The 42,555-nt window shown below is 35.7% G+C and carries 48 protein-coding genes, 1 pseudogene and 1 riboswitch; of the genes and pseudogenes, 24 read left to right on the plus strand and 25 right to left on the minus strand.

The window, feature by feature from the left end; genetic code table 11:
- The first annotated feature begins 632 nt into the window (after positions 1-632).
- Both ACFQ3N_RS11595 and ric read left to right on the plus strand, forming a co-directional pair.
- Positions 633-1,541: a DMT family transporter gene (locus ACFQ3N_RS11595; protein ID WP_390362575.1), complete on the plus strand. Its 909-nt coding sequence runs from the start codon at positions 633-635 to the stop codon at positions 1,539-1,541.
- A gap of 69 nt (positions 1,542-1,610) precedes the next feature.
- Positions 1,611-2,306, plus strand: a complete 696-nt coding sequence (gene ric / locus ACFQ3N_RS11600; RefSeq protein WP_390362676.1) for an iron-sulfur cluster repair di-iron protein — start codon at positions 1,611-1,613, stop codon at positions 2,304-2,306.
- 109 nt (positions 2,307-2,415) lie between these two features.
- Here ric and ACFQ3N_RS11605 read toward each other — a convergent pair whose 3' ends face one another.
- Positions 2,416-2,568, minus strand: a complete 153-nt coding sequence (locus ACFQ3N_RS11605; protein ID WP_390362577.1) for an FbpB family small basic protein — start codon at positions 2,566-2,568, stop codon at positions 2,416-2,418.
- Positions 2,569-2,778: 210 nt separating this feature from the next.
- Here ACFQ3N_RS11605 and ACFQ3N_RS11610 point away from each other — a divergent pair, with 210 nt between their 5' ends.
- Positions 2,779-3,942: an aminotransferase A gene (locus tag ACFQ3N_RS11610; RefSeq protein ID WP_390362581.1), complete on the plus strand. Its 1,164-nt coding sequence runs from the start codon at positions 2,779-2,781 to the stop codon at positions 3,940-3,942.
- A gap of 46 nt (positions 3,943-3,988) precedes the next feature.
- Here the strand turns inward: ACFQ3N_RS11610 and ACFQ3N_RS11615 are convergent, their stop codons facing one another.
- On the minus strand, positions 3,989-4,156 hold the full coding sequence (locus ACFQ3N_RS11615) for a Spo0E family sporulation regulatory protein-aspartic acid phosphatase (protein WP_390362583.1): 168 nt from the start codon (positions 4,154-4,156) through the stop codon (positions 3,989-3,991).
- 159 nt (positions 4,157-4,315) lie between these two features.
- On the opposite strand from ACFQ3N_RS11615, the gene ACFQ3N_RS11620 reads away from it, so the two are divergent.
- From ACFQ3N_RS11620 to ACFQ3N_RS11635, 4 genes are all read left to right on the plus strand, one after another.
- Positions 4,316-4,669, plus strand: a complete 354-nt coding sequence (locus ACFQ3N_RS11620) for a PilZ domain-containing protein (protein ID WP_390362586.1) — start codon at positions 4,316-4,318, stop codon at positions 4,667-4,669.
- Between the two features lie 90 nt (positions 4,670-4,759).
- A complete protein-coding gene (gene lepB, locus ACFQ3N_RS11625; RefSeq protein WP_390362588.1) occupies positions 4,760-5,293 on the plus strand; it encodes a signal peptidase I in 534 nt (177 codons plus the stop codon).
- Between the two features lie 718 nt (positions 5,294-6,011).
- Positions 6,012-7,172: a zinc-ribbon domain-containing protein gene (locus tag ACFQ3N_RS11630; RefSeq protein WP_390362590.1), complete on the plus strand. Its 1,161-nt coding sequence runs from the start codon at positions 6,012-6,014 to the stop codon at positions 7,170-7,172.
- A 29-nt stretch (positions 7,173-7,201) separates the two neighbouring features.
- Positions 7,202-8,332, plus strand: a complete 1,131-nt coding sequence (locus ACFQ3N_RS11635; protein ID WP_390362592.1) for a S1C family serine protease — start codon at positions 7,202-7,204, stop codon at positions 8,330-8,332.
- Positions 8,333-8,416: 84 nt separating this feature from the next.
- On the opposite strand, the gene ACFQ3N_RS11640 is transcribed toward ACFQ3N_RS11635, so the two are convergent.
- The 5 genes from ACFQ3N_RS11640 to ACFQ3N_RS11660 all read right to left on the minus strand — a co-directional run bounded on the left by ACFQ3N_RS11640 (position 8,417) and on the right by ACFQ3N_RS11660 (position 14,748).
- A complete protein-coding gene (locus ACFQ3N_RS11640) occupies positions 8,417-10,375 on the minus strand; it encodes a sensor domain-containing protein (protein ID WP_390362594.1) in 1,959 nt (652 codons plus the stop codon).
- Between the two features lie 29 nt (positions 10,376-10,404).
- Entirely contained in the window at positions 10,405-11,766 is a 1,362-nt protein-coding gene (locus ACFQ3N_RS11645) for a TrkH family potassium uptake protein (protein WP_390362595.1), read from the minus strand.
- Positions 11,767-11,989: 223 nt separating this feature from the next.
- On the minus strand, positions 11,990-12,400 hold the full coding sequence (locus ACFQ3N_RS11650; protein ID WP_390362597.1) for a YwpF family protein: 411 nt from the start codon (positions 12,398-12,400) through the stop codon (positions 11,990-11,992).
- Between the two features lie 33 nt (positions 12,401-12,433).
- Positions 12,434-13,459 carry a GTP 3',8-cyclase MoaA gene (gene moaA / locus ACFQ3N_RS11655; protein WP_390362599.1) on the minus strand — a complete coding sequence of 342 codons (1,026 nt, stop codon included), beginning with the start codon at positions 13,457-13,459 and terminating at the stop codon, positions 12,434-12,436.
- A gap of 20 nt (positions 13,460-13,479) precedes the next feature.
- Positions 13,480-14,748, minus strand: a complete 1,269-nt coding sequence (locus ACFQ3N_RS11660; protein ID WP_390362601.1) for a molybdopterin molybdotransferase MoeA — start codon at positions 14,746-14,748, stop codon at positions 13,480-13,482.
- A gap of 175 nt (positions 14,749-14,923) precedes the next feature.
- Here ACFQ3N_RS11660 and ACFQ3N_RS11665 point away from each other — a divergent pair, with 175 nt between their 5' ends.
- The gene (locus ACFQ3N_RS11665) at positions 14,924-15,076 is read left to right on the plus strand and encodes a hypothetical protein (protein ID WP_390362603.1); all 153 of its coding nucleotides are present in this window, start codon (positions 14,924-14,926) and stop codon (positions 15,074-15,076) included.
- Positions 15,077-15,174: 98 nt separating this feature from the next.
- On the opposite strand, the pseudogene tnpB reads toward ACFQ3N_RS11665, so the two are convergent.
- Positions 15,175-16,345, minus strand: a pseudogene (gene tnpB / locus ACFQ3N_RS11670) (IS200/IS605 family element RNA-guided endonuclease TnpB).
- Between the two features lie 329 nt (positions 16,346-16,674).
- Here tnpB and ACFQ3N_RS11675 point away from each other — a divergent pair.
- The 3 genes from ACFQ3N_RS11675 to nfsA all read left to right on the plus strand — a co-directional run bounded on the left by ACFQ3N_RS11675 (position 16,675) and on the right by nfsA (position 18,397).
- The gene (locus ACFQ3N_RS11675) at positions 16,675-16,800 is read left to right on the plus strand and encodes a hypothetical protein (protein ID WP_390362605.1); all 126 of its coding nucleotides are present in this window, start codon (positions 16,675-16,677) and stop codon (positions 16,798-16,800) included.
- A gap of 111 nt (positions 16,801-16,911) precedes the next feature.
- A complete protein-coding gene (locus ACFQ3N_RS11680; RefSeq protein WP_390362607.1) occupies positions 16,912-17,634 on the plus strand; it encodes a hypothetical protein in 723 nt (240 codons plus the stop codon).
- Between the two features lie 16 nt (positions 17,635-17,650).
- A complete protein-coding gene (gene nfsA, locus ACFQ3N_RS11685; RefSeq protein WP_390362610.1) occupies positions 17,651-18,397 on the plus strand; it encodes an oxygen-insensitive NADPH nitroreductase in 747 nt (248 codons plus the stop codon).
- A 34-nt stretch (positions 18,398-18,431) separates the two neighbouring features.
- Here the strand turns inward: nfsA and ACFQ3N_RS11690 are convergent, their stop codons facing one another.
- On the minus strand, positions 18,432-18,875 hold the full coding sequence (locus ACFQ3N_RS11690; protein ID WP_390362613.1) for a hypothetical protein: 444 nt from the start codon (positions 18,873-18,875) through the stop codon (positions 18,432-18,434).
- Between the two features lie 166 nt (positions 18,876-19,041).
- Here ACFQ3N_RS11690 and ACFQ3N_RS11695 point away from each other — a divergent pair, with 166 nt between their 5' ends.
- The 8 genes from ACFQ3N_RS11695 (at position 19,042) to ACFQ3N_RS11730 (ending at position 23,523) form a co-directional block, all read left to right on the plus strand.
- Entirely contained in the window at positions 19,042-19,248 is a 207-nt protein-coding gene (locus ACFQ3N_RS11695; RefSeq protein WP_390362615.1) for a DUF1657 domain-containing protein, read from the plus strand.
- A gap of 155 nt (positions 19,249-19,403) precedes the next feature.
- Positions 19,404-19,781 (plus strand): hypothetical protein, encoded by a 378-nt coding sequence (locus tag ACFQ3N_RS11700; protein ID WP_390362617.1) that lies wholly within the window; start codon positions 19,404-19,406, stop codon positions 19,779-19,781.
- Positions 19,782-19,799: 18 nt separating this feature from the next.
- Complete coding sequence (gene spoVAC / locus ACFQ3N_RS11705) at positions 19,800-20,279, plus strand: stage V sporulation protein AC (RefSeq protein ID WP_390362620.1); 480 nt, start codon at positions 19,800-19,802, stop codon at positions 20,277-20,279.
- Complete coding sequence (spoVAD, locus tag ACFQ3N_RS11710; RefSeq protein WP_390362622.1) at positions 20,279-21,295, plus strand: stage V sporulation protein AD; 1,017 nt, start codon at positions 20,279-20,281, stop codon at positions 21,293-21,295. The genes spoVAC and spoVAD overlap by 1 nt, the downstream gene beginning before the upstream one ends.
- On the plus strand, positions 21,292-21,642 hold the full coding sequence (gene spoVAE / locus ACFQ3N_RS11715) for a stage V sporulation protein AE (protein WP_390362624.1): 351 nt from the start codon (positions 21,292-21,294) through the stop codon (positions 21,640-21,642). The genes spoVAD and spoVAE overlap by 4 nt, the downstream gene beginning before the upstream one ends.
- 5 nt (positions 21,643-21,647) lie before the next feature.
- The gene (locus ACFQ3N_RS11720) at positions 21,648-21,845 is read left to right on the plus strand and encodes a DUF1657 domain-containing protein (protein ID WP_390362627.1); all 198 of its coding nucleotides are present in this window, start codon (positions 21,648-21,650) and stop codon (positions 21,843-21,845) included.
- Between the two features lie 18 nt (positions 21,846-21,863).
- Positions 21,864-22,721 carry a DUF421 domain-containing protein gene (locus ACFQ3N_RS11725; RefSeq protein WP_390362629.1) on the plus strand — a complete coding sequence of 286 codons (858 nt, stop codon included), beginning with the start codon at positions 21,864-21,866 and terminating at the stop codon, positions 22,719-22,721.
- A 76-nt stretch (positions 22,722-22,797) separates the two neighbouring features.
- Positions 22,798-23,523: a thermonuclease family protein gene (locus tag ACFQ3N_RS11730; RefSeq protein ID WP_390362631.1), complete on the plus strand. Its 726-nt coding sequence runs from the start codon at positions 22,798-22,800 to the stop codon at positions 23,521-23,523.
- 46 nt (positions 23,524-23,569) lie between these two features.
- On the opposite strand, the gene ACFQ3N_RS11735 is transcribed toward ACFQ3N_RS11730, so the two are convergent.
- Positions 23,570-24,052 (minus strand): CBO0543 family protein, encoded by a 483-nt coding sequence (locus ACFQ3N_RS11735; RefSeq protein WP_390362633.1) that lies wholly within the window; start codon positions 24,050-24,052, stop codon positions 23,570-23,572.
- Positions 24,053-24,344: 292 nt separating this feature from the next.
- Here ACFQ3N_RS11735 and ACFQ3N_RS11740 point away from each other — a divergent pair, with 292 nt between their 5' ends.
- From ACFQ3N_RS11740 to ACFQ3N_RS11755, 4 genes are all read left to right on the plus strand, one after another.
- Entirely contained in the window at positions 24,345-25,175 is an 831-nt protein-coding gene (locus ACFQ3N_RS11740; protein WP_390362636.1) for a basic amino acid ABC transporter substrate-binding protein, read from the plus strand.
- Between the two features lie 51 nt (positions 25,176-25,226).
- A complete protein-coding gene (locus tag ACFQ3N_RS11745) occupies positions 25,227-25,880 on the plus strand; it encodes an amino acid ABC transporter permease (protein WP_390362638.1) in 654 nt (217 codons plus the stop codon).
- Positions 25,877-26,599: an amino acid ABC transporter ATP-binding protein gene (locus ACFQ3N_RS11750; protein ID WP_390362640.1), complete on the plus strand. Its 723-nt coding sequence runs from the start codon at positions 25,877-25,879 to the stop codon at positions 26,597-26,599. Before ACFQ3N_RS11745 ends, ACFQ3N_RS11750 begins: the two co-directional genes overlap by 4 nt.
- A 66-nt stretch (positions 26,600-26,665) precedes the next feature.
- Positions 26,666-27,058 carry an ectoine synthase gene (locus tag ACFQ3N_RS11755; protein WP_390362643.1) on the plus strand — a complete coding sequence of 131 codons (393 nt, stop codon included), beginning with the start codon at positions 26,666-26,668 and terminating at the stop codon, positions 27,056-27,058.
- 87 nt (positions 27,059-27,145) lie between these two features.
- On the opposite strand, the gene ACFQ3N_RS11760 is transcribed toward ACFQ3N_RS11755, so the two are convergent.
- The 15 genes from ACFQ3N_RS11760 to ACFQ3N_RS11830 form a co-directional block, all read right to left on the minus strand.
- Entirely contained in the window at positions 27,146-28,129 is a 984-nt protein-coding gene (locus ACFQ3N_RS11760) for a zinc-binding dehydrogenase (protein WP_390362645.1), read from the minus strand.
- A gap of 5 nt (positions 28,130-28,134) precedes the next feature.
- Positions 28,135-29,067 (minus strand): ArsA family ATPase, encoded by a 933-nt coding sequence (locus ACFQ3N_RS11765; protein WP_390362647.1) that lies wholly within the window; start codon positions 29,065-29,067, stop codon positions 28,135-28,137.
- A gap of 31 nt (positions 29,068-29,098) precedes the next feature.
- Positions 29,099-29,356, minus strand: coding sequence for a cory-CC-star protein (locus ACFQ3N_RS11770; RefSeq protein ID WP_390362649.1), 258 nt, complete (start codon positions 29,354-29,356; stop codon positions 29,099-29,101).
- 79 nt (positions 29,357-29,435) lie between these two features.
- Positions 29,436-31,169, minus strand: a complete 1,734-nt coding sequence (locus ACFQ3N_RS11775; RefSeq protein WP_390362651.1) for a carbon starvation CstA family protein — start codon at positions 31,167-31,169, stop codon at positions 29,436-29,438.
- Positions 31,170-31,387: 218 nt separating this feature from the next.
- Positions 31,388-32,770 (minus strand): Glu/Leu/Phe/Val family dehydrogenase, encoded by a 1,383-nt coding sequence (locus ACFQ3N_RS11780; protein WP_390362653.1) that lies wholly within the window; start codon positions 32,768-32,770, stop codon positions 31,388-31,390.
- 78 nt (positions 32,771-32,848) lie between these two features.
- The gene (locus ACFQ3N_RS11785; RefSeq protein WP_390362655.1) at positions 32,849-34,270 is read right to left on the minus strand and encodes a hypothetical protein; all 1,422 of its coding nucleotides are present in this window, start codon (positions 34,268-34,270) and stop codon (positions 32,849-32,851) included.
- Between the two features lie 139 nt (positions 34,271-34,409).
- On the minus strand, positions 34,410-35,192 hold the full coding sequence (locus ACFQ3N_RS11790; RefSeq protein WP_390362657.1) for a hypothetical protein: 783 nt from the start codon (positions 35,190-35,192) through the stop codon (positions 34,410-34,412).
- The gene (locus ACFQ3N_RS11795) at positions 35,185-35,748 is read right to left on the minus strand and encodes an RNA polymerase sigma factor (protein ID WP_390362659.1); all 564 of its coding nucleotides are present in this window, start codon (positions 35,746-35,748) and stop codon (positions 35,185-35,187) included. Before ACFQ3N_RS11795 ends, ACFQ3N_RS11790 begins: the two co-directional genes overlap by 8 nt.
- A 651-nt stretch (positions 35,749-36,399) precedes the next feature.
- Complete coding sequence (locus ACFQ3N_RS11800) at positions 36,400-36,630, minus strand: hypothetical protein (protein ID WP_390362661.1); 231 nt, start codon at positions 36,628-36,630, stop codon at positions 36,400-36,402.
- A complete protein-coding gene (thiT, locus tag ACFQ3N_RS11805; RefSeq protein ID WP_390362663.1) occupies positions 36,630-37,202 on the minus strand; it encodes an energy-coupled thiamine transporter ThiT in 573 nt (190 codons plus the stop codon). Before thiT ends, ACFQ3N_RS11800 begins: the two co-directional genes overlap by 1 nt.
- Positions 37,203-37,309: 107 nt before the next feature.
- Positions 37,310-37,414, minus strand: a riboswitch (TPP riboswitch).
- Between the two features lie 61 nt (positions 37,415-37,475).
- Positions 37,476-39,248 (minus strand): M3 family oligoendopeptidase, encoded by a 1,773-nt coding sequence (locus tag ACFQ3N_RS11810; protein ID WP_390362665.1) that lies wholly within the window; start codon positions 39,246-39,248, stop codon positions 37,476-37,478.
- A 165-nt stretch (positions 39,249-39,413) separates the two neighbouring features.
- The gene (locus ACFQ3N_RS11815; protein ID WP_390362678.1) at positions 39,414-40,241 is read right to left on the minus strand and encodes an N-acetylmuramoyl-L-alanine amidase; all 828 of its coding nucleotides are present in this window, start codon (positions 40,239-40,241) and stop codon (positions 39,414-39,416) included.
- Complete coding sequence (locus ACFQ3N_RS11820; protein ID WP_390362668.1) at positions 40,238-40,495, minus strand: phage holin; 258 nt, start codon at positions 40,493-40,495, stop codon at positions 40,238-40,240. Before ACFQ3N_RS11820 ends, ACFQ3N_RS11815 begins: the two co-directional genes overlap by 4 nt.
- Positions 40,496-40,670: 175 nt before the next feature.
- Positions 40,671-40,991, minus strand: coding sequence for a hypothetical protein (locus tag ACFQ3N_RS11825; protein ID WP_390362670.1), 321 nt, complete (start codon positions 40,989-40,991; stop codon positions 40,671-40,673).
- A gap of 29 nt (positions 40,992-41,020) precedes the next feature.
- A complete protein-coding gene (locus tag ACFQ3N_RS11830; protein ID WP_390362672.1) occupies positions 41,021-41,476 on the minus strand; it encodes a DUF6884 domain-containing protein in 456 nt (151 codons plus the stop codon).
- A gap of 285 nt (positions 41,477-41,761) precedes the next feature.
- On the opposite strand from ACFQ3N_RS11830, the gene ACFQ3N_RS11835 reads away from it, so the two are divergent.
- Positions 41,762-42,298 carry a YceI family protein gene (locus tag ACFQ3N_RS11835; protein ID WP_390362674.1) on the plus strand — a complete coding sequence of 179 codons (537 nt, stop codon included), beginning with the start codon at positions 41,762-41,764 and terminating at the stop codon, positions 42,296-42,298.
- The last annotated feature ends 257 nt before the right edge of the window (positions 42,299-42,555 follow it).

Below are 42,555 nucleotides of genomic sequence, written 5' to 3' on the forward strand. Positions count from 1 at the left end.
CCCCTTACCGTTGGGCTACGCCCTTCACACACTTGAAGAGGGAGACTTCTTTCGGAAGTACGTTAAAGAGGATAAACATATCTAAATAATATTAATTAAAAGTATATGAGCGAATCTCATATACTTTTTTGTCTTTGTTTTATCATATGACGAATACTATAATAAACTATTAAAAATAACCCAAACACCGCAAATGACTGTAATTCTATTTTCAATAACGTTATAACAGAAGAAACATTATCATAACCCCCCACGATCAATACAAATAAAAAAAATGCGGTTAATACCAACAAGCTACTAAAGACATAACTTAACATTCTAGTTGCTTGCATCGTAATAAAAAAGTGGATTAGCGGTTGTATAACGAAGTAGCTTGTAAATATCCCTATAAAAATAATAATATAATAAATATGTTCTTCCTTAAGCCCCATTATTAACAAATGAGATATTTTGAATCCACCTATATTAACTTGGTTTAGGCTTGATTGAAACAATATAATCAACTACCCTCTATATAGAAAATTATTAATCATTTTTTACGAATATTTATACTTTTATACCTACATGATTATCGTTATCGATTTTCTCTGATATAATTGGATTTAATTGTTTGTTTTATAGGGGGAAGTTTATTGAATAAAGCTTATATTTACATAATCATTGGAGCTGCATTGTGGGGTACAATTGGATGGTATGTAAAACATTTATACGCATACGGATTTACTCCAATGGAAGTTGTAACACTTAGAGCATGGAGTACAGCCATTATGCTGTTAGGATTTATGCTGATCGTCTCTCCCAAAACATTGAGACTACAAAAGTTAATAGATATTAGATATTTTATAGGTACCGGAATTCTCAGTATTATCTTCTTTAATTACTGTATGTTTACGGCAATCGAACTTTCGACTATTCCGGTAGCAACAGCGTTGTTATATACTGCTCCAGCGTTTGTTACGATCATTTCTTTTTTTCTATTTAAAGAACCATTAACCAAATCAAAGATTATGGCGTTAGTTATTACGTTAATTGGGACAGCATTTGTTGTAGGTTTAATACCTCCTAACCTTGAAGTGTTGCAGATCGGAAGTATATTATTTGGTCTAGGATCTGGGTTAGGTTATGCACTTTATAGTATTTTTAGTAAGTTCGCATTAAAGAAATATTCGAGCTTAAGTATTACAACATATACCTTTATTATTGCCAGCATCACTCTATTGCCCTTTTTCCCATACCAGGAAAAATTTCACCTTTTACTGAATCCCGCCGTACTATTTTATGCATTTGGTTTAGGGTTTCTTCCAACTGCATTTGCCTATATTATATACACCTATGGCTTACAACAGACAGAAGCTTCCAAGGCCTCTATCTTAAGTACGGTTGAACCTGTAGTGGCAACTTTGGTCGGGGTTTTAATCTTTCATGAAGCCTTTTCATTTGTGCAAATGATTGGTATGGCTTGTATCATTAGTGCAGTAATTCTAATTCAATACAATAGAAAACGATTGAAACTAAATTTTTTTAAAAAAACTTCCATTTAAGTGATGTTCATCACGTCAAAATAAAATAAAAACCATTATCATTAAGCTATATCCAATTAGGAGGTAATGATAATGAACACATTTACTGCAGAACATACACCTGCTGAAATAGTAAAGGTTTTTCCAAAAGCGAGCGATTTATTTAAAAAACGCCGAATCGACTTTTGCTGTGGCGGAGATAAACCGTTAGAGCAAGTATTTACAAAAGGAAATATGGACGCAACAACTGTATTAACTGAGCTAAATACAGCGTATGAGAATTGGGAAAAAGATGACAATGAAGTTACTGACTGGGATGCTATTCCTGCATCTGAATTGATAGATCACATTGTTTATAGTCATCACGCATATTTAAATGAGGAATTACCAGCTTTGGGACAATTTGTCACAAAGATCTTTCGCGTACATGGAGCAAAACACCCACACTTAAAAGATCTACATCGTCTATATAATGAGTTCAAATTAGAAATGGAAGAACATATGGTTAAAGAAGAAAGTGAAGTATTCCCATTAATTAAAGAATACGAAAAGAATCCTAGTGATAAACTTCTATCCCATATCCACGAGGTAAACGGTGGATTAGAAGATGAGCATGAAGCTGCAGGTGATCTCTTAAAACAAATAAGAGAAATCACAAATGACTTTGAACCACCTGTTGATGCTTGTAATTCTTATCGGATAACGTATGCACGTTTATCGGATATGGAATCCGACACTTTCCAACATGTACATTTAGAAAATAATGTGTTATTTAAAAGTTTATAAACCAAACTAAATGAAATTCAATGTTAGAGGAGGAGCGTTAAACAACGCCCCTCCTCTTTCAACTTAAGCAAGTTCACTAGTACTTGCTTCTCATCATATGTTATTATTTTTATAATGAAAATCGCTTTTTATTTTTGACAGCCATTGCAGACTGTTTCTTTTCTAAACGTAATTCTATTTGTTGCAAGCTTTTTTCATCTTGTAATAACTCTTGTTTATTTTCTTTAACTAATTGTTCAAATGATTGGAATTTTGGTCGCATATTATACACTCACCCCTTTACTATTATTCATTATCTATTATACCCTATTTAAAACTTATTAATCGAAATTATTTGAACATTTTATAACATTTTTAGAAACTCGGCTTTTTGCCAATCCTTAATGGCGAAATCCTAAGTTGTACTTATGTAGAGAAGTAAGTTTTATCTTTCCTAGCTACTAAATTCAAACATATTATGGAGGTCATTATTTTGCATCATTTACTTAACGAAAAAGTTCATAACATTGAAATCTCTGGTATTAGAAAGTTTTTTAATATGGTTGCAGATGTGAAAGATGTAACATCACTAACCATAGGTCAACCAGATTTTTATACACCAGATCATGTAAAAGACGCTGCTGTTCACGCAATTAATCACAATAATACATCCTACACACACAATGCAGGAATAATGGATCTTCGTAAAGCCATAGCCAAATACTATGAAAACAACTATTCTGTTAGTTATAATCCGGAATCAGAGATCATCGTCACAACCGGGGCTTCACAGGCAATTGATATCACCTTTCGCACCATCCTTAACCCGGGTGATGAAGTTATCTTACCTGCTCCCATCTATCCTGGTTACGCACCTTTAATAACTCTAGCAGGTGCCAAACCTATATACGCGGACACGACAAATGATGGGTTTAAACTAACAAAAGAAGTATTGTTAAAACACATTACTGACAAAACAAAGTGTTTGGTACTTCCATATCCATCTAATCCAACTGGTGCTTCGTTTTCTAAAAATGAATTACAAGAACTTATTTCCATATTAAAAAAAGAGAACGTTTTTATATTAGCAGATGAAATATATAGCGAATTAGTTTATGACTATGAGCATGTATCCATCGCAAGATTTCCCGAAGTAAAGGATAAAACGATTGTCATTAATGGGTTATCGAAATCACACGCAATGACAGGATTTCGCCTAGGTTATGCATTAGCACCTGCTTGGCTAGCCAAGCACATGTTAAAAGTGCATCAATACAATGTTACTTGTGCATCTTCTATTAGCCAATATGCAGCATTAGAAGCACTAACAAAAGGTAAAGAAGATGCAATTAGAATGCGCGATGTATACAAAACAAGACGTAATTATGTCTATGAAAGGTTAATAGGGATGGGATTACAGGTAAACAAACCAGAAGGAGCCTTTTATTTCTTTCCGAAATTCCCTATTAAAGAAATGTCGTCTTTCCAATTAGGATTAAACTTAGTTCAGACAGGGAAAGTTGCGTTAGTTCCAGGGGATTCGTTTTCGGATATTGGAGAAGGTTACATGAGGCTATCGTATGCTTATGATATAGAAACCATTAAAATAGGTCTCAATCGTATCGAAGCATTTTTAGAAACAAATGATATAATATAGTAGTGGATGATGATAAACATCTATTGAATCGTAGTATTAACAATTTTTAGGTTGTTTCATTTCTTCTTATAGTATCATACAGATTTAAAAGCCTGTCTAACTCTTGACTTATGGTGATAGACTCATTACTTGTGAGTCCTTTTTCCGAGGCAACTTTAGACATTCTATTTCTTAAAAATTCAATTCTATCAAGAAGCATATCATGAGTTTTCATTATAGTATAAAGGGTACCTCCTTTTGTTCATTTATTATACTTTAGCACACCAAATTAATGGTTGACAAGTTTTATGAAAATCATGGAAAATCAACATGAAAATGTATCGTTTTAAACTTATATTTTCATCTCGTTAAATAAAAAGGGGGTCTAGTATGTATGTATTTCAAAAGAAATGAACCTTATCGCTACGCGTTTGATAATCCTATTAATGGAACTTTAAGTAGAATAGAGAAAAATGAAAAGGTTACTGCTAACGTCTTGCTATTAGATGTAAGTAATGAGGGTGCTAAGGTTTCAAGTACTAACGATATACAGTGGAATAAAAGCTCAAAAATTAATCTAGTATTTACATTAAATGATACCTCTTTCCATGCTTTAGGTGAAATAAGTTGGATTAAAAGCTATCATAAATCAACAGAGATGGGACTTCATTTAAATACAGATGAATCTTATCAAAAAAACATGATATCCGTTCTTAAAGACATCGCTAAAAGTACAAGAAGTAAATAAGAAGAATTACTTATTTTTTTTAAATAGAAACCGTATTTATTCGAATCCATTTGGTCACTATGCTACTATATGGATACAGTTAAAGAGAGGATGTCTTTTTTGACAGAAACAAAAGGTAAAAATGAGTGGGTCGAATGGGGCAAAGCAATATTTATTGCAATTCTAGTAGCATTTTTTTTAAGAAGCTTTGTATTTGCTACCTCCATAGTTGAAGGAGAAAGTATGGATCCTACTCTTCAAGATGGAGAGAGAGTAATTTTTAATAAAATAATTTATTTTATAGATGAACCTGAGCGCGGAGACATTGTGATAATTGAGCGTCCAACTAAAAATTACGTAAAAAGAGTAATAGCATTACCAGGTGAAACGATCAAGATAGATAATCATGTTTTGTATATAAATGAAGAAGCGTATGAGCAAAATTTCATTCGACAAGAAGCTCTAAATAGTACTGGGAATTTTGGACCTATCCAAGTTCCTGAAAATAATTATTTTGTGATGGGCGATAATCGTGCTATTAGTAAGGATAGTCGCAATGGGTTAGGCATGATAAACGAGGATGACATTATCGGTAAATCGGAATTTGTCATATTTCCTTTTGATCAATGGTCTATAACAAGATAAGGAATAGGGTCAGACACGACGGTCGTGACTGATCCCTTTTAATTTTTACTCGTTATCAAATATCATATATCCCATGTTCAATACTAGAATACCTAGACAAACTATCCCAAATACTGTTTCCCATCCCATGACCGTGCACCCCTTCCTTATTCTATATGTATACGTTACAATCCCCATAGAGAATTAACAAGAAACCTTCTCCTACCTATCATACCAATTTCCATTCCCTAAATAAAGCAAAAATGTGATAAAATGAATAGAAAAGCGGAGTGGGCTTGTTCAGCGACGAAAAACATAGACAAGCAACCGTAGAGCACCGGTTTTTGTGCTCAAGTGTTGATTGACTATGTCTCGAGTCGCTAGCCCTCGCAGCTAGACATGAAAAGCGGAGGTGACTGATTAGAAGCGGACGCATAAGCAAGAAACCGAAGAACGAAAGGGTTTAACGTTCGAAGTGTTAATTGCTTATGACGGCCAGCTTCTAGGAACCGCAGCTAGACATGAAAAGCGGAGTGGGCTTGTTCAGCGACGAAAAACATAGACAAGCAACCGTAGAGCACCGGTTTTTGTGCTCAAGTGTTGATTGACTATGTCTCGAGTCGCTAGCCCTCGCAGCTAGACATGAAAAGCGGAGTCGACTGATTAGAAGCGGAAGCATATGTAAGAAAAAATCTAGATTAAGTACTAGTTATCATCGTTGTTGAAAGTAGGTTATTATATGATCCACTGTCCCTATTGCGGTACAAATGTAAAAGAAGATGAATTATATTGTATTAAGTGTGGTAAAGAATTACCAAACGATATTAGCCAGCGGATAAACAAGGAAACAGGTTTTAATCGACTCTGGTTTTATCCTATAACTATGACAATATTATTAATACTTGCCTCAGGAATATACTTTATTTTTCTTCAGAACCAAACTACACAAGCAACAGAATTATATGAGCAAGGTGAAAAAAATATCTTGGATGAAAATTATACGGAAGCAAAACATTTATTTGAAAGTGCACTAGAACATAAAGATAGCTTCACTCAAGCAGAAATATCACTAAATTTTGTAGATGTTGCATTAAAAATTAAATCTAAACTAGACGGCGCTACATCGAAATTAGAAGAAAGTAATTTTCAAGAGTCTTTAACCCTTATGAATGAAGCAGAAAGTGATTTGAAGAATTATAATGGTACAGCAGTTTCCAACTTAATTGATATTATTGTAGACAAACGTAACACCATTCAGTTAGAACAATTAAAAAATAAAATTGAGCAAGACCCTAATATTGATGAATTAAAAATACTTTTATGGGAAGCAGAAGCAATTAATAATGAAGAAGCAGAAGTAATAACAGCTAATATCCGAAGTCAGATTATTGAATATGTATTTTCAAAAGCGAGTGATCAATTAAATAGAAACCATTTTTCAGATGCGCAAATGTTAGTTGACGATGGATTAAAATATGCACCTAATTCTGAAAGACTACTAAGTTTAAAAACTACTATCGATAAAGAAAAAACTGCCTTTGAGACTGCTCAACAGGAAAGAATTGAACAAGCCTTTTCAACAGCGGCACAAGAACAAGAATTGAATGAAAATGATGCAATTGAAGTGAATTCTGTCTCATTGGATAGTGACGATCAGGAAAACTTAGTTGTTACAGGAGAAGTTAATAGTGTAGCAACAGTCCCAATAAATTCTATTTCAGTAGAATATGCTATAGTCACAAATGACGACTCGGAAATATTAACGAATGAAGTTTATGTGTATCCTGACAAGCTTTACCCTGACGAAAATGGGAAATTTGAATTTACACATTTTGATTTGGAAGATAGCAATAATGATTTTGAGATAACTATTAATAAAATTAAATGGTACACAGAATAATAGCATATTTACTATTGGAGTGAACAAATATGAAAGAAAAACGATATAGACCAATCACTGTGTCTGTTCTGCTGCTTATGATTGGAGTGCTAGGACTATTTGCTATTTATCATTCTTGGAATACCAAAGAAGTATCTGTTACTAGTACAGTAGTCAACAAAGTTAAAAGCGCTGAAAAAGGCCTTGACTTAAAGTCAATCATCCATGAAGCGGAAAAGAATGTAATGCTTATTGAGGGGCAAAATGATCAAAACACAATAACCGGGTCGGGGTTTTTATATAATAAAAAAGGTGATATTATCACCAATGCCCATGTTGTAGAAAATGCGGATGTAATATACGTTAGAACTGCAAACGCACGTATATATCCAGCTGCGATTGTTGGAATGGGAGAAGACACGGATATTGCTGTTATACGCGTACCCCAACTAGCAGGTCAAACCAATCTATCCATCGAAAAAGAACAAAAAGCAGAAGTTGGCGATGAAGTCATAGCTCTTGGAAGCCCCCATGGTTTTCAAAACACAGTTACATTAGGGATTATATCTGGTAGAGAACGTAACTTTTCCGTAGATGGCTTTGACTATAAAAATGTCTATCAAATATCTGCTCAAATTACGCAAGGTAATAGCGGTGGACCTTTAATAGAGCGGGAAACTGGTAAAGCTGTTGGAATAAATTCTGTTGGCACAATGGACGGTACAATTGGTTTTAGTATACCGCTTGATGAAGTAATTGGCCAACTAGAACAATGGTCAAATGAGGCCCAAAATGACCAATTAGACTTTTCAAATACAGGGGATATCATCAGCACGATTGATCCTGAGCAACTTCAACTGGATGCCGAATATTTAGTTGATTACTTTTTTGAAAGTATTACAATTAGAGATTATGTAGGAGCATATACGTTATTAGGCAGCGACATTCAATCTGAAATTTCATATTCTGATTTTCGTGAAAGATACATTCATATCGTCGATCTGGAGTACGCTGAAGTTGCTAGTAATTTATCAGTTGAAAGCCTAATTAAAATAACTGCTGAGGTAAATGTAGAGAGTAAATTACCGGATACCGAAGAGAATAGTATGGATACGTATCAATATGAATTTACGATTGGTTATGAAAATGATCAACTTAAAGTGCTTAGCCTTACCTACTAAATATTCCATAAACAACCGATTCATTAGTTATTCCAACTATATAAAATTAGCTTGTGCGAATAACGCACAAGCTAATTTTATTAATTATACAGTTTGAAACAACTCGGTCAATTGTTCAGGGGGCAACGGTTTACTATAGTAAAAACCTTGCATTTCATCACATTTTTCATTTTCTAAAAAGGTTAACTGTTCAATGGTTTCTACACCTTCTGCAATTACTTTCATATTTAATGAGTGGGACATATGAATAATCGACTTCACAATCGCTTGATTTTGCTTCTGGTTTTCATCCATAAACATTTTATCTATTTTCAACTTTGTAATTGGAAATATGCTTAAATACTTTAATGATGAATATCCAGTGCCAAAATCATCAATTGATACTAGTACTCCAAATTTCCTTAATCGATTCATAGTTTTTAAAATTGATTCCTCATTAGTCATTGCCATACTTTCTGTGATTTCAAGCTCTAAATAACAAGGTTCAAGCCCTGTGGATTCTAAAATTTGTTCCACTTTTTCAACAAGGTTCTTTTGATGAAACTGCTTGGCAGATAAGTTAACGCTAACAATGATAGGTTGATAGCCTTTATCCTGCCATGCTTTGTTTTGTCTGCATGCTTCTTTTAATACCCAGTCCCCAATATCGATGATTAAACCAGTTTTTTCTGCAAGTGGAATAAAATCATCTGGTGGAATGTATCCTTTTACTGGGTGACTCCATCTTAATAATGCTTCAAAACCAACGATTTCCTTTGAATGCAAACTCTTTTGTGGCTGATAATGAACCTCAAACTGCCCTTCTTTTAAAGCTTTTCTTAATTCTCTTTCCATAGTTAACATCGTTTTAAAATTTTCAGAAATAGATGATTCAAAAAGATTATAATTATTTCTATGTTTTTCCTTAATAACATACATAGCAGAATCAGCATGCTTGATTAAATCATTTGGTGTTCCCCCATTTTTGGGATAAATACTAATACCAATGCTTATGGAAGTGAACACCTCATAATCATCAATTTTAATGGGTTTTTCAAATTCAGAAATTAAATTTTCTGCCAGGTTCACCGCGTCGTCTTCATCGTTTGTATGTCGTTGCAGAATTAGAAATTCATCGCCACTCATCCTGGCTATAAATGTGTCGATTTGGAGAAATGATTTTAGTCGTTCCCCGCACGCCTTTAACAATTCATCACCGAATGCATACCCCAATGTGTCATTGATCTCTTTGAAATAATCTACGTCTATAAAATAGACAGCTAACCATTCATTACTTGTTTTAGCTTCTTCAATTGCTTCCTGCAAAACTTTGTTAAAGAAATTTCGATTTGGTAAATCGGTTAACTCATCATAATAAGCCATAAATTCTATCCGTCTTTCATTCTCTACCCGTTCTGTAACATCTCTAATAAGTGCTACTTGAACAATATTTCCTTGATTATTTGATGGATGTTCCATGACTTCAATAAAAATTTTACTTCCATCTTTTCTTCTTCCTACTAGTTGACAAGAATTTTCAGGATGTTGATGGATTTCTTTATCCACAGTACTATTATTTGGATCTTCAATGAGTTGGGAGATCGTTATGTCCTTTATTTCTTGTTGGGAATAATCAAACATATTCGCAAAAGTCATGTCACAATCAATAATTTTTTCGTCATCGTACATAACCACACCTTCAGCACTTGAATGAATTAATTGATTTATGTATTTTTTCACTTCATCTGTTCTATCCTGTAATGATAATTCACTCATGATTAAACAGTATACATTTCCATCAATAAGAATGGATTTAACTTCAATTAGCTTGTTATGGTTGTTTTTTTGCTCCATTATAAAGTGAGTATCGTTATGATCTTTTAATAGATTTAAATCTAGAATATCTACAATGGATAACGGATGAGAGTCATTTATTTTTAATAAAGTAAATGCAGCCTCATTTCCATCTAGGATACCCCCATTTTCATTCACAAATAGAATTGCCTCTTTCAAGATTGTTAATACTTTACGGTGTATTGGTAAGTTAAATTGTTCGTTTGACATCGACTTTTCCCCCAATTACATGGACACAATTATCCTATAATCATCTTCTCTTTTGGAAAATGGTATTTCCCACTTTTCTTGTTATCTTTGAACATGAATAGAAACGTTATTATTCCGACTCTACCAATAAACATTAAGAACATTAATACAATTTTACTAAATGTAGTCAGTTCACTAGTAATACCAAGAGACAAGCCAACTGTTCCAAAAGCCGAAGTTACTTCAAAGATTATTTGTGATATCGTAAAAGGCTCTACCACAGAAATAATTAAGACAGAACTAAATACAAAAATGAATGCCATCAAGGTAATTGTTACAGCCTTGAGTAAATCATCTTCATATACCTCACGATTAAATATTCGAATACTTTTCCCGCCTCTTGCGTATGTAACAATGAAGATTACAACAAGCGCAAATGTAGTAGTTCGTATACCACCACCCGCACTACTTGGTGAAGCACCAATAAACATTAGAAATGACATAAAGAGATGATTTTCCTCTGTCAATTGGCTTACATCCATGGTGGATAACCCACCACTTCTTGTTGTTACAGACTGAAATAAAGAGTAGAAAAGCACCTCATGCCAGGACTTATCAGCAAAAAAGTTCCCAGAGTCTAAAAGCATGATAAGTAATGTACCAACAACAATTAAAATAAAGAAAGTAAGTGTAGTTACTTTTGTAAACAAAGTGAAACGTAGTAAATTGCGATCAACATTTTTGGTAAACATATACTCTTTTACTTCTATCAAGACTGGATACCCTATAGCTCCAAAAATAATTAATAACATATTAATAAATTGTACGAAGTAATCATCTTTAAAAGGAATCAACGATTGACCAGTAATGTCGAATCCTCCATTGGTTGTAGCGCTTATAGCACCAAAGAAACCGTTTAAGTAAGCTTCACTTGCTGTAGGAAAGTATTGTAAATAATACGTTCCAAGTATAATGAAACCTATAAATTCAATAGTTAATACAACAATGAAAATTTGCTTAATTAAATGGACCATGCCTGCAAAGTTGGTCATATTCTGATCTGTCATAATTAGTCGTCGTTCTTTTAACCCTATTTTTTTACCTAATAGAATCCAAATAAATGTTCCTATTGCCATTACCCCTACTGCACCAAGTTGTAATATAGCAGCAAGCATAAAGATACCAGTTGTACTTAGTGTATCAGCTATTGTAATTGTACTTAACCCTGTAACACTTAATGCACTAACAGCTGTGAAAATGATATCAATGAAAGCAATATCCGCTGTTTTTTGATGTGCAATTGGCATTGACAATATAAATGTAGAACCAAGAACCGCTATAAAATAGAAAAAAAACAGCAGTTGAACGGGTGATAAATCACTAATTTTCTTACCTATTATTTTAAAGAACATATTGTTACTCCTTATATCGGTTCATTTACAGAAAACTTAATAATATTATAGCAGTCTAATTTAATTATTGCTTGTATTTTCGACACTTTCCCTTAATTTCTCTACAATTTCTATGGATAAACACGTTGTAACCAGTAATTCTACCATCAAATATCTATAATAAACAATCTTTTATTAAACTTGAAAAGGTTAGTCACTTATGACTAACCTTTTTCATAATCAATTATATTAATTCTTTAAACTTTTCTAAGAGTGATTCTCCTTGGTAGCCCTGATCAATTAAATGCCTTAACATATCTTTAATAATTCCTTTTTGTTGATCCACAATTGTTCCCATAAATAACACATTCATATGGGCGCCGATTTCATTTATGCCGATAATAGAGGTCAGAAATGTCGCGGGGGGATTGCTTTCTTTTGATATAGTAACCTGAACCATTACTTCCTCTTTTTGAGATCGTAACCGTTGGAAATATTCAAGGTTGTCATGACTCATGAACGCTTCAATTACCCATCGATTATAATCATCTTCGCGATTAATAATAAGTCCATCTATCAATGTAATCTCATGCTGAATGATATTATCATCTTTATCATCAATGATTTCTAATGATTTAAGTTTAAATGTTTTCATTCGTTCACATCCCCCTTTTCCCTCTCCATATGATCAGCCACCTATATAAGACATCTCAATTTTCTTTCGATTATTATGTTTATTTTCAGTACGCTCATCCGAATAACGATCTTTTCTTCTTCCCCATAATCCAGTAAGTTCATCGGTTAATTGTTCATTAGTCAAACCTTCGCGAATTTTTTTACGTATATCAAAACCACTTGATGCAAAAAGACAGGTGTATAATTTACCATCAGCCGCCAGTCGAATTCTAGTACAAGTTCCACAAAATGAGTCTGTTACAGAGGAAATTACACCTATCTCTCCCCCACCATCTTGATAGCGATATCTAGAAGCTACTTCACCATAATAGTTTTCTTCAGCTGGTTCAAGGGGCATCTCGCTATTGATGACATCTACAATTTCTTTTTTAGAAACTACATGGTTAAGATCCCAACCATTATGGTTACCTACATCCATAAACTCTATGAAACGCAGTATTACGTCACTATCCTTAAAATAGCGAGCCATCGGGACAATCTGGTTTTCATTCATCCCTTTTTTTACAACCGTATTAATCTTTACCTGTAAACCTGCCTGTTGGGCTGCTTCGATACCTTTTAAGACTGGTAGTGTCACAACCCCCTTACCATTAATTTCTTTAAACACATCATCGTCAATCGCATCTAAACTTATATTAACACGCTTTAATCCTGCTTCTTTTAATTTTTTAGCCTGTTTAGGAAGGAATATGCCGTTCGTTGTCAAAGCAATATCTTTTATTCCCGGGATTGCTATTAATTGAACTATTAATTGATCTAGATTTTTACGCATTAATGGCTCTCCACCGGTAATACGTATTTTTTCAACACCTAATTGACTAAACGTTTTTGCAAGTCGTACAATTTCATCAAAGCTCAGCAATTCACTTTCAGATAAAAATGGGTAATCATCACCAAATATTTCTTTTGGCATGCAGTACGTGCAACGAAGATTACACTTATCTATAACAGAAATTCGTAAGTCTTTTAGTACTCTTCCAAAGTGATCTTTAATAGGTGTTTGCTCTCGTTCATCCATCGAACACACTCCCTTTTTATCTAAGAATTAAATTCACGCTGTGTATCGGCTTCATTAAGTAATAAGAGTTCCACATCTGTACCAGGTTCAAATCCCCTAGTTCCTCCAGGTAGCACCATTAAACCTGTTGTATGGGCCAATGAAGAAACGACGTTCGATTTATCCATTCCGGCCAGATGCGCAAGTACCTCTTTATTTTCATATGACACATAACTTCGAACAAACCTTGTGAAAGGGTTCGGCTTTGGAAATGGATCCACAAGTGTTGCTTTAATCCGTTTTAAATAGGGGTTATCACTAAATAACATATGGTGAAGGATTGGCCTAACAAATAATTCAAACCCAACATAACATGCTGAGGGATTCCCTGAAAGTCCGAATAACAATTGATTGCCTCGCACTGCCACAGTTGTCACACTACCAGGGCGCATAGCGACTTTGTTGAATAAAACATCTGCACCGAGTTTTTCATAAATGGCTGGCATCAAATCAAAATCACCGACTGATACCCCCCCAGTTGTAATTAAAATATCTACTTCATCAAGTGCCTTTTTAATCGTTTGGTAACTTGAATCAAATTCATCTGCTAGCTTTCCTAAGTAGTTATACTCGCCACCTGCTCGAATAATTTGCGATGCAATCATATATGCATTTGAGTTTCTGATTTTGCCTGGTTGTAATTCTTCCTCAACATCCAAGAGCTCTGTTCCTGTTGCAATAACACCGACTACTGGTTTTTTAGCAACTGTTACTTTATGGTAGCCAAATGTTGCTAACAATGCTTTGACACCAGGATTTATTAAGGCCCCTACTTTTACTAAGGTTTCACCGTTGGTAACTTCAGACCCTTCTTTAATTATGTTTTGATCCGGTCTCATCTTACGTTTAATGGACATAAAGTCTATTCCATTCTCTTTAAATGTACGACAGATTTCAAACATAGCAACACAATCAGCCCCCTCAGGGATTTGTGCTCCTGTCATAATTCTAATCGCCTGATTCTTATGTATGACTTTCGTGGGTACCTGACCTGCACCGATGTGCTCAATTACTTCAAAAGATACTGGGTTATCTAAAGAAGCATCAATTGTATCTTCAGATCGAAATGCAAATCCATCATATGGTGATTTATCAAATGAAGGTACTGGATGCTTTGCAACTACTGACTCAGCCAATCTTCTATTATCACTATGGTGTAATAAAACCACTTCCTCGCTACCTTCTATTCGATGGTTCATGACTTGATGAACAGCTTCTTCCACTGGAATTGGTTTACGCACTTCTACCATATAATCAAGCCTCCTTTGTTACCGTTCCTTTACTGTATATCTAGTTTAACAAAAATAGTACATAATTGGTAATTTTACAACAGTATAAATGTTTTACTCCTCAGGGAGTGAGGGTATTGTTTATCAAGTACCAGATCAAGTTACTTTACTATTATTTTTGACAAGGAGTGTTAGAATGGTTGAAAATAGAAATGTTGAAGTTGAGCGCAAGGAAACAAAATCAGATCCATCTAAAGTGGGGGTAGCAGTCATCAAATATGTAACATATTTGATTATATTCTTTGGGTTTCTATGGTTTCTTATAAGCTACGTGTTTCCAATGTTTTAAACTGGTTGTGACTCTTGAACTACCCACCACTTATCGACCTTTCGGTCTGATTGAAGTGGGGGATTCCTAAGAACACCAACCTATCGGTCAGTTATGGATTAGGCTATCCCCGCAGTTCCTGCGGTTAATCGTAATGCTTCATTACGAAGATTGATACTTGCGTTAATATCTCTTTGGTGATGACTGTTGCACGTTGGACACGTCCATTCACGCAAAGCAAGATTTTTAACGTCTTTGTGTTTGTGACCGCAATTAGAACATAGCTGACTTGAAGCAAAGTTTTTGGCTACGGTAACGACTTCTTTTCCGTACCATTTCGCTTTGTATACTAGCATCGTTCTAAATTGTGACCATGATACTTCACTAATTGCTTTTGCAAGATGATGGTTTTTCAACATATTTTTCACCGACAAATCTTCAATCCCGATGATGTCGTTGTTTTTGACAATCTCGGTAGAGATTTTGTCCAACATATCTTTTCTAGCATTAGGATTTTTCATGAATGCGAGCGACTTTTATTTTTTGCTTATGCCAATTAGAAGAACCAATTTGTCTCCTTGATAGGATACGTTGAACTTTTGCTAACTTTTCCTCTAATAGTTGAAAGAATTTAGGGTTTGGATAGACTGTACCATCTGAAAGAGTAGCAAAGTCTTTTAGTCCTACATCTATCCCTACGGATGAATCTGTCTTTCTAAGTGGTTCAACTTCGGTTTCTGTCAATATTGAAATGAAATATTTACCCGAAGGATTACGTCTAATGGTTGCGTTCATGATACGACCTTCTACTTCACGACTTTTGGCAAAACAGACAAAACCCAGCTTTGGTAGTTTGATATGTTTATCCAAAACAGCGATATTTCCATTAACATATTTTGTCGTGTACGATTGAATAGGGTTCTTCTTGGATTTAAAATGGGGTTCATCGTTTTGTTTTTTGTAGTAACGTGTATAGGAATCATTTACAATTTCAACTGATTTTTGAAGAGCGATGCTATCTACTTCTTTCAAGAATGGATAGTATTCTTTTAATTCACGAACAGCTTTAATGGATTGGTTTTTATTAAAAAAACCACCTTTCCAATTGTTCTGAGGAAGCTGACCATTTTGTACCATCTCATTCACCATATACCAATATGCATCTTTATCTTTTTGCTTACCTACGAAATAGTTGTAAACAAAACGAGAACATCCAATTGTTTTATGAATGAAGACGATTTGGATTTTGTTTGGATAAATTCGAAATTTATACGCTTTTTTCACTTTCATTGATTTTCACCCCTTCTATCCAATTATACCAAAAAGGAGACGAAATACGAACGTTTGTTTCCCCTGATTGTATGTCGGACCTATGAGATGGCAAAAGCCATCCCTTTTCCGAAGGCGATTCATCCCCCGCTTACTCATTGGGCTAACGCCCTTCTATTCCTTGAAGAAGGGGGGATCGCCATTAAGGCTTGGCGATAAGCCAAGTATTCTAAAAGGCATAAAAAAACACTGATCTGAAAAGCATATTCCTATAGATATAATTTGGAGTGATTTGTATGTTCTGGTTTTCTTCAGTGTTACTTATAACACTCATTCTAGGGTTCTATTTCATGATACGTAACAAAAAAGACCCTAATAACAATTCATCTTTATCAGTCGAAGAAACAAATGAATTAAATGAGGATTACCTGTCCCATGGCAGCCATGATGAGCATGACGACCGTAAAAATATATAATCCTTCTTTATTCTTTTCAAAATTATTGTATAATTATATATATTCATTCTCTCTTTTAATTAAGAGAGCCTTCCTTACTATAATGAAAATATATAATTAGGAGCATACATTATGGTTAAACGTATCTTATTAGTATGTGTTTTCTTATTAATTACAGCCTGTTCAGAGAGTGAGCCTACCGTAGTAAAAAAAGAAACAGACCCTAAAAATCCTAACCAGGAACCCGAATTAGTTGAAGAAACGAAAGAAGATAAAACAGAGGAATACATCGAATTTACGCTACCGGATGAACAGGTGATGGTCCATTTGGAAATGGTACCAATATTATATGAATATATACATGCAACCAAGAACCGACAACAAGCAATTGAGGAAATGAATATGCATCGGATTAATGTGGAGGAAACCGATCTTTATTTACTCGAATTCTCTTGTCACGATGAATTATGCTCTTACTTATTATTAGATCAAAGTAAGGATAATCAAGCATACTTAATTGCTGATTTAGCAAAATTAATACAAACGAAGATTTCATCAGATAGTGCAAAGGTATTATTTCAATTTAATCGAACTGATACTTCATTACCTCTCCCATTAACAGATTTAGTAGTTGTTAACTTGAATCAATGGGAACCAGTAGCACTGATAAATGAAACTAATGAGACTGTGACATTAGATTATACATGGCCCATAATTACAGTAGAATGGATTAATGATACAACCATTAATGCACTTAAGCCTGACATCGAGGAACCAACCAGTGAACTTATTACACAGTGGCAAGATAATGGAAAACCTAATACAACTATATCGTTTACAATCAATCAAAAATAGTAAAGGGGACTTTAGATTGAATAATACATTAGATACAATAATGAATCATAGAAGCATACGTAAGTTTAAGGATGAAAAATTAACAAAAGAACAAATACACACTATTGTAAAAGCTGCTCAACAGGCTTCAACATCTAGTTATATAATGGCGTATACCATTGTCGGAATTACGGATGAGGATATAAAAATGAAATTGTCAGAGGTATCTGGTCAACCATATGTGAAAGATAATGGACATTTATTTGTCTTTTGTGCAGATTTAAATCGTATAAATCAACAAGCTACTTCCGAATTACAAGAGAAAATGCAAGCAAGTATTGAGAGTACAGAAAAATTCATTGTAGCAACTGTAGATACAGCACTAGCTGCACAAAATGCCGTCATTGCAGCTGAATCGATGGGGTTAGGTGTTTGTTACCTTGGGAGCCTGCGCAACAACATTTCTCGTGTGAATGACATATTAGAACTACCCGAACATGTTATACCACTTTTTGGATTAGCCTTAGGGTATCCAGATGAACAACCTGAAAAAAAACCACGTCTCCCACTTGATGTTGTTTATCATGAAAATACTTATGCTAATGACGAGCAACAGCGAAGTAAAATAAATGACTTCGATCAGCAACTGAAAGAATATTATAAAAATCGAAAAACGAATACTCGAATTGATACTTGGTCAGAACAAATGATTCGAAAATACAGTAAGACAATTCGGATGGATGTTACTCAATTTGTAAAAGACAAAAAGCTAAATAAAAGATAAAAATAAACAGCACATTAGATGTGCTGTTTATTTTTTATTCCAATATTAATTCATGTACGTGTTCTATCTCAAAACACTCACCATTCACTGTAAATCTTGCATGAAAATAGATCGGATATTCCCCTTCTTCCTGGGATGTGAAAACCTTTGCATTTTGAGGATAATAGCTGTTTCCTTCCCCTAATACTTTGGTCACATTACTCCCTGTGAAATCATGGTTTTTATTCTTTAAAGAGACGGATACTAACGGTGTCTGGTGTTCTATCTCAACAGATTCATCACCAGTATATTGAATAGAGCGAAACACTTGAAATCCATCATCTATTTTCTCAATACGAATATGTAAAGTAAAGTCATCAACTTGCTTTTTAGTTGTAATATTGTCCGTTAACGTGGCATTAGCTTGATTACTTCCCCAATAAAACCCTCCGATTATACAAACAACACTAACCAATACTATCAGTATGAGTTTTCTCATTACTACCACCTCTAATTATAAGACGGATTAAGTAAATAAAAGTTTCAAATTATTTACATTACATAATAACTTGTTTCAATGCTATCAAAAGGAAAATATTAGAAAGTATATTTTTTCCCTAAATATTTCATTATAAAGGGTGAAGCGTACGTAAAGGAGGATTTTTATGACAGTAGGAAGTCAAGTAAAGCAAACCATTGCTGGACTAAAAAGTGCACAAGCTAGTTTTGAACAATTCGCTCTTCAAACACAAAATGAGCAAGCAAAACAACTGTATCAAAATGCAGCGCAACAAACACAAACTATTTTGGATGGTGTAGAACCAAGGGTAGACCAAATCGAGCAAGAAGAACCACAATATAAACAATTTTAAAATATTCCATAAAGGGGTTGTTACCTTCCCAGCCCCTTTTCATAAATTCAAGCGATAGAATGGGTGGTCGAATGATATATAGTTTAAAAATAAGTATTACTTTCATATTGTTGGTTACTTTAATTGGTTGTAATACAAATAATAACAATAATTCATTGGAAGATGACAAACATGTTGAATTAACCGAGATATCCACTTCTGAGCTTGATCAAAGTCCTTCTAACCAAGTGAAACGCCGTTTAAGCAAACACGATGGAATTACATCGATCAATGCTGTTAATACATCTAAAACACTCATAATCGCCATTGAATTTCATCATAATAAGCGATTCAATCTAACCGATTTACGAAAAAAATATAAAAAAGAAATTGAAAAGATTGTACCAAATTTGGATGTGGAATTATCAACAGATAAAAAACTTGTTTTCGAATTAGATGAATTAGAAAAAAAGATTGAGGATAATTCTATAACACCAAAAAAACTAATGAAAAAAGTTAAACAACTCACCAAATTGATGAAAGAGCAAACTTGATGAAAAGAGTGAATGGAAATGGCAGATAAAAAGAAGAAAAAAATGCCACCTCAAGCGCAAGAATACCAGGCATTTCAAAGCAAACGAGAAGTAAAGCGCCCACTATTACAAAATTGTTTAAAGGCTTTTTTAGTAGGTGGATTTATTTGTTTTATCGGCCAAATTATTTCAACTATTTATATTTATTACTTTGATTTCACAGAACAAACCGTTGGAAATCCTACTGTAGCAACCCTTATTTTTATTACCATGCTTCTAACTGGCTTTGGGATTTACGACCGTATCGGGCAATATTCAGGTGCAGGGTCTGCTGTTCCAGTTACCGGATTTGGTAATGCAGTTATTTCAGCAGCTATTGAACATCGTACAGAAGGGTTTGTTCTAGGTGTCGGAGGTAATATGTTCAAATTAGCTGGAGCCGTAATTTTATTCGGCGTTTTTTCAGCGTTTGTAATAGCCCTTATCAAAACAATTTTAATTCAATGGGGTGGCTTATAATGTTACTTGGACATCAAACTTGGCTTTTTGAAAATAAACCGGTTATAACATCAACCGGAACTGTCGGTGGACCATTTGAAGCAAAAGGAAGCATACCAAATGACTTTGATATCCTACATGAAGACATTTGGCTGAAACAGGATTCATTTGAAAAAGCTCAACAATTAATGATGGAAGAAGCTTGCCAATTCGCAATTAAGAATAGCACCATACAAAAGGAACAAGTCGAGTTTTTCATTAGTGGTGACCTGATTAATCAGATCACACCAACAAGCTTTGCAGCTAAGACGATGGGTTTACCCTACTTTGGTTTATTTAGTGCTTGCGCAACATCAATGGAAAGTTTGGCATTATCCGCTTTTATTATTAATGGCCAAGGTGCTAACCATATTTTAAGTGGGAGCGCAAGTCATAATGCAGCCGTAGAAAAACAATTTCGGTACCCTACAGAATATGGAGGACAAAAGCCTCCGACATCCCAGTGGACGGTGACAGGCGCAGGTTGTGCATTAGTCTCCAAAGAAGGAACAGGACCTGTTGTAACATCAGCAACTATCGGAAAAATCGTTGACATGGAAATGACAGACCCTTTTAACATGGGGGGTGCCATGGCTGGAGCGGCTGTTGACACAATCATCACTCATTTAAGAGAACGAAATGTTGATCCATCTTTTTATGACCTAATTATTACAGGTGACTTAGGACACATTGGTAGAGAGGTTGCCCTAGACCTTTTACGAAAAAATGACATTCCTATGGAAGAAGATCAATTTGTTGATTGTGGACTTACTATTTACCGGGAAGGACAGCCTGTTCTAGCAGGGGCAAGTGGATCTGCTTGTTCAGCAATTGTTGTCTATGGTCACTTTTTAAAATTAATGAAGCAAGGAGATATTAAACGAATACTTGTGGTAGCTACAGGTGCACTACATTCTACTTTAAGTGTTCAGCAAAAAGATCCTATCCCTTGCATTGCACATGCAGTATCAATTGAAGCAGGAAGTGATATAACATGATCTTTTTTTGGGCCTTTGTTGTAGGTGGTCTGATCTGTGTAATTGGGCAAATTATGTTTGATGTATTTAAACTTACCCCTGGACATACACTAAGTATTCTTGTAGTCAGTGGTGCTGTTTTAGATGGCTTTGGATTATATGAACCATTAATTGATTTTGCAGGAGCAGGCGCTACCGTACCCATTACAAGCTTTGGAAACTCACTTGTACACGGGGCAATGGCCGAAGCAGAAAAACATGGACTTGTTGGTGTCGTAACCGGGATGTTTGAAGTCACCAGTGCTGGTATCTCTGCTGCTATTATTTTCGGCATGATTGGGGCATTAATTTTTAAACCGAAAGGATAATGATCATGACTGTAGGTTCTCAAGTGAAAAGCTGTTTTTCGAGTATTAAAAGCATTGAAGCCAGTTTGTCTTCATTAGCTACTCGAACACAAAGTGAAGAAGCAAAACAGGTATTTAGCGAAACACAGCAATTAATAGAAGAAGTGAAAAATGACATTCAAAAGCAAGTGATACAAATTACACAAGAAGAGCCGCAATACTAAGAGAAAGGATAATTAACTATGCCCAATTGGATTGAAATAATTTTAAGATCTCTTACCCTTTTGGTTATACTATTTTTGGTGACCAAGTGGCTTGGACGTAAACAGATCTCCCAACTAAACGTTTTCGAGTATATCTCTGGCATCGTATTGGGTGGTATTGTTGCTATTCATTCCTTAGACGTAAATAGTAACCTAATATACGGTATACTAGCAATGGCTGTTTGGTTCCTTGTTCCATATACAGTTGAATTCATATCGCTAAAAAGCAAATCATTTCGTAATTTCACAGAAGGAAAAAGTACCGTATTTATTCAAGACGGAAAAATTATGGAAGATAATTTAAAGAAAGAGGGCTATTCCACCGATGACTTGCTTGAGAAATTACGCGATAACAATGTTTTTAAGGCTGCAGATGTTGAATTTGCCTTACTCGAGCCAACTGGTAATTTAAGTGTGTTACCTAAAAGGGAAAATCAGCCCCTTACTGCAAAAGACTTAGGTCTTAAACTTAGTACAAAAAAAGAACCTCAAACTATCATAATGGATGGAAAGGCATTGTTGGAACCATTAGCTAATCTGTCATTAAATACAAACTGGTTAGAAACAGAGTTAGATAAGCTTAATGTAAGTATAGAGAATGTGTTTTTAGCTCAAGCAGATAGTGATGGACAGTTAACGGTTGATTTATATGACGACAAAATTGCCGTTCCAACACCTACAGAAAAACCGCTTTTGCTTGCAACAATGAAAAAGTGTCAAGCGGACCTGGAACTTTTTGCTTTAGCTACTGATAACCAGAATTCAAAGCAAAGATATCAATTAAATAGTCAAAAAATGCAACACGCAATAAATAAGATTTCACCATATTTAGATTAGTTTTTCGCTGTAGTGAATAAACTTTTTATCCTGTATAATTATTTTTGAATTATACTCGGGTAAGGGAGTTATTAGTATGGGCAAAAAACTAGTCTATTTTTTATTGTTATTATTTATTGTCAGCTGTTCAAACTCTCCAAATGAACAAAATGCGGAATTTGTTCGTGTAGTTGATGGGGATACATTAATTGCTAACATTGATGGTACACAAGAGTATGTTCGTCTCTTGTTAGTGGATACTCCAGAAACAAAGCATCCAGATGTTGACGTACAACCTTTTGGACAAGAAGCAAGTAATCTGATGAAGGTAACCTTCTCCCCATCTGAGTCAATAATAATCGAATATGGTGCAGAGAAACGAGATAAGTATGACCGCCTACTTGCCTATGTGTACACAAAAGATAAACAAATGTTTAACAAAATGCTACTTGAAAAGGGTTTAGCACGTGTTGCTTATGTATATCCTCCAAATGATAAGTACGTTGACGATTTCCGTGATATTGAGGAGCAAGCGAAAAATAATAAAATTGGAATTTGGAGTGTTGACGGATACGCAACCCAAGAAGATGGATTTCACCCAGAGGTAGTGGTAGAAGAAAATGAAAGTAGTTCCAAACAGGACGGGAGTAATGGGAAAGGTTCACCATTACAAAATTGTGATATTAAAGGAAACATAAATTCAAATGGAGAAAAAATCTATCATACCCCTGATTCCCTTTGGTATGAGCAAACGAAACCAGAAATCTGGTTTTGTAATGAAAAAGAAGCTACTGAAAATGGTTTTCGTTCTGCTAAATATTAGTTTGTTAAGTAATGCTTGGATAACTGTTAGTCGATAAAGAGATAGTCTAATAATGGCGAGATTCATTTTTATTTCTTTCCTTCCATCTTATTAATCGCATAATGAAACGGATAAAAATCAATAGTAAAAAAATACTTATAAACGTATGCATCCATGACCATTTATGATATTGAATTAAATTAGTATACCTTTCAAAAATGACTTCCAATATTGTTAAAATAGCGGTGTACAATGCTGATTGCAGAACAATCATCAAATAACTTGAATGGTAAGAGGAATGATAAAAATAAATGCAAACAACCGGGAGTAGTAAGTACTCATAAAGTAAACTGGTTTCAAAGTAAGCACTTAAAAATCTTACAGGGTAATCAAGCATTTCATTACCTTGAACAAGAACACCTAAAAATACTGAAAAATAAGCGGTCAATAAGAAAATAATCACCCAGTCTGTTATGAGTACCTTTCTTAAACTGAATAATAATAGTCCAATTCCTATTATTAACAGTAACCACAATAGTAATCTATCCATGAAAAAGCCCCCCTATGTTACATGGCTCACCTTCATTATTACCAAATTAAAGTTTTACACCCCCATCACAACAATATTTTTAGCTGGGATTATCGTTGAATACATAAATCGATTAAATTACGAGTCCATAACGTTAAAATGCTTTTTCTTCCATGAGTTAATTCTTCATACACCCAACAAGTGTAATAATCTCCTTCAAAGAGTATGAAACAAATATAATTTTTCTTTTAGTCGATTAAGTTAAAGGAAATTGGACATCTTAAGAGAGAAATATAATTAGGAGGTATGACACATGGAGAAATTAACATTCCCTTCCCTATTACAAAAAAGACCTATTGTAACTTTATTTACCATATTCACTGTGGTATTAGCTGGATGTGGCGCTGGAAATGAGGAAGCCGATCCAGATGACAATGTCGGAACAGATGAAGCTGCTGAACCTGAAGAAGTGATTTTTGGTGTTGTACAAGATTATCCACCATTTGAATATAAAGATGAAAATGGGGATTTAACGGGTTACGATGTGGAGTTGGTTGAAGCAATAGCCGAAGACCAAAACCTTACAGTGGACTGGAAAATCATGAAATTTGATGGAATTATTCCGGCTCTACAAGCCCAGCAAATTGATGGGGCTGTTTCTGCTATCACCATTCGTGATGATCGAAAAGAGGTTGTGAATTTTTCGGATCCTTACTTTGAATCAGGGTTATCCTTAGTCGTTAGGAAAGATAGCGAGATTGAAAGCATGGAAGATTTAGAAGGCAAAACCATTACTGCTAAGCAAGGTACGACAAGCCTTGAAAAAGCACGAGAATTTGCGGAACAATATAACGGTGATGTAACCGTTTTAACAGAAGATGCGGCTTTATACTTAGCTGTTGAAGCAGGGAATGCTGATGCAGCTATTAACGACTTTCCAAGTGTTGCTTACAAGATCAGACAGGATGAGGATGATACTCAACTCAGGATTGTCGGGGATAGACTGACCGGTGAAGATTATGGAATTGCGCTTGTAAAGGATGACGAGGAATTGCTAAATAAATATAATGAAGGGCTTCAAAATCTAAGAGATAGTGGAGAATTTCAGGAAATTTATGACAAATACTTTGGTACCGGAGAATAATTCTTTCCAAATTCTTGCGGGACTTTTCAGGAAAGGAAAGAGGGGCGAATAATGGAAACTATCAACATTATTATCGATGCATTACCGACCCTTTTAAGCGGTGTCGTTTTAACCATTATTATAACGGTCATATCTCTTATCATTGCATTAATCATTGGTCTCGTGCTAGGGCTCTTTAGCATTGCAAGAAATAAAGTTTTACACTGGATTGCAACAATATATGTAGATGCGATTCGTGGAACACCAATCCTGGTACAAATACTTTTTATTTATTTTGGTGTACCCTCTGTTCTCGGAATGAGAGTTCCAGCCTTAGTTGCCGGCATTATTGCTATCAGTATTAATGCCGGTGCCTATCTAGTTGAAATTTTCCGTGCTGGGATTAATTCCATTGACAAGGGTCAGATGGAGGCAGGAAGAACACTCGGATTTTCGTATGGGGAAACGATGCGTTTAATCATATTACCCCAAGCAGTACGAATGATGATTCCGGCTTTCGTGAACCAATTTATTGTAAGTATTAAAGATACATCACTTCTTTCTGTTATCGGTATTGCTGAATTAACAATGGCTGGACAATCCATTTATTCCATGAATTTTCGTGCATTTGAAATTTTATTTGTTGTGGGTATTCTATATTTTATAATTATCCATATATTAACCATCTTTTCCCGCTGGATTGAAAGGAGACTGGCTATTGAATGATTAAAGTTGATAATTTGCGTAAATCCTTTGGTGATTTAGAAGTCCTTAAAGATATTAATATGCATATAAAACGCAAAGAAGTGGTTTGCGTTATAGGACCATCCGGTTCGGGGAAAAGTACGCTGTTAAGGTGTTTGAATCTGTTGGAGAAGCCCACTGCGGGAAATGTTTATATTGAAGATACTAATATTACAGATACTAAAACGAATATAAATAAGCTACGTCAAGAGTTAGGTATGGTGTTTCAGCACTTTAATCTTTTTCCACATATGAACGTAAAGGAAAACATTACGTTAGCACCTAAACGCCTAAAAGGAAAATCAAAAGCAGAAGTAGATGAGTTATGTATGCAGCTTCTTGAGAAGGTTGGACTCACAGATAAGAGGGATGTTTACCCGCAAAACTTATCCGGAGGTCAGAAACAACGTGTAGCAATTGCCCGGGCACTAGCCATGGAACCTAAAATCATGTTATTTGACGAACCTACTTCAGCTCTAGATCCAGAAATGGTCGGTGATGTTTTAGGGGTGATGAGAAATTTAGCTACAGAAGGAATGACAATGGTTGTAGTTACACATGAGATGGGTTTTGCCCGTGAAGTTGGACATCGTGTCGTCTTTATGGAAGAAGGTTATATTGTCGAAAAAGGTACTCCTGCACAGATATTTGATAATCCTAAAGAACAAAGAACACACGACTTTTTATCCCAAGTATTATAGCTTTAGGACATGCATACTATGTTCATGATTTTACAATAATAACAAGAAAAAGGAGATGTTTTAATAGTGATTGTTCGAACTTTAGAAGAATTAGATGGAACCGACAGAGATGTAGATGATGGAAACTGGAGAAGTCGTCGCCTTTTATTAAAAAAAGACGGAATGGGATTTTCCTACCATGACACAGTAATCCGTGCAGGAACGGAAACACAAATATGGTATCAAAATCACCTTGAAGCTGTATATTGTGTCGAAGGAGAAGGGGAGCTCGAATTAGTTGACGATGGGACTATTTATCCCATTAAAAACGGGACCATGTACGCACTGAATAATCATGAAAACCACTATTTAAGGGCGTTTAAAGATATGAGAATGGTTTGCGCCTTTAACCCGCCAGTTACAGGAAGAGAAGTTCATGATGAAGAAGGGGTATATCCTTTAGTGGAAGACGATGAATAATATTTTGGTTTAAGAAAGCTCATTCAAGTAATACATTATTACTTGAATGAGCTTTCTAAATTATACTAGGTAGAGAACCAATAACAATTAGCCCTTAATACGTAGTGCTACTTTTCCAAACTGCTTATTTTCTTCAAGATACTCAAATGCATCCTCAGCATTGTCTAGGGTAAACGTCTTATCAACAACAGCATGCGTTTTGTACTCCTCCAAATGCTTTAGTACTGCACGAAGCTCTTGTCTGCTCCCCATGGTTGAACCAAATAACTGGTATTGACCATAGAAAAAAGTCCGTAAATTTAAATCAACTGTATCTTCAGTAGTCGCTCCAAATATAACGATCCTTCCACCTTTTTTCAGTACTTCTAAAGATCGATTAAACGTTGCTCGTCCTACACTATCGATGACTACATCAATTGTTTCATCCGCTAATTCCTGAGGCCAGTCACTGTTAGTGTCTAATGCTATATCAGCACCTAGTTCCATTGCTTGTTTGCGCTTTCGTTCACTACGGGATGTAACAATTACTTTGGCACCAACATTCTTTGCAAATGAAATAAGGAATGTCGCAACTCCACTTCCAGCACCTGGAATAAACACGGTATCCCCCTCTTTTACTTCACCCTTCGTAAATAAAGCACGGTAACCGGTTAATGCGGACAAAGCCAGTACTCCTGCTTCCTCCCATGAAAGGTGTGCCGGCTTTTTCTCTACTTGTTCCGCGGATATGGCTATCTTTTCAGCAAATGTGCCATGGTCAGGCATTCCTAAAATATCAAATCCTTTAGGGGGAGCATCACTATTCTCATACCAACGAAGTCCTGGATTGATAATGACCTCATCACCAATGGAGAAATTAGTAACGCCTTTACCTACTGATTCAATGACACCAGCACCGTCTGAGCCTAATACTAATGCTTCTGCCTTCCCTCCTCTGCGATTTGGAATATTAATATCCCGACGATTTAACCCAGCGACTCGTAAGGATACAACTACCTCTCCTTGGTCTGCAACAGGCTCGTCCATAGCTTTTATTTTTACTTTTCCATACTCATGTACAAATGCTTTCATCACTGTCATCCTTTCGTATAATACGTACTGAATTCTTCTAATTGTTGTTGATCCGTTATATCGTGTGTGAACAACGGAACATAAATTAATTCTTGTTTTGTAAATGTGTCATCAATCATGTCTAAGTACTGTTTTTCATGGTTTTTTCGACCTTGGAAAAACTCACCATCTATTTCATTAGGTAATACTTTATTCACAATTAATGTTTTCACATGTAGATGGTATTTATCAAGCAATTCGATTGCTTTCTTTGTTTCCAATATTGGTAATCGCTCAGGATTTAACACGAAAACAAAGCCCGTCTCTTCTTTATCCAGTAAAACTTCTCTAGCTTTAGTGAAGCGCTCTTGACGTTCTTTTAACACATCATAAATCGGGTCCTCGATTGGTTCTCCATCGTTTAATAGTTGAGAGTAATTTTCATTCGCCTTTTTCCGTTTTTCCAACAACCCTTCAATCCAAACTCCCATTAACTCCGGTAATGATAATAAGCGAATAGTATGCCCTGTTGGAGCAGTATCAAATATCAGTTTATCAAAATTATTTCTCTCCTCTAAAATGATTGAAATTAATTTATCAAATAGTGCCGCTTCATCAGCACCAGGAGAAGCTTTTGCAGTGTCTAACTGACGGTGGACCTCCTCCATCATACTAGATTGCACGATTCCTTTTATATTTTCTTTTACACCTTTAATATAATTATTGGTTTCGATATCTGGGTCAATTTCTATTGCTTGTAGATTTTCAGTAACTTCTGTCGTCTTTCCTCCTATAGATTGGTTAAAAATATCTCCTAGGTTATGAGCAGGGTCAGTGGAAATGAGTAATGTTTTATTACCCTCTTGAGCTGCTTTGTAAGCAATTGCTGCTGCGGAAGTGGATTTACCGACTCCTCCCTTCCCACCTACAAACACAATATTCTTCGATAATACATGCATAGCAATTCTCCCTTTTATAAGTTCATACAAATTAACAACAGCGAATTCCTGTTAATGGCGATTTTTCCATTCCCATACGTAAATGCCAATCATGAAATTTTTCAATCATATAAGGATATAATTCAAGTGTATAGTAATAAACTGGATTCGGTATTCCAATCATTTCTGAATATAGTAATAGTAAAAATAAATCGTCTTCATCTCTTAGTTCACGTGCAACCTCTTGGCGATGTGGCATGCTTAAAACTTCCTCGTAATATTCGATTAGTTTTTTCACTTTGTCTAACATTTTTATCACCTCGTTAGTATGCAGAAAAGGGACCACTATTTGTAATGATCCCTTCCACAAAATATTTGTTATCCCTTACTTAATCGTCGTCGACTGGCTTATCCATTTTACCTCTTAATGCAGTAATTGCTGTTAGAATGATCCATAATGCGAAAACAAATATGATCGCACCTAAAACAAACAATAACGTGTTCGGATTATCTCCAGCCCATGACCAGTCAAATACGACTTGTTGAAACATTGCCCACAATGTCATAAACATTAAGAAGATCATTGGAATTAATGTAATGGCATAGTTTCTTCCTAAACGCTTTAACCATATGGAAATCAGTAATAAACTGATTCCGGCTAACAGTTGGTTGGCAGTACCAAATAGTGGCCATAACTGGTATCCTCCAGACCCAAATCCTTTAGGACCTTCAGGTAATAATACTAATGCCGCACTAGAAAGAACTGCAATAGAAGTTGCAACATGTGTTTTGGTAAGTACGGGCATTTTATATTCTACACCTAATTCCGCAATGATATAACGCATTAAACGAACAGAAGTATCTAACGTAGTCGCAGCAAAACTAACGACTATAATGGAAACGATAGTTGTTGCAATATCTGGCGGAATTGCTATACCTGATGCAAGATTAGCAGCACCCTCAACAAACACACCTAAGCCAGCTGCATTTGAATCCTGGAAACTACTATACGTTGCCAAAAATTCTTCCGTGCTAGAAAAGACCGTAACGACAGCGATAATTGCAACTAATGCAAGGATACCCTCACCAACGGCTCCTAAATAACCTACAAATCTCGCATCGGTTTCTTTATTCAGTTGTTTGGAAGAAGTTCCCGATGAAACGAGTCCATGGAACCCTGAAATCGCTCCACAAGCTATTGTTATAAAAAGAAGCGGAAACCATGATACATCAGTATTTACGTTCGTTACAGGTGCTGTGATTTCTGGATTCAGGAATAATAATCCCAAGTAGAGAATAGCAAGCCCAACAATAAGCTGATGTGAGTTAATAAAGTCCTTAGGTTGTAAAAGCTTCCACACGGGTAACGTGGACGCAATATAAACATAAATCATCAAAATAATGATCCAAATAAAAAACGCAGTTGAAGTAGCACCTAATCCAAATAGACCAGCGGCACCTTCACCACCCATGTAGCTGACTAAGTCAATTTGTAAAATATCAACCCTACTGGCAAGAACAGCTGTAAGATACATAATTCCTAATGCAATAACAGATGGTATCAGCATTTTCATGTTTCGTTTATATGCTGCATAGCCGATCCAGATAGCGAGTGGAATTTGAATAAATACCGGCAGTACACTTGCAGGGTAGGAAACAAATAAATTCGAGATAACCCAAGCAAATACGGCATTAACCATTAAAACGAGAATTAAAATGATAAATAAAAATAAGATCTTAGCGCGCTTACCAATTAAACGATGAGCAAGCGTCCCAACCGATTGACCTTTATTTCGGACAGAAAGAACAAGTGTACCAAAATCATGTACCCCAGCTGCGAACACCGTTCCTAAAATCACCCATAGAATTGCCGGTAACCAGCCCCAGTAAACAGCAATCGCAGGACCAACAATCGGCGCTGCCCCCGCCACAGATGTGAAATGATGTCCCCACAGAACAAATTTATTTGTTGGAACAAAATCCACACCATCTTTGTACCGATGAGCAGGTGTTACATAGTTTGGGTCAATTTTATAAATCTTCTCAGCTACAAATTTTGAATAGTAGCGATAACCTAAAGCAAATACAAGCATACCAATAAGTGCAACTAAAATAGCATTCAATACTTTCTACCTCCCCCGAGTATTTTAGAATAACTCTACTAGAAACTATGTGTATCGTTTTTAACAACTTCATTATAATTATATGGATACAAAGAAGCAAATATTGTGAACTATTAAATAATATAAGTTAATATACAACGCTTATTATGCTACAAATCGCCAAATAAAAAAGAACATCCCTAAAAATGAGAAATGTTCTTTTCATCTAAAAAATATTTCTAATAAAGATTCCCTTGTCGATACAAAATAGTCGATAACTTCATTACCGCATGAATATAACAATTTTGCCTTAATGGGAAGGGGTCCCCAAAAAACTGCGGGAGTACTGTATCAAATGTTGTTTTCATTTTATTAAAAAGCCTATTAAAGATCTCTTCCTCACCTAAAAACTGTGTTTCTCTTCCTTGTAGCCATTCAAAATAGGAAACAATTACCCCCCCCGCGTTAGCTAAAATATCCGGGATGATAATAACTCCTTTTTCACTTAAGAACTGATCCGCGTCACTTGTAACAGGAGCATTTGCCCCTTCTACAACGATCTTGGCCTTAATGTCCTCCATGTTGTCCTTATGAACTTGATCTTCCAATGCGGCTAAGAGAAGAACATCTACATCCATTGATAAAATGTCATCACGTTCCATTAATTTGGCTTTTACATCAGCATCCTTAAGCTCTTCTTCACTTTTTGGAAGATCACCTTTATTATTTTCTACAAATTTCACCAAACCAGGTATATCCAGTCCATCTGAATTATATAATGTCACATTACGATCGCTTACGGAAACAATTCTGTTATTTAAAAGATCACATTGATAAGCATCTAAAGCTGCTACTGAACCCACATTACCAAACCCTTGAACAGCCATGGATAACGTTTTTTTTTCACTACACTTAATAGCCGTTTTCGCAAAAATACTATTACGTTCTGATAACCATGTTTTACGGTCATTAACAAAATCGTGTAACAGATATCGAAATGAAAAATAAACCCCTTTACCCGTTGCCTCTCTCCGTCCTAGTGAGCCACCGTTTTCCACACTTTTTCCGGTGAAACTTCCACGGTAACTTTGGCCGGGATGAATGCTTTTATATTCCCCCATCATCCAATCCATTTCCCGATCCCCAGTTCCAACGTCCGGGGCTGGAATATCTTTGTCCGGACCTATAATATCACTAAAATATTGAACATACTTTTTACAGATGGAATAGAGATCTTTAGCATCATAATCTCGTGAATTAACGGTTACGCCACCTTTACCACCGCCAAATGGAACATCATGTAATGCATTTTTTAATGTCATTAATGTGGCTAAATTAATAACTTCTTTTTCATTAACCGATTCATGAAAACGAATTCCACCTTTGTATGGCCCCATAATATTGTTATGTTGAACCCGAAATGCAGGTATTCGCACGACGCTTCCATTTTGCAATGCGACACGTAGAAATGATTTATTTACATGGTTCGGAGTTGAAAGGATCGAAACCAGAGAGGTAAAAGCTTCCTCCCTTGTTTCACCCTTTAAATCCGGTAAAAATGTTTCATCTTCAAGTAATGCATCTAGTGATTCTCGAACAATTGAATCCGTTTGTTTTGTCATGGAAAATCCCTCCAATTTACCTATTTTACTATTAATTAGATTGTACTAAAGAGGAGGTTTTAAACCAACGTATTAGGCTTACAAGAAATACACAGCAAAAATAGTAGCAATTAGTAACCCTAGAATTACTGGTATAAAGTTTTTGCGCACTAACTCCATAACAGATACACCACAAAAACCTGCAATGGCTATGAGCGAGGACCAAGCAACCAGTGTCCCTCCACCAGTCCAAATTGATCCCATTTGACCAATTGCAGCTAGTGTTCCAGCATCAATTGAACTAGTTTCTAATGCGGCTGCTAGTGACCCTGTTAATGGGAGTCCTGAGAAACCGGATCCATCTAACCCAGTTATAACACCTATAATAAGCATACTAAATGCAACAAGTAATGCACTTTGTGGTAAAAACTCCTGTGTGGATTGTACAAGATCAAATAACAGTCCAGGTGCATTTTCTTCTATACCTAATATACTCCCTGAAAAATCTGCACTTCCGAGAAAAAAGAATCCAGCAATAGGGATAACAGGTCCCATCGCTCTAAAGGCAAATACAAAGCCGTCTGTTATATGATTTGTAATATAATCTAGTGCATGTTGTTTACCAAAAGCAACTGTAGAAAGTAACAATAATATAACAGCTACTCCACCAACGAATGCCGCTCCATCTCCTCCTTCAAACCCACTCATCCTACCTACTTGAAGTTTCGTATACATCATATAAATCACCACACCCAAAAGCGCGACAGGAACCAATATAGCAAACACTTTACTCCATGTAGATAAGTGTGCTGAATGTGGCTTATTTTCCGTCTCTTTTACTGATTGTAATGCTTGCAAATCTTTTTCATTTAATGGATCATCTTTTGAGCGTATTGATTTTCGATATAGCAAATAAGCTACTATTATCGCAATACCCCCAGTTATTAGTGATAAAACTAATGCTTTATCAGCAACTACTACTGGAGATATTCCGGCCGAAGTAGCAGAAAGGCCTGGCGCAACCTGTACGATATAATCCGAGGATAATGCCATCCCTTGCCCTGCAATGGCTACAGCAACTGCTGCTGTAATAGCTGGTAATCCCGCCCGAACAGCTGCAGGAACTAAAAGGGCACAGATTAATGGGACAGCCGGAGTCGGCCAGAAGAACAATGAAATCACATATGTTACACCGATTAGTACAAAGTATGAAACATGCCCATTCACCATAAATTTTTCAATCGGTTGAATCATACGTCGATCTGCACCTAAATCACGTAAGGAATGAAGCAATGCCAACATGAATGTAATTATTAAAAAGATATTAAATAATTCTTTTGCTGCAACAAGGTTTGCATTGAATATCGATGTAAAACCATCGATAACGCTTCCTTTATAAACCCACGCAATTACGAATGTTCCCAGTAAAGTTGGAAGTACTACACCTTTTCGAAATATCATCGTCAATATTATGATCAAAGTAAAAATACCATACAGCCAATGCGAAATGGTAAGTTCCAAACGAACCGCTTCCTTTCATTCCAAAGTGTGCTATAGCCTATGCACACTTCATAAAAGGGGTGCCAATTCCTACAGTCCACTATTACGCTTAAAAGCTTCAAACTCTAAAAGTCGGTTTTCAATACGTAGAATTATAGGTTTATTCTTTAAATTCTCTTAAATCAAAACGAGCAATTTCCTTATCCTGTAATGTTACAATTAAGTCCGCGTTCCAAGCATGTTCTTCCAATAATTGAAGTTGTTCATCTGGGGGGATTAGTGGTAATTCAGGATTTTCTTCACTTGCTCCTAACAGAAAATCTAAAGAATAACTTCCCTTTTGGTTTGCCTCTATTATAGGTAGACCAATATATCCTGTACCTCCGAAATTATTTTTGCGATCTTCTTCATTGAATAAGTTGTACCCCATAATTTCTTCTGATTCTTTTATAAGTTCATCATTTGGTTTAATACTTATTTGCACTCCATTCTCATAGACAAAATCTTTTTTATTCCATTCACCCTCTTCCAAGCTTCCAATCGTTCTATCACTTACATTCTGAATAGTGAATTCATAGCTTAGCGCTGTAGGTACAACCTTTTCACCTTCCCTTTCTCCAGATGTTATCCCAATAGAACCCAGTCTAGCTTCATCTGAATGAACTTCTACTTGAACATCCAATAGTTCTATTAATGGTTCGTCTAGACTTGGAGCAGTATCACTGTTTGCAAAGTCAAAATTTCCAAGAGTTGATAACACCAATAGAGCAAGTATTACTAAACTCGCTATACTACCAGTTAAAACCAGGAGTTTTGAATGATTTCTTTTACGTTTTGGCTGTTTGAGTCTTTGCATGATTGCTGACTTATCAGTACTTGAGGGGAAGTTTTCCATAGAGTTCCGCAATTTTTTAATTTTTGATTCTAATTGGTTGTCATCCATGGGCAATTCCTCCTTTACCGTCTTCCTCATCCAATTTCTCAGCTAACTTTTTTTTGCCACGCATCACTCTTACCTTAATTGTTGATAGTTTAACTCCAGTAATAGTTGAAATTTGATCATATGGTACATCGTGAAAAAAATGAAGTACGATAGGAACCCGGTATTTTTCGTCTAACTGGTGAATACATTGAAGCAATAATTCATCTTCTTCATCACGAATAATGCTTTCTTCCACATGATCAGTTGAAGCGTTACATTTCGTCTGATCATTCTTCAAACGAGTAAACTTATTTAACCAACTAGACTGTTTCCTGTGGTAATCCTTTGCTGCATTCCAGGTAATTTTATAAAGCCAGGTAGTGAAAGAAGATTTACCATCAAACTGGTAAAGAAATCGGTATACTCGTATAAAAACCTCTTGTGACACATCGGGTACATCGTGGTAGGGAACTCCAATTTGGAAAGCAAACCGCTCTACTGTCGAACTATAATGATCAATTAGCCCGCTAAACGCTTGTAAATCCCCATTTTTACAAGCCTTAATTAAATCCTGCACGTATTGTCCCCTCCTTAACTCTCTATCAGTGAAACGTAACGATTAATAAAAAGGTTACATTTAAAAATAAGGATGTTTTAGTAAAGATTGTTGTTTTTGTCACAATAAGTATAAACTGCGACGTAACTTTAGGCTTACTTCTAAGAACGCGTGCTATTACCTCCGTCTGGGATCGCTACGGGCGGATGCTTTCCGCGGGCACGGCTTCAGCCTCCGAAGCGGAAAACCACCACTTCGGTGTCTTCAGACACGTGCTGTTCCCGCAGGAGTCACCGCCCTCCGCTCACCCTGACTGGTAAGGGGTTCTATTAATACTAATACAGTCTCACGACAGTAACAGAAATAAAGCGGAGGAAATACACGTAGACTCCTTGAAAATGTAAAGACCACATTTTCTTCATGCGATGTCTAGCTATGTAGCTTTCCTTATCCTGTGGGAGCAGAGGCCTAGCCTGAGACCCCAGAGAGCGTTAGCTCGAGGAGGCTCATCAGCCGCCCACGGAAAGCGAAGTGTATTTCCGTAGCGGTAGGTTAACCGTCACATAAAGTTACGTCGCATTTTACATCAACTATGAAGTAAAAAAAAACAACAATGCGTGCGAAAGTAGCCAAAAATAAAAACATGTAATTTCGTAAGGAAACTACATGCCATTATTTTTCTTTAAGCTCTTCTGCACAACTATTACATAACGAGCTACCATCTTCATGTACACCATCAAAAAAGCCATTCTCACAATAAATATTTTTCCCACAAGTTTCACACTGTCCAATTAATTCCCGCACCATGATCACCTCTTTCATCCAATTATACATTTTTACAAATAAAAAGATAACCTCTCTAATAGAAGAGAAGTTATCTTTGTTGTGAGCGGAAATTGTCATTATGCTGCTTTTAGTAAAGTTCTCGGCTGTTTATGGAACAGGAAGAACACTAAAATTGTACTCAAAATAAATGACGGTAGCATGTAGGAACCATTATAGACTAATGAATAAATCCACACTTCTTGACCTTCAGGTGCAAATTGTCCCCAAAATACGATTCCTGCGTAAAAATGGGCAATGAATCTTAAAGTTGCACCAATTAACACACCTGACATTATATATATAAAGCTTACTTTAGTCTGGCCATTTTTAATTGCTTGTTGTAGTGGTTTAGCAAACAATCCTGCGAAACCTAATACAGTGAATGCAAATCCGTACTCAATGAATCCTTGTAGAGGTGTTAGGATGGATGCCCCAAAGACAATTTGTAACAGTCCCCATAATAATCCAGAAGTTAATCCACCTTTAATTCCCCAACGAAATGCAACAATAAACACTGGAATCATCGCAAAGGATACTGATCCTCCATTTGGCCATATTTTAAACGCTAAAAACGGAATTATATCTAAAACTAAAGCTAATCCAGTAAACATTGCTACTTCAATTAAAAACAATGTTCGTTTCGAACTCATTAAAATTCCTCCCCTTTTTAAAGCAAATTTCTATAATTTTCCACACAAAAAAGCAATGCCAAGGGGAAGCTTCCTGATGGGGAATCCGCTCACATTGCTTTTTATTCCATCAAAAAAGCCACCATCCCTACGCTAGTATTAACTAACAGGTTCAAAGGGTAAGAACTACAAACATGTTCACTCTCAGCCAAATGGCTCCCCCTGTAGGCTTTATTCATATGCTTTTATGTTACGTGTATTATAACGTATTCGCTAGATTTTGGCAATCAAGTCTTATAGAGATAGAAATTCTTCTACATCATTCACACAAAGCTGAATGGCATCTTCCCAGAAATCAGCTTTTGTTAAATCAACATTTAGATGTTTTTCTGCTAACTGTTCCACATTCATTCGTCCGGTATCCCGTAATAATGCGATGTAATCATCTTCAAAGCTACCGCCTTTTTTCTTGGCATGGGCATAAATACCAAGGCTGAACAAATAACCAAATGTATATGGGAAATTATAGAATGGTACCCCAGTAATATGGAAATGAAGTTTTGATGACCAGAAATTTGGGTCATAATCTTCAATGGAATCACTATATGCTTCTTTTTGAGCCTCAACCATTAGTTCATTTAACCGGTCAACAGAGACCATTCCTTGCTTGCGTTCCTCATAAAAGCGTTGTTCAAAAATAAACCGAGCATGAATATTCATAAAGAATGCAACACTACGTTTGATTTTATCTTCCAGTAAGGACATTTTTTCTTCTTTGTTCTCGGCACTTTTAACAGAAGCATCCGAGACAATCATCTCTGCAAAAGTGGAAGCAGTTTCTGCAACATTCATCGCATACCCCTGATTCAATCCATGGACATCATTCATCACATGCTGATGATAAGCATGGCCTAATTCATGGGCCAATGTTGCGATATTAGATGACGTTCCTGAATAGGTCATGAAAATGCGTGTTTGTTCACTTTCAGGAAAGCTTGTACAAAAGCCTCCAGGGCGTTTACCGGCACGATCCTCAGCCTCAATCCACCGTTTGTCAAATGCCATTTGTGCAAAGTCAGCCATTTTTGGACTAAACTCACCAAAGTGATTCACAATAAAATCTGCACCTTCTGAGTAACTATACGTTTTCACTGATTTATTTATTGGTGCTCCAACATCATACATACTCAGTTTTTCCAGTCCTAATAAATCTGCTTTTTTCTGAAGGAAATCAACAAAAGGTTTCTTATTGTTCGAGATAGCAGTCCACATCGCATCTAATGTTTCTTTTTTCATACGGTTGATTGCTAATGGCTCTTTTAACACACTATCCCAGTTACGATGCTTATATGTTTGCAGGCGAAAACCACCTAAATGATTTAACGTCTGTCCAAATAAATCCGCCTTCTCACTCCAAGCTTTATCCAGTTGCTGAGATACATGTTTACGAACCGTACGATCTGGGTTGCTCAATTTATTGGATGCTTGTCCAACCGAGTACGATTTCACTTCACCATCTTCTTCTATTTCCACACTCATATTCCCAACGATTGTATTATACATTTGACCCCAGGCATGATAACCATCAACAGCCAAATCATTAATTAAAACCTCTTCCTCAGATGACAAAAGGTCTTTCGCCTTTTCTCTATCTTCGTTCAGCACAAAATCAACTTTCTTTAAAAGAGGGTGATTTAACAACTGGTTCCACGTCACATCGTCAATGGAAACTAGCTTTTGAACAAAATTCGTTCTTACTGCATCCATCTTTGCTTTCATTTCACTACGTTTACCAACTAATAGGTTCGCTTTTTCATCCTTTACATCTTGTGCAGTTAAACAACTAATGAAAGCAAATGATTCCCTCAACTTTTTCGTCGTACCTTCCAACTGATCGACCACTTTTTTTAATGATTCTGCGTTTGCAGCATCAAAGCTATTTACCGTTACTGTCAATTGCTCCATCTCTTTTTCAATATCTTCAAGATACGTACGGAACTTTGTCGAATTACTACCACCTGGGAAAATAACATCTAAATCCCATGTAGGATTGTACGTTTTTAGCATCAAACCGCTCCTTCTATAATTGGTTAATATAAAGCCATTTATATTATAACGAAAAATGAAAATATTTTCACTGAAAGGAACCTAATTATACCTCTCTTTATCACAGATAAAAGTAACCAAAAACCCTCCCACAACCTATTGAACATGAGAGGGTTTTTTTAAAAATTAATTTGAAAAAGTGGCTCCTGTTGATGGGTGCGCATAAATTTGGACGTCACCGAAATCCCTTGTATGAATTAGATAAACATGGTTTTGTGTACTCCCTAATATCTCATAGGTTAGTCCACCAAATTTTGATGGTCGTAAAAAACCCCGTTCATTTCCTTTTGATGGTTGTGCCTCAAGCGAATAGATCCGCCATGATTCTGCGTTTGCAGGCAGCTGAAGATAGGTTGTCTCTTGTGTGGGATTACTAGATTTTGAATTAGTAGGCTTTTTATAGGGATATCCACTAAACTGGCAAAATCCCTTTACCACTGCCTCCGCATACCTTTTCCAATGTTTGTTGATTTGCTGGATGTCATCCTCTTTAGAATCTGCGAAGCCATATTCAATAATTACAGTCACCACACTTCCCGTATCACGATTCATGTAGTAATAATCTCGACGTGGATTATTTGGTAGAGTCCTCGTGAAAACACGGCGTACATTTTGCCCGGTGCTTCTTATTTCAGTTGAGATTTCCATTGCCATCTTTTTATCTCCGTAAATGGAATGAATTAGTTCTGCCCCATCCCCACCTCCTGCATTAATATGATTAGTATAGCAATACATAGCACCACTTTCCCGGACGAGTTTTGTTCGTTGTATAGGTGTGAGTGTCTGGTCGTTTTTTCGTGTTATTGCTGCTGGTACACCTAATTCCTTATATCGCTTCCATTGATATAGTGAAATTGCAAGATTCATATCCTTCTCCATCCAGTATTTGTTCGACCCTCCTCCTGGATCACTTCCACCATGTCCCGGATCAATAATTAAAATAGGTTTGACTATTTTTTTCTACCTCCTTTCGTTAATCCTTTTTCCAACAATACGTGTTTTTGCTGTATGCCTGTCTTGGTTACATAATTATTTTTAAACCAAGCAGCAGATGCTGAAATAATAGTAAATGCAGTAGAAATAAATTGCTCCAGAAATTCGCCATCAAATGGTAATGGTGACTTCCCAAACATAACTAATGTCTGGTTCACAAGAGCCACTAAAAGTACTAATGTACGAACAATGGAACCTTTGTCCATAATTCCCACCTCCTGAAAAAAGTTATAGTATATTATTTTCAGAAACCGTTGATTATGGAACGGCAATTTTACCCTTTAGAAAAAAATAGTTTGTTCTAAAGCTACAATCGAAAGATATTCCATTTTCGGGGCATATTTTCTCAAAAAAATAACCCTACACATTTATGTAGAGTTAGTGAAAATTCTAACGTTTCCGCTTTTTTGGGAGTAGTCCATTTGTTATTTTTGAAACAAGAGAGCTAAATACTAACATGCAAAAAATAACTACAATAATAGCAGTAATAAATTGTATGATAATGCTTATAATTTCATTAGAGGTAAATCCAATTAAGAAACGTACCCCATAAAAGAGGATATACCCACCGGCACTAATGACACCCACAAATGTTACGAGAACCCCTATGTTTTGCATGACGGAAAGCTTTTTCCATGTTTCCTTTTGTTTAATTGCACTATACAAAATGTAACCGACTAAAACAATTCCGATAATGATCCAACGATCCATATAATTTATTCTCCTAACCTTATATACCTTTAATGTATTGGCTTATTTTCTTGTACAGCATTTTTCAATACCTGTTGCATATAACCAATTCCCGAACAATTTAACAGCGGAAACGAGCACGAAACACTATTATTAAAAGATCCGTAAATCACTTTCTTGTACTTTTTCCCAGTCAGAACAATCAATTCATCAAACTGATCAAGCCCTTTATTTGTTACTTGTTCCTGTAGAGCATTATACGAGATGATCTCAGAACTTTTATGATTAAATGTAACATCATAATTTTGATTAACTATATCTTCAGGTAATAAAAATCCATGTTTTGCTGATAACACGACCCACTGATCAGTAAACTTCTCTGCATAATTTCGACACAACTTATGAAATGTACCAACATATGCTTTTTTTGTAGGAACAGCTCCCATATGAACGTCCACATCCCATATTTTCTTTCTGCCACAAGGGATAATACTTAATTGTTTCATCAATCTTACCTCAGCTTTCCTCTTTTTTATTACATAAAAAGATCTAGCCTTCATTGTTTTATGACAACAATGATTTATTAAAAATATAGAAAAACTATAGAAATAATTATATCACTATTTTTCTATTGTGTTTAATTTGGTACTATGTTTAATCTTAGGCTATAGGGGTATAGACATTATGTATCTAGTTATCTTTTAAATTACTTGACATTATTAATTTATAATTATATACTTAGTGACATAAAGTAACTAACGTATTAAATATACTATTTGGAGGGATTTATAATGGCTAAAACAGTATGGAATGTAGATGCTGCACATAGCGAGTTAGGATTTTCAGTAAAACACATGATGATATCAAAGGTGAAAGGTAGCTTTAATGAATTTGATGCAGTAATTGAAGCTGATCCTAGCGAATTAACAGATGCTAAAATCGAAGTTTCTGTTGATGTAGCAAGCGTTGATACACGTCAAGAAGGTCGTGATGAACACTTGCGTTCTGCAGATTTCTTTGATGTTGAAAATTATCCAAAAATGACTTTCGTAGCCTCAGATGTTAAGAAGAAATCAGACAGTAACTATGATGTTACTGGGGACTTAACTATTCGCGGTACAACTAAACCAGTTACAATTGACGTTGTATATGAAGGACAAAGCAAAGATCCGATGAGCGGTAATACAGTTGCCGGCTTCAGTGGAGAAACTACAATCAACCGTCAAGACTTTGGACTAACTTGGAACGCAGCAGTAGAAACTGGCGGCGTACTAGTTGGAGAAGATATTAAAATCAATTTTGAAATCGAAGCTCACAAAGAAGCGTAAATAACTAGTACTGTTAAGGATGTCCCCAGATTATGGGGGTATCCTTTTTTATTTGTTTTCAAATGGCTTAGCGCTGATCGAATAGCCTGGATTCTTAAACGACCACCTGCTAAAGCAGGTGGATTTGGACATGAATGTCGACGACTAAAGTCGTTCCTCAGGCTAAAGTCCTGCTCAAAGTCCTTAGCTGAAGCAAACTCGAAGTGTGACTTAACTCATTCCTCAATTCTAAAAATGTCATCCTTACCTTCATTGAA

The sequence above is a fragment of the Virgibacillus byunsanensis genome (assembly GCF_042675965.1).
GTDB classification, from domain to species: Bacteria; Bacillota; Bacilli; order Bacillales; family Amphibacillaceae; genus Virgibacillus_R; species Virgibacillus_R byunsanensis.

Bases quoted from the DNA above. Each gene is read 5' to 3' on its own strand.
- ACFQ3N_RS11605 (WP_390362577.1), bottom strand. From the start codon at position 2,568: ATGCGACCAAAATTCCAATCATTTGAACAATTAGTTAAAGAAAATAAA.
- ACFQ3N_RS11615 (WP_390362583.1), bottom strand. From the start codon at position 4,156: ATGAAAACTCATGATATGCTTCTTGATAGAATTGAATTTTTAAGAAAT.
- ACFQ3N_RS11620 (WP_390362586.1), top strand. From the start codon at position 4,316: ATGTATTTCAAAAGAAATGAACCTTATCGCTACGCGTTTGATAATCCT.
- lepB (WP_390362588.1), top strand. From the start codon at position 4,760: ATGTCTTTTTTGACAGAAACAAAAGGTAAAAATGAGTGGGTCGAATGG.
- ACFQ3N_RS11630 (WP_390362590.1), top strand. From the start codon at position 6,012: ATGATCCACTGTCCCTATTGCGGTACAAATGTAAAAGAAGATGAATTA.
- ACFQ3N_RS11635 (WP_390362592.1), top strand. From the start codon at position 7,202: ATGAAAGAAAAACGATATAGACCAATCACTGTGTCTGTTCTGCTGCTT.
- ACFQ3N_RS11640 (WP_390362594.1), bottom strand. From the start codon at position 10,375: ATGTCAAACGAACAATTTAACTTACCAATACACCGTAAAGTATTAACA.
- ACFQ3N_RS11645 (WP_390362595.1), bottom strand. From the start codon at position 11,766: ATGTTCTTTAAAATAATAGGTAAGAAAATTAGTGATTTATCACCCGTT.
- ACFQ3N_RS11650 (WP_390362597.1), bottom strand. From the start codon at position 12,400: ATGAAAACATTTAAACTTAAATCATTAGAAATCATTGATGATAAAGAT.
- moaA (WP_390362599.1), bottom strand. From the start codon at position 13,459: ATGGATGAACGAGAGCAAACACCTATTAAAGATCACTTTGGAAGAGTA.
- ACFQ3N_RS11660 (WP_390362601.1), bottom strand. From the start codon at position 14,748: ATGGTAGAAGTGCGTAAACCAATTCCAGTGGAAGAAGCTGTTCATCAA.
- ACFQ3N_RS11665 (WP_390362603.1), top strand. From the start codon at position 14,924: ATGGTTGAAAATAGAAATGTTGAAGTTGAGCGCAAGGAAACAAAATCA.
- ACFQ3N_RS11675 (WP_390362605.1), top strand. From the start codon at position 16,675: ATGATACGTAACAAAAAAGACCCTAATAACAATTCATCTTTATCAGTC.
- ACFQ3N_RS11680 (WP_390362607.1), top strand. From the start codon at position 16,912: ATGGTTAAACGTATCTTATTAGTATGTGTTTTCTTATTAATTACAGCC.
- ACFQ3N_RS11690 (WP_390362613.1), bottom strand. From the start codon at position 18,875: ATGAGAAAACTCATACTGATAGTATTGGTTAGTGTTGTTTGTATAATC.
- ACFQ3N_RS11695 (WP_390362615.1), top strand. From the start codon at position 19,042: ATGACAGTAGGAAGTCAAGTAAAGCAAACCATTGCTGGACTAAAAAGT.
- spoVAC (WP_390362620.1), top strand. From the start codon at position 19,800: ATGGCAGATAAAAAGAAGAAAAAAATGCCACCTCAAGCGCAAGAATAC.
- spoVAD (WP_390362622.1), top strand. From the start codon at position 20,279: ATGTTACTTGGACATCAAACTTGGCTTTTTGAAAATAAACCGGTTATA.
- spoVAE (WP_390362624.1), top strand. From the start codon at position 21,292: ATGATCTTTTTTTGGGCCTTTGTTGTAGGTGGTCTGATCTGTGTAATT.
- ACFQ3N_RS11720 (WP_390362627.1), top strand. From the start codon at position 21,648: ATGACTGTAGGTTCTCAAGTGAAAAGCTGTTTTTCGAGTATTAAAAGC.
- ACFQ3N_RS11725 (WP_390362629.1), top strand. From the start codon at position 21,864: ATGCCCAATTGGATTGAAATAATTTTAAGATCTCTTACCCTTTTGGTT.
- ACFQ3N_RS11730 (WP_390362631.1), top strand. From the start codon at position 22,798: ATGGGCAAAAAACTAGTCTATTTTTTATTGTTATTATTTATTGTCAGC.
- ACFQ3N_RS11735 (WP_390362633.1), bottom strand. From the start codon at position 24,052: ATGGATAGATTACTATTGTGGTTACTGTTAATAATAGGAATTGGACTA.
- ACFQ3N_RS11740 (WP_390362636.1), top strand. From the start codon at position 24,345: ATGGAGAAATTAACATTCCCTTCCCTATTACAAAAAAGACCTATTGTA.
- ACFQ3N_RS11745 (WP_390362638.1), top strand. From the start codon at position 25,227: ATGGAAACTATCAACATTATTATCGATGCATTACCGACCCTTTTAAGC.
- ACFQ3N_RS11750 (WP_390362640.1), top strand. From the start codon at position 25,877: ATGATTAAAGTTGATAATTTGCGTAAATCCTTTGGTGATTTAGAAGTC.
- ACFQ3N_RS11760 (WP_390362645.1), bottom strand. From the start codon at position 28,129: ATGAAAGCATTTGTACATGAGTATGGAAAAGTAAAAATAAAAGCTATG.
- ACFQ3N_RS11765 (WP_390362647.1), bottom strand. From the start codon at position 29,067: ATGCATGTATTATCGAAGAATATTGTGTTTGTAGGTGGGAAGGGAGGA.
- ACFQ3N_RS11770 (WP_390362649.1), bottom strand. From the start codon at position 29,356: ATGTTAGACAAAGTGAAAAAACTAATCGAATATTACGAGGAAGTTTTA.
- ACFQ3N_RS11780 (WP_390362653.1), bottom strand. From the start codon at position 32,770: ATGACAAAACAAACGGATTCAATTGTTCGAGAATCACTAGATGCATTA.
- ACFQ3N_RS11790 (WP_390362657.1), bottom strand. From the start codon at position 35,192: ATGGATGACAACCAATTAGAATCAAAAATTAAAAAATTGCGGAACTCT.
- ACFQ3N_RS11800 (WP_390362661.1), bottom strand. From the start codon at position 36,630: ATGACAATTTCCGCTCACAACAAAGATAACTTCTCTTCTATTAGAGAG.
- thiT (WP_390362663.1), bottom strand. From the start codon at position 37,202: ATGAGTTCGAAACGAACATTGTTTTTAATTGAAGTAGCAATGTTTACT.
- ACFQ3N_RS11810 (WP_390362665.1), bottom strand. From the start codon at position 39,248: ATGCTAAAAACGTACAATCCTACATGGGATTTAGATGTTATTTTCCCA.
- ACFQ3N_RS11825 (WP_390362670.1), bottom strand. From the start codon at position 40,991: ATGGATCGTTGGATCATTATCGGAATTGTTTTAGTCGGTTACATTTTG.
- ACFQ3N_RS11830 (WP_390362672.1), bottom strand. From the start codon at position 41,476: ATGAAACAATTAAGTATTATCCCTTGTGGCAGAAAGAAAATATGGGAT.
- ACFQ3N_RS11835 (WP_390362674.1), top strand. From the start codon at position 41,762: ATGGCTAAAACAGTATGGAATGTAGATGCTGCACATAGCGAGTTAGGA.